The sequence below is a fragment of the Halomonas sp. M4R1S46 genome (genome assembly GCF_025725685.1).
GTDB lineage: Bacteria > Pseudomonadota > Gammaproteobacteria > Pseudomonadales > Halomonadaceae > Halomonas.
In genome coordinates this window covers 2,600,494-2,656,938 of sequence record NZ_CP107008.1, presented here as the reverse complement: position 1 = coordinate 2,656,938, position 56,445 = coordinate 2,600,494, and the positions used below count along the sequence as shown (strand labels likewise).

Annotated in this window: 49 protein-coding genes, 7 tRNA genes and 1 pseudogene (1 of these 57 only partly in view); 36 read left to right on the top strand and 21 right to left on the bottom strand. The window is 67.6% G+C overall.

The window, feature by feature from the left end:
• Positions 1–118: 118 nt before the first annotated feature.
• Together OCT48_RS12465 and aat are read right to left on the bottom strand one after the other, a co-directional pair.
• Positions 119–856 (bottom strand): arginyltransferase, encoded by a 738-nt coding sequence (locus OCT48_RS12465; RefSeq protein WP_263589460.1) that lies wholly within the window; start codon positions 854–856, stop codon positions 119–121.
• Positions 857–887: 31 nt separating this feature from the next.
• On the bottom strand, positions 888–1,625 hold the full coding sequence (aat, locus tag OCT48_RS12460) for a leucyl/phenylalanyl-tRNA--protein transferase (RefSeq protein WP_263589459.1): 738 nt from the start codon (positions 1,623–1,625) through the stop codon (positions 888–890).
• Positions 1,626–1,781: 156 nt separating this feature from the next.
• Between aat and OCT48_RS12455 the strand changes: the two genes are divergently transcribed.
• Both OCT48_RS12455 and lolA read left to right on the top strand, forming a co-directional pair.
• Positions 1,782–4,925, top strand: coding sequence for a DNA translocase FtsK (locus tag OCT48_RS12455; RefSeq protein WP_263589458.1), 3,144 nt, complete (start codon positions 1,782–1,784; stop codon positions 4,923–4,925).
• A 114-nt stretch (positions 4,926–5,039) separates the two neighbouring features.
• Complete coding sequence (gene lolA, locus OCT48_RS12450) at positions 5,040–5,669, top strand: outer membrane lipoprotein chaperone LolA (protein ID WP_263589457.1); 630 nt, start codon at positions 5,040–5,042, stop codon at positions 5,667–5,669.
• 59 nt (positions 5,670–5,728) lie between these two features.
• Here the strand turns inward: lolA and OCT48_RS12445 are convergent, their stop codons facing one another.
• Complete coding sequence (locus OCT48_RS12445; protein WP_318152497.1) at positions 5,729–6,265, bottom strand: hypothetical protein; 537 nt, start codon at positions 6,263–6,265, stop codon at positions 5,729–5,731.
• Here OCT48_RS12445 and OCT48_RS19610 point away from each other — a divergent pair.
• Positions 6,194–6,979, top strand: a pseudogene (locus OCT48_RS19610) (PLP-dependent aminotransferase family protein); the annotation flags it as partial. The gene OCT48_RS12445 and the pseudogene OCT48_RS19610 overlap by 72 nt on opposite strands.
• A complete protein-coding gene (locus tag OCT48_RS19605) occupies positions 6,874–7,692 on the top strand; it encodes a PLP-dependent aminotransferase family protein (protein WP_412031047.1) in 819 nt (272 codons plus the stop codon). The pseudogene OCT48_RS19610 and the gene OCT48_RS19605, both read left to right, overlap by 106 nt.
• 1 nt (position 7,693) lies before the next feature.
• On the opposite strand, the gene OCT48_RS12435 is transcribed toward OCT48_RS19605, so the two are convergent.
• Positions 7,694–9,034, bottom strand: a complete 1,341-nt coding sequence (locus OCT48_RS12435; protein WP_263589456.1) for a replication-associated recombination protein A — start codon at positions 9,032–9,034, stop codon at positions 7,694–7,696.
• A gap of 202 nt (positions 9,035–9,236) precedes the next feature.
• Between OCT48_RS12435 and OCT48_RS12430 the strand changes: the two genes are divergently transcribed.
• From OCT48_RS12430 to OCT48_RS12415, 4 genes are all read left to right on the top strand, one after another.
• Positions 9,237–9,782 carry a hemerythrin domain-containing protein gene (locus tag OCT48_RS12430; protein WP_263592618.1) on the top strand — a complete coding sequence of 182 codons (546 nt, stop codon included), beginning with the start codon at positions 9,237–9,239 and terminating at the stop codon, positions 9,780–9,782.
• Between the two features lie 232 nt (positions 9,783–10,014).
• Positions 10,015–10,791 (top strand): glutamate racemase, encoded by a 777-nt coding sequence (murI, locus tag OCT48_RS12425; RefSeq protein ID WP_263589455.1) that lies wholly within the window; start codon positions 10,015–10,017, stop codon positions 10,789–10,791.
• 56 nt (positions 10,792–10,847) lie between these two features.
• Complete coding sequence (trmA, locus tag OCT48_RS12420) at positions 10,848–11,954, top strand: tRNA (uridine(54)-C5)-methyltransferase TrmA (protein WP_263589454.1); 1,107 nt, start codon at positions 10,848–10,850, stop codon at positions 11,952–11,954.
• 194 nt (positions 11,955–12,148) lie between these two features.
• Positions 12,149–16,990 carry an NAD-glutamate dehydrogenase gene (locus tag OCT48_RS12415; protein ID WP_263589453.1) on the top strand — a complete coding sequence of 1,614 codons (4,842 nt, stop codon included), beginning with the start codon at positions 12,149–12,151 and terminating at the stop codon, positions 16,988–16,990.
• A gap of 103 nt (positions 16,991–17,093) precedes the next feature.
• Here OCT48_RS12415 and mgtE read toward each other — a convergent pair whose 3' ends face one another.
• Positions 17,094–18,446, bottom strand: a complete 1,353-nt coding sequence (mgtE, locus tag OCT48_RS12410; RefSeq protein ID WP_263589452.1) for a magnesium transporter — start codon at positions 18,444–18,446, stop codon at positions 17,094–17,096.
• Between the two features lie 249 nt (positions 18,447–18,695).
• Between mgtE and OCT48_RS12405 the strand changes: the two genes are divergently transcribed.
• A complete protein-coding gene (locus OCT48_RS12405) occupies positions 18,696–19,718 on the top strand; it encodes a quinone-dependent dihydroorotate dehydrogenase (protein WP_263589451.1) in 1,023 nt (340 codons plus the stop codon).
• 82 nt (positions 19,719–19,800) lie between these two features.
• Here OCT48_RS12405 and rmf read toward each other — a convergent pair whose 3' ends face one another.
• Positions 19,801–20,007, bottom strand: a complete 207-nt coding sequence (gene rmf / locus OCT48_RS12400; RefSeq protein ID WP_126486548.1) for a ribosome modulation factor — start codon at positions 20,005–20,007, stop codon at positions 19,801–19,803.
• A 259-nt stretch (positions 20,008–20,266) separates the two neighbouring features.
• Between rmf and rlmKL the strand changes: the two genes are divergently transcribed.
• On the top strand, positions 20,267–22,489 hold the full coding sequence (gene rlmKL, locus OCT48_RS12395; protein WP_263589450.1) for a bifunctional 23S rRNA (guanine(2069)-N(7))-methyltransferase RlmK/23S rRNA (guanine(2445)-N(2))-methyltransferase RlmL: 2,223 nt from the start codon (positions 20,267–20,269) through the stop codon (positions 22,487–22,489).
• 94 nt (positions 22,490–22,583) lie between these two features.
• Positions 22,584–22,922 (top strand): glutaredoxin family protein, encoded by a 339-nt coding sequence (locus OCT48_RS12390; RefSeq protein WP_263589449.1) that lies wholly within the window; start codon positions 22,584–22,586, stop codon positions 22,920–22,922.
• Positions 22,923–23,057: 135 nt separating this feature from the next.
• Here OCT48_RS12390 and OCT48_RS12385 read toward each other — a convergent pair whose 3' ends face one another.
• Positions 23,058–23,339 (bottom strand): hypothetical protein, encoded by a 282-nt coding sequence (locus OCT48_RS12385; RefSeq protein WP_263589448.1) that lies wholly within the window; start codon positions 23,337–23,339, stop codon positions 23,058–23,060.
• Positions 23,340–23,456: 117 nt separating this feature from the next.
• Here OCT48_RS12385 and pdxB point away from each other — a divergent pair, with 117 nt between their 5' ends.
• The gene (gene pdxB / locus OCT48_RS12380) at positions 23,457–24,605 is read left to right on the top strand and encodes a 4-phosphoerythronate dehydrogenase PdxB (protein ID WP_263589447.1); all 1,149 of its coding nucleotides are present in this window, start codon (positions 23,457–23,459) and stop codon (positions 24,603–24,605) included.
• 114 nt (positions 24,606–24,719) lie between these two features.
• Here pdxB and htpX read toward each other — a convergent pair whose 3' ends face one another.
• The 4 genes from htpX to msrB form a co-directional block, all read right to left on the bottom strand.
• Entirely contained in the window at positions 24,720–25,619 is a 900-nt protein-coding gene (htpX, locus tag OCT48_RS12375; protein ID WP_263589446.1) for a protease HtpX, read from the bottom strand.
• 117 nt (positions 25,620–25,736) lie between these two features.
• The gene (locus OCT48_RS12370) at positions 25,737–26,963 is read right to left on the bottom strand and encodes a pyridoxal phosphate-dependent aminotransferase (RefSeq protein WP_263589445.1); all 1,227 of its coding nucleotides are present in this window, start codon (positions 26,961–26,963) and stop codon (positions 25,737–25,739) included.
• A gap of 55 nt (positions 26,964–27,018) precedes the next feature.
• Positions 27,019–27,972, bottom strand: a complete 954-nt coding sequence (gene ylqF, locus OCT48_RS12365; RefSeq protein ID WP_263589444.1) for a ribosome biogenesis GTPase YlqF — start codon at positions 27,970–27,972, stop codon at positions 27,019–27,021.
• Between the two features lie 78 nt (positions 27,973–28,050).
• Positions 28,051–28,452 carry a peptide-methionine (R)-S-oxide reductase MsrB gene (gene msrB / locus OCT48_RS12360; RefSeq protein ID WP_263589443.1) on the bottom strand — a complete coding sequence of 134 codons (402 nt, stop codon included), beginning with the start codon at positions 28,450–28,452 and terminating at the stop codon, positions 28,051–28,053.
• A gap of 177 nt (positions 28,453–28,629) precedes the next feature.
• On the opposite strand from msrB, the gene OCT48_RS12355 reads away from it, so the two are divergent.
• From OCT48_RS12355 to OCT48_RS12330, 6 genes are all read left to right on the top strand, one after another.
• A tRNA-Glu gene (locus OCT48_RS12355) sits at positions 28,630–28,705 on the top strand.
• 24 nt (positions 28,706–28,729) lie between these two features.
• A tRNA-Gly gene (locus tag OCT48_RS12350) sits at positions 28,730–28,804 on the top strand.
• A 110-nt stretch (positions 28,805–28,914) separates the two neighbouring features.
• Positions 28,915–28,990: transfer RNA gene (locus OCT48_RS12345), tRNA-Glu, on the top strand.
• A gap of 29 nt (positions 28,991–29,019) precedes the next feature.
• Positions 29,020–29,094, top strand: a tRNA-Gly gene (locus OCT48_RS12340).
• Positions 29,095–29,188: 94 nt separating this feature from the next.
• Positions 29,189–29,264: transfer RNA gene (locus tag OCT48_RS12335), tRNA-Glu, on the top strand.
• Positions 29,265–29,290: 26 nt separating this feature from the next.
• Positions 29,291–29,365: transfer RNA gene (locus OCT48_RS12330), tRNA-Gly, on the top strand.
• A 267-nt stretch (positions 29,366–29,632) separates the two neighbouring features.
• Here the strand turns inward: OCT48_RS12330 and OCT48_RS12325 are convergent.
• Complete coding sequence (locus tag OCT48_RS12325; protein ID WP_263589442.1) at positions 29,633–29,767, bottom strand: hypothetical protein; 135 nt, start codon at positions 29,765–29,767, stop codon at positions 29,633–29,635.
• A gap of 94 nt (positions 29,768–29,861) precedes the next feature.
• On the opposite strand from OCT48_RS12325, the gene OCT48_RS12320 reads away from it, so the two are divergent.
• The 6 genes from OCT48_RS12320 (at position 29,862) to OCT48_RS12295 (ending at position 33,785) form a co-directional block, all read left to right on the top strand.
• On the top strand, positions 29,862–30,818 hold the full coding sequence (locus OCT48_RS12320) for an ABC transporter ATP-binding protein (protein WP_263589441.1): 957 nt from the start codon (positions 29,862–29,864) through the stop codon (positions 30,816–30,818).
• On the top strand, positions 30,815–31,588 hold the full coding sequence (locus OCT48_RS12315; protein WP_263589440.1) for an ABC transporter permease: 774 nt from the start codon (positions 30,815–30,817) through the stop codon (positions 31,586–31,588). The genes OCT48_RS12320 and OCT48_RS12315 overlap by 4 nt, the downstream gene beginning before the upstream one ends.
• 3 nt (positions 31,589–31,591) lie before the next feature.
• Positions 31,592–32,428, top strand: coding sequence for an NADPH-dependent 7-cyano-7-deazaguanine reductase QueF (queF, locus tag OCT48_RS12310; RefSeq protein ID WP_263589439.1), 837 nt, complete (start codon positions 31,592–31,594; stop codon positions 32,426–32,428).
• Positions 32,429–32,488: 60 nt separating this feature from the next.
• Positions 32,489–33,049 (top strand): nitroreductase family protein, encoded by a 561-nt coding sequence (locus tag OCT48_RS12305; protein ID WP_263589438.1) that lies wholly within the window; start codon positions 32,489–32,491, stop codon positions 33,047–33,049.
• A gap of 2 nt (positions 33,050–33,051) precedes the next feature.
• Positions 33,052–33,555: a thioesterase domain-containing protein gene (locus tag OCT48_RS12300; protein WP_263589437.1), complete on the top strand. Its 504-nt coding sequence runs from the start codon at positions 33,052–33,054 to the stop codon at positions 33,553–33,555.
• A 142-nt stretch (positions 33,556–33,697) separates the two neighbouring features.
• Positions 33,698–33,785, top strand: a tRNA-Ser gene (locus tag OCT48_RS12295).
• A gap of 352 nt (positions 33,786–34,137) precedes the next feature.
• Here the strand turns inward: OCT48_RS12295 and OCT48_RS12290 are convergent.
• The 7 genes from OCT48_RS12290 to OCT48_RS12260 form a co-directional block, all read right to left on the bottom strand.
• The gene (locus OCT48_RS12290) at positions 34,138–34,317 is read right to left on the bottom strand and encodes a DUF2933 domain-containing protein (protein WP_263589436.1); all 180 of its coding nucleotides are present in this window, start codon (positions 34,315–34,317) and stop codon (positions 34,138–34,140) included.
• Positions 34,318–34,376: 59 nt separating this feature from the next.
• Entirely contained in the window at positions 34,377–36,707 is a 2,331-nt protein-coding gene (locus OCT48_RS12285) for a copper-transporting P-type ATPase (RefSeq protein WP_263589435.1), read from the bottom strand.
• 380 nt (positions 36,708–37,087) lie between these two features.
• Entirely contained in the window at positions 37,088–37,834 is a 747-nt protein-coding gene (locus OCT48_RS12280) for a TVP38/TMEM64 family protein (RefSeq protein ID WP_263589434.1), read from the bottom strand.
• Between the two features lie 103 nt (positions 37,835–37,937).
• Positions 37,938–38,492: a hypothetical protein gene (locus tag OCT48_RS12275; protein ID WP_263589433.1), complete on the bottom strand. Its 555-nt coding sequence runs from the start codon at positions 38,490–38,492 to the stop codon at positions 37,938–37,940.
• Entirely contained in the window at positions 38,489–39,916 is a 1,428-nt protein-coding gene (locus tag OCT48_RS12270; protein ID WP_263589432.1) for an ethylbenzene dehydrogenase-related protein, read from the bottom strand. Before OCT48_RS12270 ends, OCT48_RS12275 begins: the two co-directional genes overlap by 4 nt.
• A 351-nt stretch (positions 39,917–40,267) precedes the next feature.
• Positions 40,268–40,492: a hypothetical protein gene (locus tag OCT48_RS12265; protein ID WP_263589431.1), complete on the bottom strand. Its 225-nt coding sequence runs from the start codon at positions 40,490–40,492 to the stop codon at positions 40,268–40,270.
• Positions 40,493–41,036: 544 nt separating this feature from the next.
• Positions 41,037–41,435, bottom strand: coding sequence for an STAS/SEC14 domain-containing protein (locus OCT48_RS12260; RefSeq protein WP_263589430.1), 399 nt, complete (start codon positions 41,433–41,435; stop codon positions 41,037–41,039).
• Between the two features lie 160 nt (positions 41,436–41,595).
• On the opposite strand from OCT48_RS12260, the gene OCT48_RS12255 reads away from it, so the two are divergent.
• Complete coding sequence (locus OCT48_RS12255; RefSeq protein WP_263589429.1) at positions 41,596–42,006, top strand: VOC family protein; 411 nt, start codon at positions 41,596–41,598, stop codon at positions 42,004–42,006.
• 18 nt (positions 42,007–42,024) lie between these two features.
• Here the strand turns inward: OCT48_RS12255 and OCT48_RS12250 are convergent, their stop codons facing one another.
• The gene (locus OCT48_RS12250) at positions 42,025–45,138 is read right to left on the bottom strand and encodes an efflux RND transporter permease subunit (RefSeq protein WP_263589428.1); all 3,114 of its coding nucleotides are present in this window, start codon (positions 45,136–45,138) and stop codon (positions 42,025–42,027) included.
• Positions 45,138–46,238, bottom strand: a complete 1,101-nt coding sequence (locus OCT48_RS12245; RefSeq protein WP_263589427.1) for an efflux RND transporter periplasmic adaptor subunit — start codon at positions 46,236–46,238, stop codon at positions 45,138–45,140. Before OCT48_RS12245 ends, OCT48_RS12250 begins: the two co-directional genes overlap by 1 nt.
• Positions 46,239–46,538: 300 nt before the next feature.
• Here OCT48_RS12245 and OCT48_RS12240 point away from each other — a divergent pair, with 300 nt between their 5' ends.
• The 11 genes from OCT48_RS12240 to OCT48_RS12190 all read left to right on the top strand — a co-directional run.
• The gene (locus tag OCT48_RS12240) at positions 46,539–46,733 is read left to right on the top strand and encodes a Flp family type IVb pilin (protein WP_263589426.1); all 195 of its coding nucleotides are present in this window, start codon (positions 46,539–46,541) and stop codon (positions 46,731–46,733) included.
• Positions 46,734–46,808: 75 nt separating this feature from the next.
• Positions 46,809–47,351 (top strand): prepilin peptidase, encoded by a 543-nt coding sequence (locus tag OCT48_RS12235; protein WP_263589425.1) that lies wholly within the window; start codon positions 46,809–46,811, stop codon positions 47,349–47,351.
• A gap of 175 nt (positions 47,352–47,526) precedes the next feature.
• Positions 47,527–48,777, top strand: coding sequence for an AAA family ATPase (locus tag OCT48_RS12230; protein ID WP_263589424.1), 1,251 nt, complete (start codon positions 47,527–47,529; stop codon positions 48,775–48,777).
• Positions 48,774–49,598 carry a Flp pilus assembly protein CpaB gene (cpaB, locus tag OCT48_RS12225; protein ID WP_263589423.1) on the top strand — a complete coding sequence of 275 codons (825 nt, stop codon included), beginning with the start codon at positions 48,774–48,776 and terminating at the stop codon, positions 49,596–49,598. The genes OCT48_RS12230 and cpaB overlap by 4 nt, the downstream gene beginning before the upstream one ends.
• An 80-nt stretch (positions 49,599–49,678) precedes the next feature.
• Positions 49,679–51,250, top strand: a complete 1,572-nt coding sequence (locus tag OCT48_RS12220) for a type II and III secretion system protein family protein (RefSeq protein WP_263589422.1) — start codon at positions 49,679–49,681, stop codon at positions 51,248–51,250.
• A 23-nt stretch (positions 51,251–51,273) separates the two neighbouring features.
• Complete coding sequence (locus tag OCT48_RS12215) at positions 51,274–51,570, top strand: hypothetical protein (RefSeq protein WP_263589421.1); 297 nt, start codon at positions 51,274–51,276, stop codon at positions 51,568–51,570.
• Between the two features lie 98 nt (positions 51,571–51,668).
• A complete protein-coding gene (locus OCT48_RS12210; protein ID WP_263589420.1) occupies positions 51,669–52,874 on the top strand; it encodes an AAA family ATPase in 1,206 nt (401 codons plus the stop codon).
• Between the two features lie 49 nt (positions 52,875–52,923).
• Positions 52,924–54,285 carry a CpaF family protein gene (locus OCT48_RS12205; RefSeq protein WP_263589419.1) on the top strand — a complete coding sequence of 454 codons (1,362 nt, stop codon included), beginning with the start codon at positions 52,924–52,926 and terminating at the stop codon, positions 54,283–54,285.
• Positions 54,276–55,274, top strand: coding sequence for a type II secretion system F family protein (locus OCT48_RS12200; protein ID WP_263589418.1), 999 nt, complete (start codon positions 54,276–54,278; stop codon positions 55,272–55,274). The genes OCT48_RS12205 and OCT48_RS12200 overlap by 10 nt, the downstream gene beginning before the upstream one ends.
• Before the next feature lie 33 nt (positions 55,275–55,307).
• Positions 55,308–56,264, top strand: coding sequence for a type II secretion system F family protein (locus OCT48_RS12195; RefSeq protein ID WP_263589417.1), 957 nt, complete (start codon positions 55,308–55,310; stop codon positions 56,262–56,264).
• A gap of 170 nt (positions 56,265–56,434) precedes the next feature.
• Positions 56,435–56,445, top strand: the 5' portion of a protein-coding gene (locus OCT48_RS12190; protein ID WP_263589416.1) for a tetratricopeptide repeat protein. The gene runs 802 nt beyond the window's last position; only the first 11 of its 813 coding nucleotides appear in the window; the start codon lies at positions 56,435–56,437; the stop codon falls past the right edge of the window.

Genomic DNA, 56,445 nt, shown 5'->3' with positions numbered 1-56,445 from the left:
TCCTCGCTGGTGATAACGAAAGAAGAACGGCACGTGATGCGGTGCGTCCGCCTGTGCCGATCAGGATAGCGCGATATTGTGCCGCATGCCGGTCGTCAAGGCAAAAAGGGCGGTGCCTTCAGGTGGGGATCAGGCGTCGCCAATGGCGTCCCTCGAGCATTTCCAGGGGCTGGAAGGCCTGCTTGTAGGCCATCTTGCGGCACTCGCGGATCCAGTAGCCCAGATAGACATGGGGCAGGCCCAGCTGCCGGGCGCGCTCGACCAGGCTGAGCACGGCGAAGGTGCCCAGCGAGCGGCGCTCGAAGGGCTCGTCAGGGTCGAAGAAGGTGTAGATGGCCGAGAGGCCGTGCTCCAGCTGGTCGAAGGCCGAGACGGCCAGCAGGCGGCCCTCGAGGCGCAGCTCCAGCAGGCGCGCATAGTCCTGGTCCAGGGTCAGGAAAGTGCGGTACTGCTCATGGCTCGGCGGATACATGTCGCCGTCGCTGTGCCGGGTACGGATGTACCGCGCATAGAGGGCATAGTGTTCGGCATCGAAGAGGGCGGGACGCACCCGCAGCTCGAGGTCGGCATTGCGACGGACCAGCTTGCGCTGGGTGCGGTTGGAGGCGAAGTCGGCCACCGGGATGCGCACGGAAATGCAGGCACTGCAGCCCTCGCAGTGGGGGCGGTAGAGGTGCCGGCCACTGCGGCGGAAGCCCAGCAGGGCGAGGGCATCGTAGACGCCCCCGCCCGGCGACTCCTGGGGGTCGAGAAACAGGGTCGTCGCCTCGCGTCCCGCCAGGTAGCTGCAGGTGTGCGGCACGGTCAGGAAGAACCGCAGGTCGCGTATCGGCTGCCGGGGAGTGTTGCTGCTCAAGGCTGCCGTCTCCTATGCATGCGGGGCCCGTTCATCGTGCGGCGTCGAGTCTCGCGAACGACCAGGCCGGCGCCAGGAGGGTGCAGGCCTCCTCGACCCGGGCGGTCTCCGGCATCTCGCTCAGCCACTGTTCAAGATAGCCGATGAACTCTTCCCGGGCGATGTCCCGGGCCCCCAGGCTGGCCAGGTGGGCGGTGTGCATCTGGCAGTCGATCAGCCGGCCGCCCTCGGCGGCCATGCTGCGTGCCAGGGCCACCAGGGCGACCTTGGAGGCGTCCGACACCCGGGAGAACATCGACTCGCCGAAGAATACCGGTCCCAGCGCGATGCCGTAGAGGCCGCCGACCAGGCGCCCCTCCTGCCATACCTCCACCGAGTGGGCCGCACCGAGGTGGTGCAGCCGGGCATAGGCGGCCTGCATCTCGGCGGTGATCCAGGTCTCGGGCTGGTCGTGACGGGGTGCCGCGCAGGCCGCGACCACGGCCTCGAAGGCGCTGTCGGCGGTCACCCGGAAGCCCCCGTTACGCAGGCGCTTGGCGAGGCTGCGGCGCACCCGCACCTCCTCGGGGAAGAGCACCATGCGCGGGTCCGGGCTCCACCACAGGATCGGCTGCCCCTCGCTGTACCAGGGGAAGATGCCGTGACGGTAGGCGGCGAGCAGCCAGGCCGGGCTCAGGTCGCCGCCGGCGGCCAGCAACCCGCCCGGGTCGGAGAGGGCGGTGGACACCGGGGGGAAGCGGACGGGGCGCTCGGGGAGCCAGGGCAGCATGGTGTCGTGTCTTCCGGATAACGTGAGTCCCCAGTGTGACGGGCCTGGTGACGGGGCTCAAGTCACCACCTGCCCCTGTGATGGTCGGCCTTGGCTCGGTATGATTGGTGCCCGTGGAATCTGGAAGACGCCGTGTGGCGCAAGGGGGATGGCCGCTTGACTGCCAAGAAGAAGTCCGCGCCGCACAGCCGTGCGGCGAACGCCAAGGAAACGGCAAGACGCTTCGGCCTTCGGCTGCAGGGGTCGGCGCGGGAAGGCGTCGTGATCCTGTTGCTGGCGGCCTGCGTCTTCCTGTTGCTGGCGCTGTACAGCTTTCGTCCGGAGGATCCGGGCTGGTCGCGCAGCGGCCCGGAGACCGAGGTGGCCAACTGGATGGGGGCCTTCGGGGCCTGGCTGGCCGATGTGCTCTATTCACTGTTCGGCGTCAGTGCCCTGTGGTGGCCCGGCATGCTGGGCTTCGCCGCCTGGTGGCTGATCCGCTCGCGGCAGGTGCACCTGGAGTGGGACGCTACCGCCCTGGCGGTGCGCTGCGGGGGGCTGGTCCTGCTGCTGCTGGGCACCACCACCCTGGGCGCGCTGCATTTCTATCATCCCGAGAGCACCCTGCCCTATGCCGCCGGGGGCATCCTCGGGGAGGGGCTGGTCGGCGCCCTGCTGCCCCTGGTGGGCAGCGGCGGCACCTCGCTGCTGGCACTGGCCGCCATCCTGTGTGGCGTGCCGCTGTTCACGGGACTGTCCTGGCTGACGGTAATGGACGAGCTGGGCCGCCTGGCCCTGCTGGCCTGGCGCTGGGTCGCCGAGCGCTTCGCCTTCCGGCGTGAGACCGAGGCGGAGGCGGTGGAAGAGCCGGCCCCGCGTCGTGAGGCGGCGCCGCAGCCGGCCGAGGAGCCGGCCGGCGAGCCCGACCAGGCGCTGCGTCCCGCCTGGTGGCGGCGACTGCTGCCGGGACGTGCCGAGTCGGTCGTGCCGGCACTGCAGGCCGCCGGCGGCCGTCGCGATCCCGGCTTCGGCGATGACGGCAAGACCGAGATCCCCTGGGACGTGCCCGAGCGCACGCCGTCCGCCAAGCGCCCCGAGGCGGCCTATACCGCCCGCGAGCCGAAGGTGTCGCTGGAGCCTTCCGTGTCCCTGGGCGCGGCGACCGGCGTCTCCCCCTCGCGCGAGACACCCTCGGCCGCGCGTCGCGACACGCCCGAGCCGCTCCGGGCGACTCGCGACGAGCCGGAGCCCGCCGAGGCCCCGTCATCGTCCGCGACCGCGCCCCGGGCCTCGGCCTTCGTGACGCCGAAGGCGCCGCCTTCCGCCGACCCCGCTCCGCGCGAGCCGTCGCTGTCCGCCCGGGACGAGCGACCGAGCCCCGCGCCGACCGGGCCGGACGAGCCCCGCGCCGAGGCGCGCCCGGCGGCCACCGGTGCCGAGGGCAGCGAGTCGGAGCCGACCGACGAAGATGCCGGCGCGCCCCACCCCCCGGGCACGCCGCGTCGGGTGCCCGAGGTCGTGCACGAGCCGATCCTGCCGGATGACGACGACGCGCCCCTGCCGCCCTGGCAGGCCGGTGCCCAGCCGGCCCCCGCGGAGCCGGCGTCGCCGCGCCCGGCCCCGCCCGAGAGGGCCTCGCGGCCCGGCACCCCGCCCCCGGTCGAGGAGCCGCCTGCCGCTGACGACGACGCCGCCCGGCAGGCCACCGCCGAGCAGGCCCGGGAGGCGGCGGACGACGATGATGGCCCCACCCTGTGGACCGTGGAGCACCTGCAGAACCAGCGGCCGGAGATGGAAGCCTTCGCCGACCCCGAGGGCGAGCTGCCCAGCCTGCGACTGCTGACTCCGCCGCAGTCCCATCAGCCCAATTACACCGACCAACAGCTGGCCGAGATGGCCGAGCTGCTGGAGGTGCGGCTGCGCGAGTACGGGGTCAAGGCCGAGGTGGTGGACACCTGGCCGGGGCCGGTGATCACGCGCTTCGAGATCAAGCCGGCGGCCGGGGTGAAGGTCTCCAAGATCAGCAACCTGGCCAAGGACCTGGCGCGCTCGCTGATGGTCAAGAGCGTGCGGGTGGTGGAGGTGATCCCGGGCCGACCCACGGTGGGCATCGAGATCCCCAACCCCCATCGGGCGATGATCCGCCTGCGCGAGGTGATCGATTCCGATCGCTATCAGCATGAGGCCTCGGCGCTGACCCTGGCGCTGGGTCAGGACATCGGCGGCGGTCCGGTGGTGGCCAACCTGGGCAAGATGCCCCACCTGCTGGTGGCGGGCACCACCGGCTCGGGCAAGTCGGTGGGGGTCAACGCCATGCTGATCTCCATGCTGCTCAAGGCCAAGCCCGACGAGGTCCGCATGATCATGGTGGACCCCAAGATGCTGGAGCTGTCGGTCTACGACGGCATCCCGCACCTGCTGGCACCGGTGGTCACCGACATGAAGGAGGCCGCCAACGCCCTGCGCTGGTGCGTGGCCGAGATGGAGCGCCGCTACAAGCTGATGGCCGCCATGGGGGTGCGCAACATCGCCGGCTTCAACGCCAAGCTCGACGAGGCCGACCGGGCCGGCGCCCAGGTCGCCGACCCGCTGTGGGAGCCCCAGCCCTGGGAGATGCACCAGGCGCCGCCGGTGCTCGAGAAGCTGCCCTATATCGTGGTGGTGATCGACGAGTTCGCCGACATGTTCATGATCGTCGGCAAGAAGGTCGAGGAGTTGATCGCGCGACTGGCGCAGAAGGCCCGCGCCGCCGGCATCCACCTGATTCTGGCTACCCAGCGGCCCTCGGTGGACGTGGTCACCGGCCTGATCAAGGCCAACATCCCCACCCGCATGGCCTTCCAGGTCTCCTCGAGGGTCGACTCGCGCACCATCCTCGATCAGGGCGGCGCCGAGAACCTGCTGGGCCACGGCGACATGCTCTACCTGCCGGCGGGATCCGGCATGCCGACCCGCGTGCACGGCGCCTTCGTCGATGACGACGAGGTGCACCGGGTGGTCGAGGACTGGAAGCGTCGCGGCGAGCCGGAGTACATCGAGGAGATCCTCTCCGGCGGCGTCTCCGCCGACGCCCTGGCCGGGCTCGAGGCAGAAGGCGGCGGCGGCGACGACGATGCCGAGCAGGACGCCCTCTACGATGAGGCCGTGGCCTTCGTCACCGAGAGCCGCCGGGCCTCCATCTCGGCGGTCCAGCGCCGCTTCAAGATCGGCTACAACCGGGCCGCCCGTCTGGTCGAGGCGATGGAGATGGCCGGCGTGGTCTCGACGATGGGCACCAACGGGGCCCGCGAGGTCCTGGCGCCGCCGCCGGCCGGCGACTGAGGGCGCCCCGATCATGCAACCACCATGCAAGCCGCGGCCGGGATGCAACCCGCCGCGGCACCTCGGGTCCGAGACACAGGACGCGACCATGGACCCGCTCAGGGAGACAGCAAAATGACAGTGAAGACGACCCTTGCCGCCCTGGCCCTGGCGGCGCTGGCCCCGGCCTCGGCGCTGGCCAGCGAAGGCGCCGACCGGCTGGCCCGGATGCTGGAGCCGGTGCAAACCTACGTCGCCGACTTCGACCAGCAGATCCTCGACAGCAGCGGCCAGCGCCTCCAGGAGGCCAGCGGACAGATGTGGCTGTCCCGCCCCGGGCGGTTCCGCTGGGAGGTGGAGGCACCCTACGAGCAGATCGTGGTGTCCGACGGCGAGCAGGTGACCCTCTATGACCCGGACCTGCAGCAGGCCACGGTCCAGGCGCTGGACGAGCGGGTCACCCATACCCCGGCGCTGCTGCTCTCCGGCAGTGCCGACGAGCTCACCGAGAGCTACGAGGTGTCGCGCAGCCAGCAGGGCGCGGCGGAGACCTTCACCCTGCTGCCGAAGAGTTCCGACACCCTGTTCGAGGAGCTCCAGCTGACCTTCTACGGCGAGCGGCTGGGCTTCCTGCAGATGACCGATAGCACCGGCCAGCGCACCGCCATCGAGTTCGATGACGTGCAGCAGAACGTCGAGGTGCCCGATGGACGCTTCCGCGTGGACCTGCCCGAGGGCACCGACGTGATCCGCGAATCCCGATAAGCGGGAACACCCGGCGACCCTGATCGCCCCCGGGGAGGCCTCCCCGGGGGCGATGTCGTTCAGGCCGCGTCGAGCGAGTGAGGCGACCGTCGCCACAGCCAGCCGTTCACCTGCAGGCTGGCGCCGAGCAGTGCCAGGCCGAAGAGGGCCAGGGCGTCGGCCTGGCCGAGGTGCTCCATCAGAGCGCCGATGACGACGACTGGCACACTGAAGCCGAGGTAGGCCATCAGGAAGAAGCCGGCGCTGGCGCGGGCAGGCCGGTCGCCGGCCGTATCCAGGACGCCGCTCAGGCCGCCCAGGTAGATGAACCCGTAGCAGGCGCTGCTGGCTCCCAGCGCGCCCAGCAGCACGCCGGCCAGGTGCCCCTCGAGGGCGCCCCAGGCGATCAGCGCGTAGGCCAGTGGCAGGATGACCAGGCCAAGGCGCACCGAGGTCGCCGGGACCAGGCGGCGGGCCAGGGGTTGGAAGAGGACGCCGCCGCTGCAGATGCCGAGAGTCGCGAAGCCGGACCAGGCCGAGAGGCCGTGTCGGTCCAGTACGTCGGGCAGGAGGGCGATGACCAGACCGACCGTGGCCCAGGCCAGCAGGATTGCCACGCCGAACGCCGCGCTGCCGGCCGGATAGGCGGGCAGGCGCACGCGAACGAGGTGAAGATCGATCCGCTCGCGGAGCGGCCCCGGGTCGAGCAACTGACCGACGGCATCCGACGGTGGATCGAACGGCACGGCGCCCCCGGCGAACGACTGCCGTCGATCCGCCGCCTCGCCGCGACCCAGGGCGTCAGCCGCAACATGGTCATCGAGGCCTACGAGCGCCTCGTCGCGCTGGGCTGGATCGTCTCGCGTCCCGGTTCGGGGTTCTACGTGGCCGACGGGGCCGTCGATGCGACGGAGCGGGAGGCGCGTTCGGGCATGGCGGACGTGTCCGATGAGATGTGGCATCTGTTCCAGCCCGAGGGCGAAAGCCTGCGACTGGGCTGTGGCTGGCTGCCCACCGCCTGGCGCAACGAGGAGGCCTTCGCCCATGCCCTGCGCCAGGTGACGCGGCAGTCGTCGACGGGCCTGTTCGAGTACGGCACGCCGCTGGGCTCGCCGGAGCTGCGTGTCCTGGTGCAGGAGCGCCTACGTGGCCTGGCCATCGAGGTTGACGCCAACCAGCTGCTGACCACCGGAGGCGGCAGTCAGGCGCTCGACGTCATCGTGCGCTGGATGCTGCGCCCGGGAGACACCGTGCTGGTCGAATCCCCCGGCTACTACAACCTGTTCGGGCTGCTGCATCTCCACCGGGTCAACGTCGTCGGCGTGCGCCGGACCGAGGAGGGCCCGGACCCGGCGCATCTCGAGGCGTTGCTCGAGCGCCACTCCCCCGGCTGTTCTTCTGCCATAGCGTCCTGCACAACCCCACGGGCACGACCCTGTCCCCGGAAGTTGCCCGGCGGGTGCTGGCGCTGGCCGAGCGACACGACCTGTGGATCGTCGAGGACGACATCTACGCCGATTTCCAGCAGACGGCCACCCCGCGGCTGGCCGCGCTGGATGGCCTCCGGCGAGTCCTCTACGTGGGCAGTTTCTCCAAGACCCTCTCCTGCTCGCTGCGCGTCGGTTTCATCGCCGCGCCGCCGGCGCTCGTCAGGCCGCTGGTCGACGTGAAGATGCTCAGCAATATCGCCAGCTCGCCTTTCGCCGAGCAGGTGGTGGCGACGCTGCTGCGCAACGGCAGCTATCGTCGGCTGGTGGACAGGCTGCGGCCGCGTCTGTCACGCCGCATGAGCACCGCCCTCGAACTAGCCCGTGAAGGTGGCTGGGAGCCGTACGCCATGCCCCGGGGCGGCATGTCCCTGTGGCTGCGCCACCCGGCGGTCGCCTCGTCCCGGGAACTGGTCGCCGGCGCGGGGCGCCGGGGCATCCGGTTGTCTCCCGGGGACGTCTTCCTGCCCGAGGCGAACGACTCGCCCTGGATTCGCCTCAACGTGGCCTATGTCGACGACGCCCGGGCACGAGCGTTCCTGGGCGATCCGCGATGACTCAGCGCGTCTCCCGATCGGCGGCCGCGTCGAGCTCGGCACGCCACTCCAGCATCTGGCCATAGCGTTTCTCCTGGCCGTTCGCCGTGGGCCGGTAGAAGCGTTCGTGGGGCACGTCCTCGGGCCAGCAGTCGTGGGCGCTGCCCGCGGGGTAACCGTGGGGCTCGTTGTGGGCGTAGCGGTAGCCGTCGCCGTGGCCCAGCGATTCCATCAGCTTGGTGGGGGCGTTGCGCAGGTAGGTGGGCACCTCGAGGCGCGGCTGGGCGGCGACGAAGGCCTTGGCGCGGTTCCAGGCCTGGTCCACGGCATTGCTCTTGGGGGCCACGGCCAGATGGATGGCGGCGTGGGCGATGGCGCGCTGGCCCTCGTAGTCGCCCAGGCGCAGATAGGCGTCCCAGGCCGCCATGGCCAGCGGCAGCGCCTTGGGATCGGCGTTGCCCACGTCCTCGGAGGCGATGGCGGTCAGCCGGCGGATCACGTCCAGCGGGTCGCCGCCGCCCTGGAGGAAGCGGGCGATGTAGAGCAGGGCGGCATCGGGGCGCGAGGAGCGCACCGACTTGTGGACGGCCGAGAGCAGATCGTAGTAGTGGTCGCCCTGCTTGTCGAAGGCGCTGGCCTGATGGCCGATGACGTCCTCCAGGGCCTCGCGGGGCAAGCGCTCGCCGTCGCCTTCCGGGATGGTGAAGTCGCAGGCGGTCTCCAGCAGCCCCAGGGCACGGCGCGCGTCCCCCGCCGCGGCCCGGGCCAGCAGGGCCAGCACCTCGTCGTCCACGGCGATGCGCCGAGCGCCCAGGCCATGGGATGCGTCGGCGAGGGCCTGGTGCAGTACCCGGATCAGCTCGTCCTCCGACAGCGCCTTGAGCACGTGGACCCGGGCCCGGGACAGCAGGGCAGAGTTGACCTCGAAGGAGGGGTTCTCGGTGGTGGCGCCGATCAGCGTCAGCAGGCCGGATTCCACATGGGGCAGCAGGGCATCCTGCTGGCTCTTGTTGAGCCGGTGGATCTCGTCGAGGAACAGCAGGGTGCCGCGTCCCTGCCCCTGGGCGGTCCGGGCGCGGTCCACCGCGGCGCGGATGTCCTTCACGCCGGCCATCACCGCCGACAGCCGCTCGAGGTGGGCGCCGGACTCCTCGGCGAGGATCTCCGCCAGGGTGGTCTTGCCGGTCCCCGGCGGCCCCCACAGGATCATCGAGCGCACCAGCCCGCTCTCGGCCATGCGGCGTAGTGGCTTGCCGGGCCCTACCAGGGCCTGCTGGCCGACATAGTCGGCGAGCCGGCGCGGTCGCATGCGCCAGGCCAGGGGCGCGGTCTCCTCGGACGTGGCCTGCTGGAACAGGTCCATTTCTGACTCCTCCGCTGACGGCTGCTAGAGTGGATACGTCCAATCTGGACTTTCGACCATGGACGGCGGGCAAACATCCCGCTGGCAGGCTAGCTTGATAACGCCATCGCGCATCACCGGGAACCCCTCGGGACAAGGCGAGTCGAATTCTAGGTGCCTTGCGTCCATGTGCCTGATTACAGAGGAGGCCTCCGCAATGCCCATGCTGAATCAACTGCGCCAGGATCATGCCAATATGGCCCGCATATTGCACGTTCTGCAGCTCAAGCAGAAGACCCTGGCGGCCGGTGAACGGCCGAATTTCCAGCTGGTACGCGAAGTCGTGGACTACATTCTCGACTACCAGGAAGGGTTCACCCAGCCCCTGGAGAAGGTCTGCACCGAGCGGCTGAAGCAGGTGGCCCCCGAATCCGAGGCGGTGACCGCGCGGCTTGCTAAGGATTATCGGGCGCTCAAGGCCCAGCTCAAGCGCCTGTCCGATGACCTCGACATGATCCTGATGGATGCGGTGATCCCCATGGACCGCTTCGCCGACGATCTCAGGGACTACGTGGAGGCGCACCGCGCCTACCTGCGCGACGAGCGGGAGCTGCTCTTCCCGATGATCGGTGAATATTTCCAGGACGGCGACCTCGAGACCCTCGCCGAGTCCTTGCCCGAGGGTGCCGCCGAGAAGCTGGAGCGCCTGCAGGAAGCCTACCCGGAACTCTACGCCGAACTGCGTGACGCGCCCGAGCCCGCGACCTGAGGGGTGCCATCCCACCCGACGGACCACGCCATCGCCCCGGGCGGTTCGGCGGGACCGTCCGGGCGTCGGATGACGCCATGCACCTTCGAGTCCGCGCCCGGCTGAGGTAGAATGCCCCGCATCCTGTGACGGGGCCTGACACTATGCCGGACACCTCCCTTGCCATTGCCTTGCCGACCGTGCCCTGCCGGGCGCCGCGGTGGTGGGCGACCGGCCTGTCGGGGATGGGCTGATGGCGGGGCCGATCCTGGTCTTCGATTCCGGAGTGGGCGGGCTCTCGGTGGTCGCGGCGCTGCGCCGACGGCTGCCGGAGGTGGCCCTTGCCTATGCCTGTGACAACGCCATGCTGCCTTATGGCGTCCGCGAGGACGACTGGCTGGTGGCCCGCATCCTGAGGGTCTGCCGGGCGGCGGTGGCCGCCAGTGGCTGCAGCGGCCTGGTGGTGGCCTGCAATACCGCCAGCACCCTGGCCCTCGAGGCGCTGCGCGCCAGCCTGTCGGTGCCGGTGGTGGGGACCGTGCCGGCGATCAAGCCGGCCGCGGGGCTGAGCGAGAGCCGCCATATCGGCCTGCTGGCGACCAGTGCCACCGTGGCGCGCCCCTACACCCTGCGGCTGATCGAGGACTTCGCCCGGGATTGCCGCGTCACACGCCTCGCCGCCGACCCCCTGGTGGGCGAGGCCGAGCGCCTGGTGCTCGGCGAGACACCCGACCTCGCCCGGCTGCGACGCGTGCTGGCGCCGCTCGAGGCACTGCCCGACCTCGATACCCTGGTGCTGGGGTGCACTCACTTCCCGCTGCTGCGGGACCGGCTCGCCGAGGCCGCTCCCCGGCCGCTGCGCTGGGTGGATTCCGGCGATGCCATCGCCCGGCGCACCGGGCAGGTCGTCGTCGACCCCCAGCGCCGCCCGGCGCGGGAGGTCGGCTGGATGACCGCGCCGTCGCCGGCCCTGGCGCGCGGGCTCGCCGGCTTCGGCTTCGTCGACAGTCGCCGGCTCGCCCTGGCCTGAGCGCCTCGGGCCACGTTCCCTTGCCTTTTCCTTTCGATCACCATTCAGGAGCCGCCGTGGCCATCCCCGTTGTCGATCCCGACCGCTATGACGACCAGCTCGCGGCCAAGCGCGAGCGCTTGACCGCGGACTTCGCCCGCTTCTCGCCCCCGCCGCTGGAGGTCTATCCTTCGCCGGCCAGCCACTACCGGCAGCGCTGCGAGTTCCGCCTGTGGCACGAAGGCGATGACCTCTTCTATGCGATGTTCGAGGTCGACCCGGCGGACCCCAAGCAGAAGACGGTGGTCAGGTTGGACGACTTCCCGGTGGCCAGCCGACGCATCAACACCTTGATGCCTCGGCTGCGCGAGGCCCTGCGCGACACGCCCGTGCTGCGCCACCGGCTCTTCCAGGTCGAGTTCCTCACCACCCTGTCCGGCGAGGCGCTGGTCACCCTGATCTATCATCGCCAGCTCGACGAGGCCTGGGAGGCCGAGGCGCGTGCCCTGGAGCGGGCGCTGGACATCATGATCATCGGTCGGGCCCGCAAGCAGCGTCGGGTGCTGACCCGGGACCACGTGTGGGAGCGCCTGGCCGTCGACGGTCGCGAGTTCGCCTACCAGCAGGTGGAGAACAGCTTCACCCAGCCCAACGCCGAGATCTGCCGGTCCATGCTGTCCTGGGCGCGGGACGTCACCGCCGGCAGCGGTGACCGCGACCTGGTGGAGCTGTATTGCGGCAACGGCAACTTCACCGTCGCACTGGCCGAGAACTTCCGCCGGGTGCTGGCCACCGAGATCTCGCGGACCTCGGTGGCCAGCGCCAGGGAGAACCTGGCGGCCAACGGCATCGCCAATGCCGAGGTGGGTCGCATGTCCGCCGAGGAGTTCGCCCAGGCCCTTCGCGGCGAGAAGGGCGGGCGGCGAGTCGCGGAGATGGGCCTCGACGACTACGATTTCTCCACGGTGCTGGTGGATCCGCCCCGGGCCGGGCTGGACGATGCCAGCTGCCGCCAACTCAGTGAGTACGAGCGGATTGTCTATATTTCGTGCAACCCGGAGACATTGGCGCACAACCTGGAGACCCTGACCCGAACCCATGAGGTGCAACGGTTCGCCCTGTTCGACCAGTTTCCCTGGACCCACCACTGCGAGTGCGGGGTGCTGCTGACCAAACGGGACTGATAACGGTCATGACGGGTTGCACCGGCCTTGTCAAGGCGCGATGCGCAACAGACATGCACCATGAGCAAAGCGGCATGTCGTTAGGGATGGCGCAGGGATTGACGTAAGCTCTTGACCCATGGGGTGGAAGGCCCGTTTCCCAACGTCAAGTGATCCCGGCCGCGTTTCGCGGCCGCTGGCAGTCGAGGTGATGGATGCTACAAGTCGCACACGAGGAGACCCGTCAGGATCTGCTCAAGCAGCTCACGGAACGGCTACAAAGCCGTCTGGACAAGGACAAGGCCGCGGCGGTCGACGCCTTCGCTCGGCTCTTCTACGCCAATGTGCCGGTGGAGGATCTCGCCGACCGACGGCTGGACGATCTCTATGGGGCGACCCTGTCGGTGTGGCACTTCATCCAGCAGCTCGAGCCCGAGGCGCCCAAGGTGCGGGTCTTCAACCCGGACTTCGAGGAGCATGGCTGGCAGTCGACCCACACCTTCGTCGCCGTGCTCCACGAGGACATGCCGTTTTTGGTCGACTCGGTGCGGGTGGAACTCAACCGTCGCGGCATGACCGTGCATGCCATCCACAATTCCGTGCTGGCCGTGGAGCGCGACCAGGCGTATTGCCTCAAGGCCGTGGCGGGGACGAAGGACGCCGGGGCGCCCGCGGCACGGGAGTCGCTGATTGCCATCGAGGTGGATCGCCACTCCGACCCGGCCGAGCTGGAGGATATCGAGGCCAGCCTGCAGGAAGTGTTGCGCGACGTGCGCACCGCCGTCCGCGACTTCGAGCCCATGTGCGAGCAGGCCCGGGCGGCCATCGCCGAGCTCGAGGCAAGCCGGCCCGAGCAGGTCGACCCCGAGGACCATTCCGAGGCCATCGCCTTCCTGAACTGGCTGCTCGAGGACAACTTCACCTTCCTCGGCTATGACGAGTACGAGGTCCAGGAGGACGGCACTCGCCAGCGCCTCGACAAGGTGCCCGGCAGTGAGCTCGGCGTGTTCCGCCTCGACCAGCCCCGCTACCGCGAGCGGATCCGCACCGACCTGGGCGTCGATGGCGACCAGTTCGTGCTGGTGCCCCAGCTTTTGTCCTTCGCCAAGAGTGCCCACCACGCCCGGATCCACCGACCGACCTACCCCGACTACATCTCCGTCGACCGCTACGACGAGCACGGCAACGTGATCGGTGAGCGGCGCTTCCTGGGCCTGTTCACCTCCACCGTCTACAACGAGTCGCCGCGCAACGTACCGATCCTGAGGCGCAAGCTCCAGTCGGTGATGGAGATCTCCGGCTTCAACCCGAAGGGGCACAACGGCAAGCAGCTGTTGCAGATCCTCGAGGTCTATCCCCGCGACGACCTCTTCCAGATCGACATCGACGAGCTGACCCAGACGGCGCTGGGCATCCTCGATATCCGCGAGCGTCGCCGGGTCCGGCTGTTCATCCGCGAGGACCGCTTCGGCAAGTTCTATTCCTGCCTGGTGTTCGTGCCCCGGGACGTGTTCTCCACCGAGCTGCGCCTGCGTCTCCAGGAGCTGCTGTGCGAGGAGCTCGACGCCACCTTCGGCGACTTCAACACCTACCTGTCGGAGTCGGTGCTCGCGCGGATCCAGTTCATCCTGCGCTTCAACGACCAGCGACCGGTGGACTACGACATCAAGCGCCTGGAAGACAAGCTGGTCAAGCTGGCCCGTAACTGGCGCGACGACCTGCTCAACGCCTCCATCGAAGGGTTCGGCGAGGAGCAGGCCAACCTGCTGATGAGCCGCTTCCGCGATGCCTTCCCGGCCAGCTACCGCGATGACTTCAGCGCCCGCACCGCGGTCTATGACCTGCAGCATATCGGCGAGCTCGACGACGGCACGTCCCTGGCGCTGTCGCTGTACCGGTTGATCGAGGAGGAGGGCAGCGGGGTCAACCTCAAGCTCTTCCATGCCGACGCGCCGATTCCGCTCTCCGACGTGCTGCCGATGATGGAGAACCTCGGGCTGCGGGTGCTCGGCGAGCGCCCCTACGAGGTCCAGGCCACCGATCGCTCCTACTGGATCCATGACTTCACCCTGGAGCACCACACCAGCGTCGAGGTGAACCTCCAGGAGATGCGCGAGCCGTTCATCGACGCCTTCCAGCGCATCTGGACCGGTGAGGCCGACAACGATGCCTTCAACCGGCTGATCATCGGCGCCAACCTGGACTGGCGGGAAGTGGCGATGCTGCGGGCCTATGCCCGCTACCTCAAGCAGATCCGCTTCGGCATGTCCCAGGACTACATCGCCACCACCCTGGTCAACCATCCCGAGATCACCCGGGAGCTGGTGACGCTGTTCGAGCTGCGCTTCGATCCCGCCGACCGTCCCGAGCCCAGCGAGATCACCGAGTGCGAGGCGCGCATCCTGGCGCTTCTGGACGAGGTCCCGAGCCTCAACGACGACCAGCTGCTGCGCCGCTACATGGAACTGATCCAGGCGACGCTGCGCACCAACTACTACCAGAAGGCCGACGACGGGCGCTTCAAGGACTACATCGCCATCAAGATGGAGCCCTCGCGGGTCTCCGGCATGCCCAAGCCGCGTCCCGCCTACGAGATCTTCGTCTGCTCGCCGCGGGTGGAGGGCGTGCACCTGCGGGGCGGCAAGGTGGCCCGCGGGGGGCTGCGCTGGTCGGACCGTCAAGAGGACTTCCGTACCGAGGTGCTCGGCCTGGTCAAGGCCCAGCAGGTCAAGAACGCGGTGATCGTGCCGGTGGGCGCCAAGGGTGGCTTCGTCTGCAAGCGCCTGCCGGAGGGGGGCGGTCGCGATGCCCTGCAGCAGGAGGCCATCGCCTGCTACAAGACCTTCATCCGCGCCCTGCTCGATGTCACCGACAACCTCGAGGGGGGCGAGGTGGTGCCGCCCCGCGACGTGGTCCGCCACGACGACAACGACATCTACCTGGTCGTGGCCGCGGACAAGGGCACCGCGACCTTCTCCGACATCGCCAACGAGATCTCCGCCGAGTACGGTCACTGGCTCGGGGACGCCTTCGCCTCCGGCGGGGCCAACGGCTATGACCACAAGAAGATGGGTATCACTGCCAAGGGCGCCTGGGAGTCGGTCAAGCGCCACTTCCGTGGCCTCGGCGTGAACACCCAGCAGGATGAGTTCAGCGTGCTGGGTATCGGCGACATGGCCGGCGACGTCTTCGGTAACGGCATGTTGCTCTCCGACCGGATCCGCCTGGTGGGGGCCTTCAACCACCTGCACATCTTCGTCGACCCCACCCCGGACCCCGCCGCCAGCTTCGCCGAACGCCAGCGCCTGTTCGCGATGCCGCGCTCCAGCTGGGAGGACTACGACACCTCGCTGATCTCCGAGGGCGGCGGCGTCTTTCCGCGCAGTGCCAAGTCGATCCGTATCACGCCGCAGATGAAGCAGGCCTTCGACATCCGCGAGGACAGGCTCTCGCCCAACGAGCTGATTCGCGCCATGCTGGTCTCCCGGGTCGACCTGATCTGGAACGGCGGGATCGGTACCTACGTCAAGAGCAGCGAGGAGACCGATACCCAGGTCGGCGACAAGGCCAATGATGCCCTGCGCATCGACGGGCGGGATCTCAACTGCCGCGTGGTCGGCGAGGGCGGCAACCTCGGCCTGACCCAGCGTGGCCGGATGGAGGCCGCCGCCAAGGGCGTACGCGTCAACACCGACTTCATCGACAACGCCGGCGGCGTCAACTGCTCCGACCACGAGGTCAACATCAAGATCCTCATCGACGAGGTGGTGGCTCGGGGCGACATGACCGAGAAGCAGCGCAACCAGTTGCTCGCCGAGATGACCGAGGAGGTCTCCGGCCTGGTGCTGCGGGACAACTATCGCCAGACCCAGGCCCTGGACCTCGCCGAGCTGCTCTCCCGGCAGGGCATCGGCCCCTTCCGCCGCTTCATCAGCGAGTTGGAGGCCGCCGGCCAGATCGACCGCGAACTGGAATTCCTGCCCAGCGACGAGGAGCTGCTCGAGCGGACCCATCACCACCAGGGCATGACTCTGCCGGAACTCGCGGTGCTGATCTCCTATGCCAAGAGCGTGCTCAAGGGCGACCTGATCATCTCCGACGTGCCGGATGACCCGACCATCATGCGTTACGTGGAGCATGTCTTCCCCGCGGTGCTGGTGGAGCGCTACCGCGACGAGATGTACGGGCACCGCCTGAAGCGTGAGATCGTGGCGACCCAGGTGGCCAACGACATGATCGACCACATGGGGGTGGTCTTCGTGCGCCGCCTGATCGACTCCACCGGCGCCGGCCGGGCGGACATCGCGCGAGCCTATGTCATCGCCCGGGACAGCTTCCAGCTGGCGCGTACCTGGGAGCAGGTCGAGGCGCTGGACAACCAGGTGCCGAGCCAGGTGCAGTACTCGATGATGCTCGACCTGATGCGCATGCTGCGCCGCGCCACCCGCTGGTTCCTGCGTCAGCGCACCGGCATGACCACCCGGGACGCCATCGACTACTTCGCCCCGCGCCTGGCTCAGTTGCAGGAGAACATCGGCAAGCGGCTGCGCGGCGAGGAGCATACCCAGTGGCAGCAGCGCCGCGACGAGCTGGTCGAGGCCGGCGTGCCCGAAGCCCTGGCCAGCACCGTGGCCGCGGCCAACAGCCTCTATGCGGCCCTGGGCATCATCCACACCGCCCGGCAGACCGGCGACAAGCCCCAGCGGGTCGCCGAGATCTTCTACGAGGTCGGCGCGCGTCTCGAGCTGCCGTGGATCCTGCAGCAGGTCACCCGTCTCGATGTCGCGGACAGCTGGCAGGCCAAGGCCCGGGAGACCTTCCGTGACGACATCGAGCGCCAGCAGCTCGCGCTGACGGCCAGCGTGCTCGGCATGGAGGATGGGCCTCGCGACACCGCCGAGCGCGTCGAGCGCTGGCTGTCGCTCCATGAGGGCATGCACCAGCGCTGGTGCCGCCTGATCGACGAGGTGGGCGGCGGCAGCCAGGGAGGCTTCCCGCTGTTTGCCGTCGCGGTCCGCGAACTGGTGGACCTGGCCGAGAGCAAAAGCGAGGCTTAGTCCGCTCCGGCCTCCCCGAGTCCCGCTCCGTGCGGGGCCTGAAACGCGAACCCCCGCCATCTGGCGGGGGTTCGCGTTCGTGGCCGGTATGGGCGGGGACGGGTTACAGCAGGAAGAGCGTGGCGAGGCCCAGAAAGGACATGAAGCCCACCACGTCGGTGACCGTGGTCAGCACCACCGAGCCCGACAGGGCCGGATCGATGCCCACCCGCTTGAGCAGCAGCGGGATGACGATGCCGGCCACGCCGGCGGCGAGCATGTTGATCACCAGGGCCACGGCGATGATCACGCCGATGCCGAGGTTGCCGAACCAGAGCACCGCCAGGACGGCCACCACCAGGGCCCACAGCAGGCCATTCAGGGCGGCGATGCCGACTTCCTTGCGCAGCAGCCAGTTGCTGTTGGTGCGACTGATCTGACCCAGCGCCAGGCCACGGATGGCCAGGGTCAGGGTCTGGCTGCCGGCGATGCCCCCCATGCTGGCGACGATCGGCATCAGCACCGCCAGGGCCACCAACTGGTCGAGGGCATCCTCGAAGCGCCCGATCACCCAGGCGGCCAGGAAGGCCGTGAGCAGGTTGATGCCGAGCCACACCGCCCGGCGCTTGGCGCTGGGCAGAACCGGGGCGAAGAGATCCTCCTCCTCGTCGAGGCCCGCCATGTTCATCAGTGCCTGCTCGGAGTGCTCGCGAATCACGTCGACGATGTCATCGATGACGATGCGGCCGAGCAGCAGACCCTGGTCGTCGACCACCGGTGCCGAGACCAGGTCGTGGGTCTGGAAGAGAGTGGCCACGTCCCGTGACTTCATGGCCACCTGGATGCTGTCCACCTCCGGGTCCATCAGGTCGGCCACTGCCTGCTCGGGGTCGTTGGCCACCAGCCTCGCCAGCGACAGCACGCCCATGAACAGGCCGTTGCGGTCGACCACCATCAGCGAGTGAGTGTTGTCCGGGACGGCCTCCCTCCAGCGCAGGAAGCGCTGTACCGTCTCCAGGCTGACGTCGGCCCGCACGGCGATGGTGTCGGTGCGCATCAGGCGCCCGGCCGAGTCCTCCTCGAAGGCCAGGGTCTCCCGCAGCCGGATGCGCTGCAGCTCGTCCATGGAGCGCAGCATGTCCTCGGCGACCTGCTGGGGCAGGTCCTCGAAGATCTCGGCGAGGTCGGTGGTGTCGAGTCCCGAGGTGGCCGCGACGATCTCGGCATGGTCCATGTCGTCGATGAGGGTGCTGCGGACCTCGTCATGGACATGCAGCAGCACCTCGCCGTCGACTTCCTGGGGGACGCGCTCCCAGAGCCGGATCCGCTCGCTGGGCGGCAGCGACTCCAGCAGCAGGGCGACCTCCGCGGGTTCCAGGTCGGCGATGACATCGTCGACCCTCTCCAGGTGCTCTTGTTCGAGGGCCAGGTGAATGCGCGACAGGCGGTGTTCCAGCGTCTCGGTCGTCTCGGTCATGTCGTCTCCCTGGCAGCGCGTCATCGAGGCTGACAAGCGGCCTCGATGTGTCCTAAGTCGGACTCCTATCTGTGCTTCAGTAGACCATAAAAGGCGCGTCCCATGGCAGGTGCCAGCGAAGGCTATCATGAGCCGGTCGAGGAGCTGACGAACCCCGCCGAAGGGCGGGGTTCGTCGTGACGGGGCGGCTGCGCTATACTCGCGCCCCGATTTCGGCCCGCGTGGTCCCGCCGCCCGTCAGGAGATGTCATGTATTCGCTTGCCCGCTCGCTGCTGTTCCGCCTCGACGCCGAGAAGGCCCATTCGGTCGCGCTCTCGGCGCTGGACCTGGCCGAACGCCTCGGGCTGTCGGGGCGGCTTGCTGGGGGGCGGGTCGAGGACCCGGTGGAGCTGATGGGCCTGCGCTTCCCCAATCGGGTCGGCCTGGCCGCGGGACTCGACAAGAACGCCGATCACCTGGATGCCCTGGGGGGCCTGGGCTTCGGCTTCGTCGAGGTGGGCACCGTGACGCCCAGGCCCCAGGACGGCAACCCCCGGCCACGGCTGTTCCGCCTGCCCGAGGCCGGGGCCATCATCAACCGCATGGGCTTCAACAACGCCGGCGTCGACCACCTGGTCGAGCGGGTCCGGCGCTCCCGCTATGCGGGCGTGATCGGCATCAACATCGGCAAGAACCTGACCACGCCGGTGGAGCGCGCGGTGGACGACTACCTCCTCTGCCTGCGCAAGGTGCATGCCCATGCCCATTACATCACCGTGAACATCTCCTCGCCGAATACCCCGGGACTGCGCAACCTGCAGTTCGGCGAGCACCTGGACCAGTTGCTGGGGACGTTGCGCGAGGAGGCGAGCCGGCTGGATCGCGAAAGCGGTCGGCAGGTGCCCCTGGCGGTCAAGATCGCCCCCGACATGGACACCGAGGAAGTGCGCCTGGTCGCGGCGAGCCTCGAGGCCAATGGCATCGAGGCGGTGATCGCCACCAACACCACCATCTCCCGGGACGCGGTGGCGGGCCTGCCCGGGGCCGACGAGCGGGGCGGCCTCTCGGGGCGGCCGGTGTTCGAGCCCTCCAACACGGTGATCCGCGAGCTGCGCCGTCACCTGCCGGACATGCCGATCATCGGGGTGGGCGGCATCGACAGCGGCCAGGCCGCGCTGGCCAAGGTCGAGGCCGGTGCCGACCTGGTGCAGCTCTATTCCGGCTTCATCTATCGGGGGCCGGCGCTGGTGGGGGAGTGCGCCCGGGCGCTTCAGGCGCGGCACCGGGTCTGAGCGGCACTAAAAAGCCCATGGCCGAGCCATGGGCTTGAGGGTACGTCCTGTCGACGAGGTGCGATCCACCCGGACTAGGGGGTCAGATCACCATGGGGTTCTTGTGAATACCGGAGACGCCCGTCATGCCGGACCATTGATCTCCACGACCTTCACGCCAACCGCTCATCCAGTACTCGCGTAGATTGATATCTTGACTCGGACAGTCATCACGGGAACGACCTGAGAGACCTGCCTTGTACCCATGCACATAGGCACGCTGGAAGCGATCACGTTTCTGTCGTTTCATTGGACTACCTCTTGCTAAGGTACCGATTGAATTCGACGCACAGAGGAACGTCGAACCCGTGTTGTCGGGTCCCGTAAGGCGGCGTAAGACGCCGCCAGTGAGAAAGACCCATTGACAGGAACGCATGCGTTGTCAGGTAGCTACCACCTCATAGATAGCGCAACCCGGTCACCGCTGTCGACAGCTGATTTGTAACAAGACGTACACCCGGTCGACACGATAAACGAGGCGGGCCAGAGGCCACGCCGATGGACATCCCATGAGCGATTCACGAGATCCTGATTCCCAGGCCTATCTGGCCACCTGCCCCAAGGGGCTCGAGCTGCTGCTGGCCGAGGAGCTGGCCGCGCTGGGGGCCGAGCCCGGCAAGACCACCGTGGCCGGGGTGCATTTCCGCGCCGACCTGGCCGGCGCCTACCGTGCCTGCCTCTGGTCACGCCTGGCCAATCGCGTGGTGCTGTGCCTGGCCCGGGAGGAGGGAATCGAGACTCCCGAGCAGCTGCGCGTGGCCACGGCAGCGGTGGACTGGCGGGCGCATCTGGCCCCCGGCGCGACCCTGGCGGTGGACTTCCACGGCCGCTCCGAGGCGATCCGCCATACCCGTTTCGGGGCCCAGACGGTCAAGGACGGGGTGGTGGATCGACTGTACGCCGAGGGGCTGGCCCGGCCCGACGTGGACACTCGCCGGCCCGACCTGCGCCTCTATGCGCACCTGCACCGGGGGCGCCTGACCCTGGGGGTGGACCTCTCCGGCGACAGCCTGCATCGCCGCGGCTATCGCCGCGACGTGGGCCATGCCCCCCTCAAGGAGAACCTGGCGGCGGTGCTGCTGGTGCGGGCCGGCTGGCCGGCGCTGGCCCGCCAGGGGGCGCCGCTGGTGGACCCCCTGTGCGGGGCCGGGACGCTGCTGATCGAGGCGGCGATGATCGCGGCCGACATCGCGCCCAATTTGCAGCGCGAGCGCTTCGGCTTCCACGGCTGGGCCGGTCACGACGCCGGCCTGTGGCACGAACTCAAGCGCGAGGCCGAGGCCCGGGCGAGCATCGGCCGCAAGCGCTGCCGATGCCGGCTGTACGGCTTCGACCAGAGCCCGCCGGCGCTGTCGGCGGCCAAGGCCAACGCCATGCGCGCCGGCATCCCGGCCCTGATCGAGCTCCAAGGGGCCAGCGTGACCGACCTGACCCGGCCGGCGGCGCTTAGCGAGCAGGATCGGGGGCTCGTGATCACCAACCCGCCCTATGGCGAGCGACTCGGCGAACTGCCGGAACTGGTCGGCCTCTATGCGGCGCTCGGTGAGCGGGCGCGCCATGCCTTCCCCGGCTGGCGCCTGGCGCTCTTCACCGCCAACCCCGACCTCGGCCACCGTACGGGGCTGCGCGCCTACAAGCACTATTCGCTGAAGAACGGGCCCCTGGATGCCCGGCTGCTGTTGATGGAGGTACCGCAAGGCGCGGCGGCCGGTGGGGGCGACGAGGCGCTCGAGGCGTCTGCCCCCGCGCCGCGTTCCGAGGGCGCGCAGATGTTCGCCAACCGCCTCGCGAAGAACCGCAAGCGGCTGAAGAAGTGGCTCAAGCGTTCCGGCGAGACGTGTTACCGGCTCTATGACGCCGACATGCCCGAGTATGCCCTGGCCATCGACGTCTACGGTGATCGGGTGCATGTCCAGGAATACGCCGCCCCGAAATCCGTGGATGCCGGCCAGGCCCAGAAGCGGCTGTTCGATGCCCTGGCGGTGATCCCCGAGGTGCTGGAGGTCGACCCGTCGCGGGTGGTGATCAAGCGTCGGGAGCGCCAGAGTGGCCGGGCCCAGTACCAGAAACAGGCGGCCAGCGGCGAGCGCTTCGAGGTCCGCGAGGGACGGGCGCGGTTGTGGGTGAACCTGCGCGACTACCTCGACACCGGGCTCTTCCTTGACCATCGGCCGGTGCGTCGCCTGCTGGCCGAGCTGGCCCCCGGCAAGCGCTTCCTCAACCTGTTCTGCTATACCGCCACGGCCACCGTGCAGGCGGCGCTCGGCACCGAGCGGGATGGCGGCGCCAGCGACAGCGTCAGCGTCGACCTGTCCAACACCTACCTCGACTGGGCCCGGGACAACTTCGCCCTCAATCGCCTGGACCCGTCTCGCCACCGGGTGGTGCGCGACGATTGCCTGCATTGGCTGGAGACCGCCGGTGGCCAGTTCGACCTGATCTTCCTGGATCCGCCGACCTTCTCCAATTCCAAGAAGATGGCCGAGACCCTGGACGTGCAGCGCGACCATGGCCGGCTGGTGCGCCTGGCCATGGCGCGCCTGGCCCCGGGCGGGACCCTGGTGTTCTCCAACAACCAGCGACGCTTCACCCTGGATGCCGATCTGGCCGCGCGCTACGCCGTGGAGGATATCTCGGCGAAGACCTTCGATCCGGACTTCACCCGTCGCCCGGACCTGCATCACTGCTTCCTGATCCGTCACCGTCAGGCGGACGAGGGGGAGGGCGCATGAGACCTTCGATCCGCTCTCGATCCGGCAAACGCCGCCCCGACCGGCATCACTGCTTCCTGATCCGTCACCGTCAGGCGGACGAGGGGGAGGGCGCATGATCCGCTTGACGCTCTACACCACCCTGGGCTGCCACCTCTGCGAAGCGCTGGAGGCCTGGCTGGGGCGACTGGCCAGCGACGAGGTCGCGCTGGAGCGGGTCGAGATCAGCGACGATGAGGCGCTGATGGCGCGCTATGGAGTGCGGATCCCGGTGCTGAGGGATGCCGAGGGAGGCGAGCTGGAACGCGGCTTCGAGCCGGCACGGCTGGCCGACTGGCTGGCGGCCCGGGGCTGGCTGGACGAGGCGGCCTGGCGTGCCGCCCAGGAAGGCGGGGGAGACCGCCCGGCGGCCCGGCGCGCGGAGACGCGCGGCGGACGCCGCTACCTGGGCTGACCCGGCCGCGCCGGGAGTTGTAAGCTTTAAGCTATAAGAGCAAACCGTTGCCGCAGGTAGGGTGAGAGGCAGCAAGCATGACGGTTTACGGCTCGAATGGATTGTCGGGTGCGCCCACCGGCTCGCTTACCCGACCTACGGCGTATCGAGCAGCGAGAGCTGGCTGACCGCGTCGCGCCCCTCGGCGCTGTGGTCATCGGCCTCGAGCACCTTGCGGAAGCCCCGGGAGGCCTGGATGGTGGTTTCGTCGTCGAGCCACATCATCGCCTGGGCGTGGTCGTCGGCGAGCTGGTGCTTCAGGCCGCCGAACTGGGTGCCGATCTGCCCCCAGGCGCGGCTGAAGATCCAGTCGCCGAACATGTCCTGATGGACATGTACCAGCACGTAGTCATGGTCGGTTTCCCAGCGGACGATCACGGCGGCTCCCGGTGTCGGCGGCGGCGCAGGGCAGCGCTGCTCGTGTAACATAGGCGGGTATTGTAAGCCCTCATGGCCGCTGAACAAGCCATGCGGGTCAAGTGGCAGGAGAGAATCATGCGAATCGTCGTCGACGCCAATGTGCCGGCCGCCATGGCATGCTTCGCGCCCCTGGGCGAGGTCGTGCGCCTCCCGGGTCGCGAGATCGATGCCGCCACGGTCCGCGAGGCCGATGCCCTGGTGGTGCGCTCCATCACCCGGGTCGACGAGGCCCTGGTGGCCGGATCGCGGTTGCGCTTCGTGGGGACCTGCACGATCGGCACCGACCATGTCGACCCGGCGGCCCTGGCCGAGCGGGGCATCGCCTTCGCCAGCGCCCCGGGCTGCAATGCCGAGGCGGTGGTAGACTATGTGCTGGCGAGCCTGGCCACCCTGGCCGAGCGCCAGGGCTTCCGGCTCCTCGAACGACGCGTGGGTATCGTCGGGGTGGGCAACGTCGGCGGGCGGTTGCTGGGGCGCCTCCAGTTGCTGGGTATCGACTGCCTGGCCTGCGACCCGCCGCGGGCCGAGCGGGAGGGCTCCGAGGGCTTCGTCGACCTGGATACCCTGATCGAGGCCTGCGACGTGCTGTGCCTGCACACGCCGCTGGTGCACGAGGGGCGCCATGCCACCCATCACCTGCTCGATGCCCGGCGCATCGCCGAGCTGGCGCCGGGCACCATCGTGCTCAATGCCGGCCGCGGCGACTGTCTCGCCGGCCAGGCCCTGCGGGGCCGACTCTCCGCCCAGGGCGACATCACCGCGGTGCTGGACGTCTGGGAAGGCGAGCCCGCCATCGACGCGGCCCTGCGGGACCTGGCGGCGATCGCCACGCCCCATGTCGCCGGTTACAGCCTCGACGGCAAGCTGCGCGGCACCCATCGCATCTACCAGGCACTGGCCCATCGCCTGGGTCTGCCGACCCGCCTGACCTTCGAGACGCTGGCGCCACCGCCGCCCGTGTCGAGTCTCATCCTCGACGCCGGCCTCGAGGTCGAGGACGCCCTGCGGCTATGCATGCGCGCCGTCTATGACGTGCGCCGGGATCACGACAGCCTGATCCGCGAGAGCCGCCGCCAGGGAGTGGCCAAGGGCTTCGATGCCTGTCGGGCGAGCTACCCGCTGCGCCGGGAGTTCGCGACCCTGGCGGTGACCCTGCGCCCGGGTGCCGACGTCCTGGCCGAGCCGCTGCGGGCCGCCGGCTTCCGGGTGGCGGTGGAGGTGTGAGGTGTGAGGGGCAAGTTGCGAGCTACGAGCTACGAGCAACACTAGCATCGCCCGCAGCCCGCAGCCCGCAGCCCGCAGCCCGCAGCCCGCAGCCCGCAGCCCGCAGCCCGCAGCTTACTGCCGGTAGGCCGCTTCCTTGAGGGCGCGGATGCGCTCGTCCAGTGGGGGGTGGCTGGCGAAGAGTTTCTCCATCAGGGAACGCGTCTGGCCCTTGGTGATGGCCATGGCCCGCAGGGTGTCCGGCATCTGGTCGGGCATCTGGGTCTCGGCCTTGAGCCGCGCCAGGGCATTGATCATGGCGCCGCTGCCGGCGAGCCGGGCGCCGGCGGCATCGGCGCGGTACTCGCGGAAGCGCGAGAACCAGGCGACGATGGCCGAGGCGATCAGGCCGAAGACGATCTCGGCGACGATCACCACCGCGAAATAGCCGAAGAAGCCCAGGCCCTCGCTGTCGTCCCGGCGCAGGAAGCTGTCCACCAGCTGGGCCACCACCCGGGCGAAGAACATCACGAAGGTGTTGAGCACCCCCTGGATCAGGGCCAGGGTGACCATGTCGCCGTTGGCCACGTGGCCGATCTCGTGGGCCAGCACCGCACGGATCTCCTCCGGGCGCATGCGGTTGAGCAGGCCGGCGGAGACGGCCACCAGGGCGTCGTCCTTGTTCCAGCCGGTGGCGAAGGCGTTGGATTGCTGGGCGGGGAAGATGCCGACCTCCGGCGTCTTGATGCCGGCATCCCGGGCCAGTTCGGCCACGGTATCCAGCAGCCACTTCTCGCTGTTGTTGGACGGCTGCTCGATGATCACCGTGCCGGTGGTGCGCTTGGCCATCCACTTGGAGATGAACAGCGACACCATCGAGCCGGCCATGCCGAAGATGAAGCAGAAGATCAGCAGGGCATTGAAGTTGATCCCTTGTGCGGTGAGGTAGGGCTCCACGCCGAGCAGGCGCAGGGTGATGCTGGCCACCAGGATCACCGCCAGGTTGGTGCCCAGGAAGAGCAGGATTCTCATCATTGCCGGAGGTCTCCCGTCGGGGTTGTCGCGTAGTGGCCGCACCGGCGAGGTGCGGCGTGAAGAAGCAGATGCTTAGATACGGCCTTTTGCGCCGGGTTTCAAGCGTGACGTCATCTATTAGCGATAGCGTGACAGGAAACGGGCGAACCGATCCAGGGCATCCTCGAGCTGGTCGGCCCAGGGCAGGGTGACGATGCGTACATGGTCCGGGTCCGGCCAGTTGAAGGCGGTGCCCTGGACCAGCAGGATCTTCTCCTGGAGCAGCAGATCCAGCACCAGTTGCTGGTCATCCTCGATATTGAACACCTTGGGGTCGAGCCGCGGGAAGGCGTAGAGCGCCCCCTTGGGCTTGACGCAGGACACGCCGGGAATGGCGTTGAGCTTGTCGTAGGTGATGTCGCGCTGCGCCAGCAGTCGGCCGCCGGGCAGGATCAGGTCGTTGATCGACTGATAGCCGCCCAGTGCGGTCTGGATGGCATGCTGGGCCGGCACGTTGGCGCACAGGCGCATCGAGGCCAGCATGTTGATGCCCTGCAGGAAGTCCTCCGCCCGCTGCTTGGCGATGTCGCCCGAGAAGGTCATCCAGCCACTGCGGAAACCGGCGCAGCGGTAGCTCTTGGACAGCCCGTTCATGGTCACCACCAGCTGATCCTCGGCGGCCAGCGAGCCGGTGGCCACATGTTCGGTGCCGTCGTAGAGGATCTTGTCGTAGATCTCGTCGGAGAACACCACCAGGTTGTGTTCGCGGGCGATAGCGAGCAGCTCGCGGACCACTTCCGGCGGATAGACGGCACCGGTGGGGTTGTTGGGGTTGATGATGACGATGGCCCGGGTGTGGCCGGTGACCTTCTCGCGGATGTCGGCCAGGTCCGGGGCCCAGTCGGCCTGCTCGTCGCACAGGTAGTGCACGGCTCGCCCGCCGGACAGGTTGGCCGCGGCGGTCCACAGCGGGTAGTCCGGCGCCGGGATCAGCACCTCGTCACCATCGTTGAGCAGCGCCTGCATGGCCATCACGATCAGCTCGGAGACACCGTTGCCGATGAAGATGTCCTCGATGCCGACGCCGGGGATCGCCTTGCGCTGGCATTCCTGCATGATCGCCTTGCGCGCCGAATACAGCCCCTTGGAGTCGCAGTAACCCTGGGCGGTGGGCAGGTTGCGCATCACGTCCTGGAGGATCTCCTCCGGTGCCTCGAAGCCGAATGGCGCAGGATTGCCGATATTCAGCTTGAGGATGCGCTGGCCTTCCTCTTCCAGCCGCTTGGCGTGGTCGAGCACCGGGCCGCGGATGTCGTAGCAGACATTGTCGAGCTTGTGCGATTTCCTGAGGGGGGCTGTATCCATGGGTCGGGTCCAGTGGTGTCCAGGTGCCGCTTGGGCGGCGGGTATCGGGGTGGGGCTAACGGTCGGCGGCGGTGTCGCCGCTGTCCTCGGTGGCGTCCTCGGCCGGGATGTCGGCCGGGGTCTCGAGAGTGAGCCGGCCGAGCTTGCCGTCGCGCAACTCGTGGAGCAGCACCTCGGCGCCGCGGTGCAGATCCACCTCGCCGCCGGCGCGCAGGCCTCCGCGCTTGCCGGCGATGGTGGTCAGGATGGCGTGGCCGTCGAAGCCGGCCAGCGCCAGCAGGTCGGGCCGGGCGTCGCCGTCGGCGTCGACCCGGTCGGCATCGGGGTTCGGCCGGTAGGCCGGCAGTTCCTTGAGCTTGTAGCGGGTGCTCAGGGCGTCGGGGTAGCGCCGGGCCAGCTCGGCGGCGGCCACCACCGCCACGTCCACATAGTCGATGGCGGTGTCGCGAATGGCGCCGCTGGCGGCCAGGCGGTAGGCACTGGCCTGGTCCTCGATCTTCGGCCACAGCACCCCGGGGGTGTCGATCAGGGCCACCTGGCCGGCGATGCGTACCTTCTGCTGGCGCTTGGTAACGGCCGGCTCGTTGCCGGTCTTGGCGATGGTGCGCCCGGCCAGGCCGTTGATCAGCGTGGACTTGCCCACGTTGGGAATGCCCATGACCATCACCCGCACATCCCGGTCGGCACGCACCTGGCCGGCCAGCTCATGGCACAGCCGGGGAATGCGCTTGAGGTCCCGGGCGTTGGTGGTGGTCACCGCCAGGGCCCGGGTATCGGGCTGGGCATCGAAATGGGCGGTCCATTCCCGGGTGCGCTCGGGATCGGCCAGGTCGGCTCGGGAGAGGATCTTGAGCACCGGCTTGTGGCGCGTGAGGCTCGCCAGCATGGGGTTGGCGCTGGAGTAGGGCAGGCGGGCATCGAGCACCTCGATCACCACGTCGATCTCCGGCAGCGCCTCGAGGATCTGGCGGCGCGCCTTGTTCATGTGTCCCGGGTACCAGCCGAGCATCGGGCCTCTCCTGCTTGCCATGTGAAACGGCCGACCATCATAGCAGATGGCCGGCCGTCTCAGGGCAGGGTGCGGCGTCTACTCGCCGGCGTGGAAATCGATGGCCACCGAATTGATGCAGTAGCGCTGGCCGGTGGTGTCCTGTGGCCCGTCGGGGAAGACGTGGCCGAGGTGGGCATTGCAGCGGGCACAGATGACCTCGGTACGCTGCATGCCATGGCTGTCGTCGGGCTGTTGCTCGACGCAGCCCGAGGAGAGGGGGCGGTCGAAACTCGGCCAGCCGCAGCCGGCATCGAACTTGTGCTCGTTCTCGAACAGCGGTGCATGACAACACACGCAGTGATAGATGCCGTGTTCCTCGGTGACCTGGTAGTCACCCGAGAAGGGCCGCTCGGTGCCTTTCTCCCGGGTCACGTGATATTGCTCGGGGGTGAGTTGCTCGCGCCACTCGGCGTCGCTCTTCTCGATCTTCCTTCGCATGGCCTGTCTCCTCGTCGCGGTGGAGCCTGCACCCTATTGTGACATCCAGGGTGGGCATTTTTTCCACCCCGGTTCGCCAACGCTCTACGGCCGGTGCCTCCCTCTGGAAGGGGTGGGCTTGACACCTTCAGGGGCGATGCGTAATATGCGCGCCATCTCGACGAGGCGAGCAACTGCGTCCCATTCGTCTAGTGGTCCAGGACACCGCCCTTTCACGGCGGGAACAGGGGTTCGAACCCCCTATGGGACGCCACTCGACTCATCAAGATACCGGAGTGCGGGAATAGCTCAGTGGTAGAGCATCGCCTTGCCAAGGCGAGGGTCGCGAGTTCGAATCTCGTTTCCCGCTCCAACCTCCCTTCGGGGAGGCTGGTTAGGAGTCAAGGGCCTGCGAGGGTCGCGAGCTAGTACACCAGTCCGCTGGAGTGCCAGCCCAGTCGAATCACGTTGCCGCTCCAATACGTCCCATTCGTCTAGTGGTCCAGGACACCGCCCTTTCACGGCGGGAACAGGGGTTCGAACCCCCTATGGGACGCCACCTTCCGGTGGTTTGACAATGCGAGACCTGCGGGAATAGCTCAGTGGTAGAGCATCGCCTTGCCAAGGCGAGGGTCGCGAGTTCGAATCTCGTTTCCCGCTCCAACCTTCCTTCGGGTAGGCTGGTTAGGAGTCAAGGACCTGCGAGGGTCGCGAGCTGGAGCGCCAGCCCGGTCGATCTCGTTTCCCGCTCCAATGCGTCCCATTCGTCTAGTGGCCTAGGACACCGCCCTTTCACGGCGGGAACAGGGGTTCGAACCCCCTATGGGACGCCACTTCGCATCGCCTTCCTTCCTGTAGAGCGGGAATAGCTCAGTGGTAGAGCATCGCCTTGCCAAGGCGAGGGTCGCGAGTTCGAATCTCGTTTCCCGCTCCATTCTGTTGTTCTGATGTACCCTTGGTGGCCAAGACTCGAGTCACGAGCCGGTGTGCCGGTCCAATCGAATCTCGTTTCCCGCTCCATTCTGTCGTTCTGATGTACCCTTGGTGGCCAAGACTCGAGTCACGAGCTGGTGCGCCAGCCCGGTGGAGTGCCACCCGGTCGATCTCGTGTCTCCTGCCAGCCGCCATCACGCCCCTTCTCGAGAAGCCTCTCGCAGCCATGCCGGCGGGACGTGGACATCTCCCTTTTCGTGGGAAGGGCTCAGAAGGCCCAGACCAGGGCGATCAGCAGCCCCCAGGCCAGCATGCTGGCGGCCATGATGGTGTCGGTGACCGACATCGCCTCCACGTCCTCGCGGATCCGGGGAGATATCGGCCAGTCGCCCGGCCCTGTCAAAGCGTTCGCGCGGGCCGATAACTTGAACCCATGACGATATGCCCTCATGTTGTGGGGCTTCGACGACATTCACCCAGCTTCCACAGGATCGCTCATGGCCGAACCGGCGCTGTCCATTCGTGGCCTGACCAAGGTCTATGGCAATGGCTTCCACGCCCTCAAGGGGATCGATCTCGATGTTGCCCAAGGCGACTTCTACGCCCTGCTGGGGCCCAATGGGGCGGGAAAGTCGACCACCCTCGGCGTGGTCTGCTCCCTGGTGCAGAAGACCGCCGGCAAGGTCACGATCTTCGGCATCGACATCGACACCGACTTCGCCCGCGCCAAGTATCACCTCGGCGTGGTGCCCCAGGAGTTCAACTTCAACCAGTTCGAGAAGGTCATCGACATCGTCATGGCCCAGGCCGGCTACTACGGCATGTCGCGCCGCGAGGCGCTGCCGCGGGCCGAGCAGCTGCTCCGCGACCTGGGCCTGTGGGACAAGCGCAACGGCAGCGCGCGGATGCTCTCCGGCGGCATGAAGCGCCGCCTGATGATCGCCCGGGCGCTGATCCACCGCCCGAAACTGCTGATCCTCGACGAGCCCACCGCCGGGGTCGACATCGAACTCCGCCGCAGCATGTGGGAGTACATGCGCCGCATCAACCGCGAGGAGGGCACCACCATCATCCTCACCACCCACTACCTCGAGGAAGCCGAGAGCCTGTGCCGGCACGTCGGCATCATCAATCACGGCAAGATCATCCGTAACACCAGCGTGCGCGAGCTGCTCGCCGAGCTGGATACCGAGACCTTCCTGCTCGACCTGGCGCATCCGGTCCAGGCGCCCCCCGAGGTGGCGGGATTCGAGGTCCGCCAGGTCGACGATGCCCAACTGGCGGTGGTGATCCATCGTGGCCAGCGACTCAACGCCGTCTTCGAGAGCCTGGGCGAGCAGGGCATCGAGGTGATGTCGATGCGCAACCGCGCCAACCGTCTCGAGGAGATGTTCGTCTCCATGGTGGAAGGCGGTCAGGGTGCCCTGGACGAGGATCGGGAGGCGCGCGCATGAATCCCATGCAGATCGCTATCGCGCTCTGGACCCTGGTGGTCAAGGAGATCAAGCGCTTCACGCGGATCTGGCCGCAGACCCTGCTGCCGCCGTCGATCACCATGACCATGTACTTCATCATCTTCGGCAACCTGATCGGCTCGCGCATCGGCGAGATGGACGGCTACAGCTACATGGACTTCATCGTCCCGGGGCTGATCATGATGTCGGTGATCACCAACAGCTACTCCAACGTGGCCTCCAGCTTCTTCTCCAACAAGTTCCAGCGCAGCGTGGAGGAGATGATGGTCTCGCCGATGCCCAACTGGGTGATCCTCTCCGGCTTCGTGCTCGGTGGCATGGCCCGTGGGCTTGGGGTGGGGGTGATCGTCACCGTCGTGTCGCTGTTCTTCACCCGCCTGGAGATGGCCCATCCGCTGCTCACCGTCGGCGTGGTGGTGCTGACCGCGGCGCTGTTCGCCATCGGCGGCTTCATCAATGCCCTGCTCGGCAAGAAGTTCGACGACATCTCCATCGTGCCGACCTTCGTGCTGACACCGCTGACCTACCTGGGCGGGGTCTTCTACTCGATCTCGCTGCTGCCGGCCTTCTGGCAGGGCGTCTCGATGCTCAACCCTATCCTCTACATGGTCAACGTCTTCCGCTACGGCTTCCTGGGCGTCTCCGACATCCCGGTGGGCTGGGCGCTGGCCGCCATCCTGGCGTTCATCGTGGTATTGTTCGGCATTGCCCTGTGGATGCTCGAGAACGGCAAGGGCATCAGGAGTTAAGCCATGACACACCATCGTCCCGAGACCCTCGCCCATGCCCCCCTGGGGCAGGCCTCGGCCTATCCCGAGCGCTACGATGCGGGGTTGCTATACCCCATCCCCCGCGCCGCCAACCGAGCGCCGCTGGGCATCGAGGAGGGGATCTTGCCCTTCGTGGGCGAGGACGAATGGCATGCCTTCGAGGTCTCCTGGCTCAATGCCCGGGGCAAGCCCATCGTCGCCGTAGCGCGTTTCCGGCTGCCGGCCGACTCCCCGCGGCTGATCGAGTCCAAGTCCTGGAAGCTCTACCTCAACGGCTTCAACCAGACTCGCTTCGCCTCCCAGGAAGAGGTGCAGGCGACCCTGGAACGGGACCTGGCCCAGGCCGCGGGGTCGGCCGTCGGCGTCGAGCTGTTCGGCGTGGACGACGAGGCGCTAGCGCCACGACGGTTGCCTGGCGAGTGCATCGATGACCGTGACATCGAGGTCAGCGACTACACGCCCAGTGCCGAGCATCTCAGGGTGGGCGAGGAGATCGTCGAGGAGACCCTGTATTCGCACCTGCTCAAGTCCAACTGTCCGGTGACCGGCCAGCCCGACTGGGGCAGCGTGCTGATCCGCTATCGCGGGCCGCGCCTGGACCGTGACGGCCTGCTGCGCTACCTGATCGGCTATCGCCAGCACCAGGACTTCCACGAGCACTGCGTCGAGCATATCTTCATGGACCTGATGGCCCGGGCCCGTCCCGAACGGCTGCTGGTGCTGGCACGCTACGTGCGCCGAGGTGGGCTCGACATCAGCCCCTGGCGGGCCACGCTGGGTGAACGGCCGCCCTCGGCGCTGCGTCTGGCACGACAGTGACCCAGGGACTTGGTAGAGTGACGAGAATTGTTCTCGTTTGAACCTCGCAAGGAGACCACAATGGATGCGATGACGCTGCTGCATGAACGCAGCTCCATGGGCAAGCTGATGGGCCCGGCGCCGACGTCCGAGCAGCGGGAGGCGATGTACCGCGCCGCCCTGCGGGCGCCGGATCACAAGGAACTGCGGCCGTGGCGCTTCATCGAGTTTTCCGGCGAGGGACTCGACCGCCTCGGCGAGCTGTTCGCCGAGGCCGAGTTCCGCGAGGACCCGCATGCCGAGGACGCCGTGCTCGACGCGGCGCGCAAGAAGCCCAAGCGGGCGCCGATGATCATCGCCGTGATCGCCAAGGTGGCCGCGGACGAGCCCAAGGTGCCCCGGGTGGAGCAGGTGATCTCCGCCGGCTGTGCCGCCCATGGCATCCTGCTCGCGGCCCATGCCCAGGGCCTTGGTGCCATGTGGCGCACCGGCAAGTACGCCTTCGACCCGACCGTGCGCAAGGGGCTCGGTCTCGGCGAGGAGGACGAGCTGGTGGCCTTCCTCTACCTGGGGCAGTTGGGGGGACGTCACCGGCCGCTGCCCGAGCACGACATCGACGACTTCGTGGAACGCTGGGACTGAGCATGCGCGAGATCGGCATTCCCCACCCGCGGCTGCCGCTGCCGCCGGTGGGCGAGCCAGACGAGCCGGCGGCCTTCCTCGCCTGGCTCGGCGAGGCCATCCCCATGGTCGAGCATCTGGGCATCGAGGCGATGCGCCGCGACGGCGATACGCTCGAATGGCGGCTGGCGCTGGTGCCCAGCCTCAACGACAAGGGCACCGGCTTCGGCGGGGCACTCACCGCCCAGACCACCCTGCTCGGCTGGTGCTGGACCACGCTCTGGCTGCGTCGACACGGCTATGATCGGGACGTGGTGGTGGCCGAGGCCGGCCAGCGCTTCCTGGCGCCGGTGACGGGCGACTACCGCATGGTCTGCATGCCGGAGGCCGAGGACGGTACCGCTCGCCTCGCCGAACGCCTGGAGCGTCGTGGAAAGGGACGCATCGTCCTCGTGCAGCAACTGTGGTGTGGTGACACCCTCTGCCTCGAGGCCCGCGGCAACTATGCCGTGCTGCCGGCCGGGTGAGGGCACTTCCCGCGACAGTGCCTTCACCAGACGAGATGGTGAAAAAGCCGAAAACCGGCTTGCATTCGCGGACTTAAGGCGATAGTATGCGCCCCGTTCTTGAGCAAAAGGCCACGCGCCAGAGCCTCGGGAATGACAATGCGGAGGGGTGTCCGAGTGGTCGAAGGAGCACGCCTGGAAAGTGTGTAAGTCGAAAGGCTTCGAGGGTTCGAATCCCTCCCCCTCCGCCATAGAATCTTGAAGGGGAATCAACCATCTAGGTTGATTCCCCTTCTTCGTTTCTGGCCGTTGGGGACGGATTTGGGAACCATCCTGGGAGCGGTCTAAAGCTCGAGGCACTGCTCGCTCGCGGTGAAGTTGTCCCGACCATTAGGCTAGCAGGGCCAACCGGCCATTCCTGCCTCACCTCGCGATGGCTCAGATCGGTAAGGCACGCGATCCTGATCGGCAGTCAGCCGTACAAGCAACACGTTGAACAGTCGCAATCCATGCTGCCCTTGCCTCTCGCGGCTCTCGCCGGGGGCGATGGCAGGCGCCGAGTCGGGTGACGCCAGGTGCCCCATGTCAATGGCCGGGAACACGTCAGTCAATCGGATCGCCTCCCGGCTTGCCAGGCCCCCTGTGGCCTCCATGCCCGCCGTGCCTGAACAGGTGCATGAGCGGGCAGGCGAGCACGACCAGCCAGGGCAGGGTGCCGAGCAGGTGCGCCCTGTGCTCCTCCCAGAGCAGGAAGTCCATTACCGCCAGGGCGATCGCCACCATCAGCCAGAAAGTGTCCTTGCTCGGCCGTCAGTCCAGCCAACTCCTTTCGTCATGCCAAGTCAGATCCTCACTCGGCGCAGCCGCAGGGCATTGCCCACCACCGAGACCGAGCTGAACGACATGGCCGCGGCGGCGATGATCGGCGACAGCAGTACCCCGAAGGCCGGGTAGAGCACGCCGGCGGCGATCGGCACGCCCAGGCTGTTGTAGCCGAAGGCGAAGACCAGGTTCTGCTTGATGTTGCGCATGGTGGCGCGGCTGAGCCGGCGGGCGCGCAGGATGCCGCGCAGGTCGCCCTTGACCAGGGTCACCCCGGCGCTCTCCATGGCCACGTCGGTGCCGGTGCCCATGGCGATGCCGACCTGGGCCTGGGCCAGGGCCGGGGCATCGTTGATGCCGTCGCCGGCCATGGCGACGAAGCGCCCCTCGGCCTGCAGTGCCTTGACCTTGTCCGCCTTTTGCTCCGGCAGCACCTCGGCGATGACCTCGTCGATGCCCAGGCGTCTGGCGACCGCCTGGGCGGTGGTCTGGCTGTCGCCGGTGAGCATCACGATACGGATGCCGTCCTCGTGCAGGCTGCGGATCGCCTCGGGGGTGGTCTCCTTGACCGGATCGGCCACCGCCACGAGTCCGGCGGGGCGGCCGTCGACGGCCACGAACATGGCCGTCTTGCCCTCGGCCCGCAGGGCCTCGGCGCGCTCGGCCAGTGCCTCGGCCTCGATCCCTTCGGCCTCCATCAGGGCGCGGTTGCCCAGTGCCACCGCCTGCTCGCCCACGCGCCCCTTGACGCCCTTGCCGGTGACCGACTCGAAGTCGGTGTAGCGCTCGGGGGAGACGCCGCGCTCCTCGGCACCCTGGACGATGGCCGCCGCCAGGGGATGCTCGCTGCCGCGTTCCAGGGTGGCGGCCAGGCGCAGCACCTGGTCTTCCTCGAAGCCCTCGGCGGCCACCACGTCCTGCAGCCGGGGGCGGCCCTCGGTGAGGGTGCCGGTCTTGTCGACGATCAGGGTATCGACCCGGCGCAACGTCTGGATGGCCTCGGCGTTCTTGAACAGCACGCCCAGCGAGGCGCCCTTGCCGCTGGCCACCATGATCGACATGGGCGTGGCCAGGCCCAGGGCACAGGGACAGGCGATGATCAGCACCGCCACGGCGTTGATCAGCGCATAGGCCATCGCCGGCTCGGGGCCCCAGACTCCCCAGACGATGAAGGTGGCAAGCGCCGCGAGCACCACGGTGGGCACGAAGACGCCGGCCACCACGTCCACCAGGTTCTGGATCGGCGCCCGGCTGCGACTGGCCTCGGCCACCATCTGCACGATCTGCGACAGCAGGGTGTCGCTACCCACCCGTTGGGCCTCGATCACCAGCGAGCCGGTGCCGTTGACGGTGGCGCCGATGACGCTCTCGCCCTGAACCTTTTCGACGGGGATGGGTTCGCCGGTGATCATCGACTCGTCCACGGAGGAGTTGCCCTCGACGACGACGCCGTCCACCGGGACCTTCTCGCCGGGGCGCACCCGTAGGTGGTCGCCGATCTGGACCCGTTCCAGCGGCACGTCCTCTTCATTGCCGTCGTCTCCGAGGCGACGCGCGGTCTTGGGCGCCAGGCCCAGCAGCGCCTTGATGGCGGCATTGGTCTGGCTGCGTGCGCGCAGTTCCATGACCTGGCCCACCAGCACCAGGGTGACGATGACCGCGGCGGCCTCGAAGTAGACCCCCACCTGGCCGCTTTCATGGCGGAAGGAGGGCGGGAAGAGCTGCGGGAACAGCGTGGCGATCACGCTGTACAGGTAGGCGACGCCCACCCCCAGGCCGATCAGGGTGAACATGTTGAGGTTCCAGCCGATCACCGAACGGTAGCCGCGTACGAAGAAGGGCCAGCCGCTCCACAGCACCACCGGCGTGGCCAGGGCGAGCTCGAGCCAGACGCGGATGCCGTGGGGCACCAGGGCGTCCATGTTCACGCCGGGGATCATGCCGCCCATGGCCAGGATGACCACCGGGACGGTGAGGACCACGCCGACCCAGAAGCGCCGGGTCATGTCGACCAGCTCGGGGTTCTGCTCCTCCTCGGCCGTCACCTGGCGCGGTTCCAGGGCCATGCCGCACTTGGGACACTCGCCGGGTTCGTCACGGACGATCTCCGGGTGCATGGGACAGGTCCATTCCGTCCTGGGCGCCGGTGCCTGGGGCGCCATGGGTTCCAGAGCCATGCCGCACTTGGGGCAATCGCCGGGTTCGTCGCGCACGACCTCCGGGTGCATGGGGCAGGTGTATCGGCCACCGGCCTGCTGACTCGCCGCCCCTCGGGTCCCCGCTGCACTCTCCTCGGTCAGCGCACCTTGTGAAGCATGCTGGTGACAGTGGTCCTGCTGGTGTTGCGTCATGGCATCGTCTCCATCACTTCCCTGCATGGCGTCGACCTCCTGGCCTGTCCCGATAGGAGTGAACCGACGAGGGTGTCGTTCAGAGGGCGGCTGTGGATCGCCGACCGCTGACTCGCTTTCAGCCTAAAACCCTTGTGTTACCCGAGGGTCAAGCAAGGGGGAGCATCAAGGGGGCGGATGGCACCAAACCTTGATCGACATCATGCAAATCCCGCCTTCCGGGGCGCCCGGTACTCGCTCGAGCAACGAAGCCGAGCCGAGGCTGAATGGGCGGAGCCTGTGTGGGGCGACATGGACATGTCGGTGAGCCATGCACGGCGCCGGCGTCCTCATCTCCCATGATAGACAGCCCCCAATGGGGCTAGGTGGGAGGTTCCCGGTTACTCCCAGTGTAGCCAGCGCCCGATGGTCGCTCGCACGCGCACGGGCAGTGCTTTCCAGGCCAGCGGAAGCAGGGTGATGGTGCCGAGCGCGAGCACGGTGAGGCCCGCTCGGCGCAGATCGTCGGAGGCGAGCTCGTCGCCGAAGTGTGCCAGCAGGAAGCTCGCCGGGAGCACCCCCAGCAGCGTCGCCACGGCAAAGCGCCAGGCTTTGAGGGGCGAGAGCCCCGCCGCGTAGCTGATGACATCGAACGAGATGAACGGCATGAGACGGGTGGCGAAAACGGCGGCCATCAGCGCATTCTGGGAGCCGATGAAGCGCTGCAGCGGGCCCGGGGCCGGGCGCACGCCCAACCAGGCCCTCAGGGCGTCATAGCCCAGCAGGCGAGCAATGCAAAAGGCGATCAGCGCGCCGGTTCCGGAGCCGATGGCGACATAGAGCGTTCCCCAGGCATGGCCATAGGCCGCGCCGGCGGCAAGCGCGATCGGTGCACTGGGGATCGGACTCATGACGATGGCAAGGGTCATCAGGCCGATGACCAGGGCCGGCCCCAGTGGGCCAACTCGTGTCACCGCCTGCTCGAGGGTGTCGCCGGTCAGCAGGGTATCCAGCGTCCCGGTGCGCCACAGCACTAGAGCGGAGGCAAGGAAGGCGGCGAGCAGCGCAACGCCCAGCAGGATGCGCCGCTTCGAGGCTCGGGATAAGCGGGAAGGGGCGCCGTCCTCCTGCTTCTGCTGCTTGGCCATGTCTCCCAACCCCGATCTCCCTCACCTGTCGCTGTACCCGCTCGGGCTCCTCGACGATGAAGGACCGCCGGTCGGCGAGTGCCATCGAAATCGAAGCACTGTCCTAACGGTGTGCCCGCTTCATTCGACGAAACCCCAGGACGGCGGCGGCGATCGCCAGTAGCACCATCACCCCGAGCACCCAGGTCGGCGCATAGAAGGTGGTATAGAGCTCCCACCCCAGCAGGCGAGGCAGGGCGGAAAAGAAGGTCGGGGCCCCGGCCAGGTGACCGCCCAGGGTGCCGGTCAGCGCGAACAGCCAGGCGCCCAGCAGTCCGAGCACCACCAGTGCCAGGCCGCGCAGGCCGCTGAAGGCATCACGGCCGCCGACCCACACCAGCACGAGCAGCATGAGATAGACCGCCAGGGACCAGAAGGCCATCAGCAGGTGGTTGCGCGTCAGTGGGCTGTGCAAGAGGGCCTCGAGGGACCAGACGCCATAGCCACTGAGCATGGTGGCCAGTGCCCCCAGCACCCCGAGGCCCAGCACCGGCAGCAGGGCGGCCCGGCAGAGGTCGGCGGCCCGTCCCCTGGCCAGCACGCCGACCAGGATCATCAGGCTGGCCAGCGCCCAGAAGGCGACGGGAAAGTGGGCGAGCATATGGTGCATGCCGGTCATGGTGTGCCTCCCGGGTAACGGCGTCTGAAGGCGGGCAGCAGGCCGATGAACAGGCCGGCCAGCAACAGCAGGCCGGCGACCAGGGTCAGGGCCCACTGGCGCTGGATGGTGTCCTGGAACTCCATCTCCACCCCATAGTGGGCCAACTGGCGCTCGTCGTGGTGGGCTCGCACCGGGAGCCCCGCCGCGATGTCTTCGGCGCCGGCGTGGGCCTCGCCGATCAACAGCGGCCAGTCGACCTGGCCGGGATAGTAGAGCGTCAGGTCGAACCACGGCTGGGACCAGTCCGGCGTGCCCTCCGCTACCGGCGAGGCGAGGATGTCGGCCTCGCGCTCCAGACCCAGAGAGTAGGGGAGGGACACGTAGTGCCAGCGGCTGCCCGTGGCGTTGCGGTGCACGGCGAAGGCCAGATCATAGCGCCCCTGCGCGATGAAGGCCTTGTCGTCCGGCTGGCCGGTGTCGAGGTCGCGGACCAGCGTCACGTCCCAGTAGCCGTCCGACCAGCGCGCGTTCCCGGCGACCCGGATGTCGCCCCGGGAACCCTCGCCCTCACGCAGCAGCCGGCGGGGGATGACGTCCCCCTCCTGCCAGTCGTGGTCGGGATCGAAGGGCACGGCGAAGGACTCGGCGAGGTAGTAGAGACCGTCGAAGTCGACGCGCTCGGCGGTGACATCCTCCCAGCGGAGGGCATGACGGCCGGTGGTCTCGGGGTCGAACATCCACTGGGGCCGGGCGTTCTCGGCGTCCCAGTTGGTGGTGTAGGGCCCCCGGCCGGCGTCGCTGTGGCGATGCTCACCGACCCACTGGTCGTCCGACAAGCCCACCGCATTGGAGCGGCCCGCCCGCCAGTGCCAGAGATCGAGGAAGTAGCCGCTCGCCTGCTGGGCCGCCAGCTGAGGCTCGTCGACGACGCTGTCCCACTCGGCGACGTCGCGACGCGTCTCGGGCAGGTGCTTGCGCACGTCGGTCTGGCCGAGGGTCTCGCCCAGGTAGGGATGGGCGGCCACGGCCTCGGCAGGGGCCTCGTCGCTGAAGAAACGCATGCGGTCGCCCACGGTGATGTAGCCGCCGTAGCGTCCGAAGTCGGGCACGGAGCCGTCGTCGACCAGCATGGTGACCCGGTCCTCGTAGGTGCCTTCCGGCTGGGGGCCGACGGTAGAGGCCCCATGGCGGACCCACTCGCCCTCCGTGTAGCGCAGCATGTCGTGATAGACATGCGGCCGCTCGGTCGGCCAGCGATAGCGGAACCAGATGCGTTCCCCGTCATGGGCCACCTTGACCTGCAGCGGCATGGTCAGCTGGTCGGGGATATAGAGGTTGCGGGCCGGGTCGTCGTGGATCACCCCGCTTCCCTGGGTGAGCCAGGCCAGTCCCAGGCCCACCAGGCCGCCGGCCAGGAGGAGAGGAATCGCCTTGTCGCGCATGCCGGACTCCCGCGGTAGAAGGGGTGCATTCAGCATAGTCACCCTTGAGGCAGGGCTCTTGATCGCGGTCAAGTCTTCGTCATGCATCGTGGCTGGCCAGCCGAAGCTGGCCTTGAGTTGCCCGTTTTGGTGATGTCGACCTTCACCGTCTGCCGGGAGTGATCTCCAGCTTGCCGGGCGTGACCCACATGTCACCGACAGGATCGATGTGGACCGTAGAGTCGTCCCTCCGGCCCGCGCCCAAGACGCTGGATACCCGCCGACATCCGATTACCGGATGCCGGCGGGGGATATGGCAGGCGCCATCCCTCGTTGATCACGCCGGGCGGTCGGCACGCGGCAATCGTCCCCTCAGGTCGATGCCGGGCAGGCCTCTCCCATCGCGCTCTGGTGGGAGACGTGCTCGGTGACGTGCCCGCATTCCCGGCAGGTGATGCAGTAGCGGTTGCCTTCCAGCGGGCGCAGGTCGAAGGCCGCCCATATGGGGCCTTCATGCGCCCTGATCTCCCTGGCGCCGCAGGGGCACATCGCCATCCAGCCGCCCGCGGGATCCGGCATCAGCTCGATCTCTTGCATGCTCGAATTCTCCTTTTCTCGTCCTTCAGCATGCCGGATCGGGCCGATGGTCGATGTAAGAGATCCCATATGCCGGCTGTACGCCTGAGCAGATGCCTTCTCGCCGAGCCGGGGGCGGCGGGTTGATGACTGGCGTGATCGCCGCACTGTACGGGGCCGGGGCATGGCTGCCAGGCGAGGAAGATGCAGCAGGAGCACGGCGATGATCGCTGACGCGAACTATCGCCGATCGCCTATGGAAGGCCGCGGCGATCGCGTGCGGCGAGGAGAGACAACGGGCACCAGGCTACAGGAGGTGATGCCAGTCCCCTCGCGTACCGATGGATCTGGGTTCGATCTGCATAGGGCATCATCCATCGAGCCCCCGGCCAGGGATCCGGCCGGGGGCTCGGTGTCGTCGTGACGCCATTCACCGCGATGCCGATTGCCGGCTTCTCCTTCGATCCGGTTGCTGGAAGCGGCATAGAGTCCAGCGGTGCCGCGCTCCTCGCCGGGTCCTGGCCTCGGGGGCCCCAGTGGATCGCCGGCCATGGCGTTGGAAGGCTCAGACCATGGCGGCCGTCGGCACCTCGGGCAGTTGCCGGACCCACTCCAGGGCAGTCGACTTCTCGCGAGTCGGGAAGGTCCGGATCTGCATGGTCCTGAACAGACGGTTCTCGAGTCGCGTCAGGTGACGCACCCAGTGCTTGTCGCTGAGCACCGCGGCCCGGTAGTAGCGATCCAGGTCGCCGACCTGGGTGAGGGCGTAGCCCAGGTCGCGAAGGAAGGCGGTGAACGTCATCCAGCGCATCTCATCGATTTCGGTGTAGAGACTGACGCGGGGATGGCTCTTCTTGATGGTCTCGATGGCCTCGATCGCCGGCTGCAGGTCGGCGGCGGTGACGCGACCGCTGACCCGCATCGCCACCACATGGTCGGCCCCCGGGGGCAGCAGTTCGAGCATCGCGGTTACCTCCTCGGTCGGGGGGAAGGGTGTCGTCGCCGCATAGTGAATGGACCGGCCGATGAGGGGCCGGTTCCCGCCCGCCAGGCGGTCACTGTCAGGAGACGGCGAGGATCGCCGACGCGGCACTACACTGGAGGAAACGACCGGAGACCGTGCCATGCAACCACGTATCAGCATGATCACCCTGGGCGTCGCCGACCTGGCGCGGGCCGTGCGCTTCTATGAGCAGGGGCTCGGCTGGCCGCGCCTCGAGTCGCCTCCCGAGGTGGCGTTCTTTCCCCTGAACGGGACCTGGCTGGGCCTCTATGGCCGTGAAGCGCTGGCCGAGGATGCCGGCGTGCCCGCCGAGGGCAGCGGCTTCGCCGGTGTCGCCCTGGCGCACAATGTTGCCAGCGAGGCCGAAGTGGACGAGGTGCTGGCGCTGGCCGTGCGGGCCGGCGGACGGCCGGTCAAGCCCGGACAGAGGGTGTTCTGGGGCGGGTATTCCGGCTATTTCGCCGACCCCGATGGCTACCTCTGGGAGGTCGCCCACAATCCCTTCCTGTGGATCGGGCCCGGCGTCGAGTGAGCGGGTCCCCGAGTGGCATCAGTGCGGCGCCGGATGATCCCCCATCTCGCGGTCCAGGCGGCGGGCCACCTCGCCGGGCGAGCCGGTGTGCCGGGCCAGCAGGTCGTAGGCCACCGGCACCACGAACAGCGTGAACAGCGTGGCGCTGGCCAGGCCGCAGAGGATCACCGTGCCGATCACCAGGCGGGTCTCGGCGCCGGCCCCGCTGGAAAGGATCAGCGGGACCGCTCCGGCCATGGTGGTGACGGCGGTCATCACCACCGGGCGCAGGCGGGTCACCGCGGCCTGCACCAGCGCCTCGTGGAAGGCCCAGCCCTGGTCGCGCAGCTGGTTGGCGAATTCCACGATCAGGATGCCGTTCTTGGCGGCCAGGCCCACCAGCATCACCAGGCCCACCTGGCTGTAGATGTTCAGCGATTGCCCGGTGAGGGTGAGCCCCAGCAGGGCGCCGACCATGGCCAGGGGCACGGTGGACATGATCACCAGGGGGTGGATGAAGCTCTCGAACTGGCCGGCCAGCACCAGGAACACCACCAGCACGCCCAGGCCCAGTAACAGGGTCGTCGCGCCGCTGGCTTCCAGGTAGTCCCGGGCCGCCCCCTTGACGTCCGTCTGGACCTCGTCGGGGAGGAGCTCGTCGACGCTGGCCTCCAGGTAGGCGAGGGCGTCGCCCAGGGCGTAGCCATCGGCCAGGTCGGCCTGGAGGGTGACGGCCCGCAGGCGGTTGTAGCGGTTCAGGGTACTGGGGCCCGCGAAGTCGGTCAGCGTGACCATGCTGGACAGCGGTACCAGCTCGCCGGAGCGCTCCGAGCGCACCATGATGCTATCCAGGGAGCGGGGACTGGGACGCGAGCCGCGCTCCCCCTCGAGGATGACGTCGTATTCCTGGCCGTCGTCCACGTAGCGGGTCACGGTGCGTCCCCCGAGCAGGGTCTCCAGGGTCTGGCCGATCTCGCTGACGGTGACGCCGAGGTCCGCCGCCCGGGTGTAGTCGATCTCCACCCGCAGCTGCGGCTGGTTCTCCTCGTAGTCGCTCTCCAGCCCGGTCAGGCGAGGATTGTCCTCGCGCACATGGGCGATCAGGGTGTCGCGCCACTCGGCGAGCTGATCAAAGGTGCCGCCGCCCAGCACGAACTGCATCGACTGCTCGATGTCCCGGCCGAAGCCCTGGCGCATCACCGGGAAGGTCCGCACCCCCGGCAGGTCGGCCAGTCGGGCGCTGACCTCGGCCATGATTGGCCAGGCCGGTCGCCGCTCCGCCCAGTCGGCGAGCCCCACGATGACGAAGCCGCCATTGAAGTTCTCGATGTTGCCCCAGCCCCGCGGGGCGCGGAGCAGCACCCGCTCGATCTCGCCGCGCTGGCGCATCGGCAGCAGCCGGGCCTCGATCTCGTCCATGTAGTCGAGCATGTAGTCGTAGGTGGCCCCGGGCGGGCCGTTGACCAGCACGAAGAAGGTGCCCCGGTCTTCCTGGGGGGTGTATTCCCGGGGCAACTGGGCGTTGAGCCAGAGCATGGCACCGAGCATCCCCGCGAACAGGGCCATCACCCCCCAGCGCCGGCGCAATACCCGCTCGAGCAGGGCCCGGTAGCCGGCGCGGGTGGCCGTCAGGGCGCGATGGACGCCGTGGGCCAGGCGGCCCTCGTGCATGTCCTTCTTGAGGATCTTGGAGGCCATCATCGGCGTCAGGGTCAGGGCCAGCAGCGTCGAGATGATCACGGCGGCGGCCAGCGTCAGGGCGAACTCCGAGAACAGCCGACCGATGTCGCCGCGCAGGGCGCTCAGCGGCACGAAGACGGCCACCAGTACCAGGGTGGTGGCGATCACCGCGAAGGCGATCTGGCGACTGCCGCGATAGGCGGCGACCAGGGCCGTCTCGCCGTGTTCCTGCATGCGCCGGTGGATGTTCTCCAGCATCACGATGGCATCGTCGACGATCAGGCCGATGGCCAGCACCAGCGCCAGCAGGGTCAGCAGGTTGATGGTGAAGCCCATGGCCGCCAGGGCGGCGAAGGTGCCGATCAGGGCGATCGGCACGGTGACGGCGGGGATCAGGGTGGTACGCAGGTTGCCGAGGAAGACGAAGATGGCCACCACCACCAGGCCCATGGCGATGAACAGGGTCTGCACGACCTGGCCGATGGCACCCGAGACGAAGGACGAGGCGTCGTAGTTGACCTGCAGCGCCATCCCCTCGGGCAGGGTGGGGGCGAGGCGGTCCCGCTCCGCCCGGACCGCCTCGGAGAGGGCCAGGACATTGGCGGTGGACTGCTTGATGATGCCCAGGCCGACCATGGGCACGCCATTGCCGCGGAACAGGGTACGTTCCTCCACCGCGCCGATCTCCACCCGGGCCACGTCGCCGAGCCGGACCAGATAGCCGCTCGCGCCCTGGTCGAGCACCAGGGCCCGGAAGTCCGCCGGGGTGGCGAAGCTGCGCGGCAGTCGCACCATGAACTGGCGGTCCTGGGACGCCACGGCGCCGCCGGGCAGCTCCACGTTCTCCTCGCGCAGGGCGTCCTCCACGTCGCCCACGGTCAGTCCCCGGGCCGCCAGGGCGTCGCCATCCAGCCAGATGCGCATGGCATACTCGCGGCCGCCGATGACCAGCACCCGCGAGACGCCGTCCTGCACGGAGAAGCGGTCGCTGAGGTAGCGCTCGGCGTAGTCGGTGAGCTCGCCGATGTCGTAGTCCGCGCCGGACAGGGCCAGCCACATGACCACGTCGGAGCCGGCATCGGCCTTCTGCACCTCGGGGGACTCGGCCTCATCCGGCAGGTTGCCGCGGGCGCCGGCGATGCGGTCGCGGATGTCGTTGGCCGCGGCGTCGATGTCCTTGTCCAGGCCGAACTCCACGTTGATGCTGGAGCGGCCATCCTCGCTGGAGGAGCTGATTACCTCGATCCCCGAGACGCCGGCGATGCGGTCCTCCAGCACTTGGGTGATGCGGGTTTCCACCACGCTGGCCGAGGCGCCGGGGTAGCGGGTGTCGATGCCGACCACCGGCGGGTCGATGGTGGGATATTCCTGCAGGGGCAGGCGGGTCAGGGCCAGCAGTCCGAAGGCCACGATCAGCGCGGCCAGGACCGTGGCCAGCACCGGCCGCTGGACGGAGATGTCGGACAGGCGCATCAGGCGCCCCCCGCGTCGCGGTCGGCCTCGAGCAGCTCGCGCACCGTGGTGGTGTCGTCGACGATGCCGAGCAGGCGCACCCGGGCCCCGTCGCGGGTCCGCTCGGCGCCGTGGCTGACCACCAGGTCTCCCGGCGAGAGGCCGGCGAGGATCTCCGCCTCCCCGGGGCGTCGTTCGCCCACTCGAACCCGGCGCCGCTCGACTCGCTCGTCGTCGTCCTCGTGGATCAGCAACACATAGTGGCGCTCCCCCTCCGGGATCAACGCCGACTCCGGCACCATCAGGGCATCCCGCGGGTGGCGGGCCAGGGTCACCTCCATCAGCATGCCGGGCCGCAGCCGTTCCTCCGGGTTCGCCAGCAGGGCGCGCACCGGCACGCTGCGGCTGACGGGATCGACCCGTGAGCCGATGGTGGCGATCTCGCCCTCGAAGGATGCCGCCGGGAAGGCCGCGCTGCGTGCGGTGAGGGTCATCCCCGAGGCCAGCGAGCCGAGCTCGACCTCGGGGACGCGAAAGTCCAGCTTCATGCGATCGAGCTTGTCCAGGGTGGCGAGCGCCATGCCCGGCGTGACCAGGGTGCCGACGCTGACGCGGCGGAAGCCCATCACGCCGTCGAAGGGGGCGCGGATGCGGTAGTTGGCAAGCCGTGCCTCCAGTGCCTCGATCTCGGCCTCCACCTGGCGCAGCCGGGCGCGGCTGTCCTCCACCTCGGCGCGCGGGGCCAGGTTGCGCTGCTCGAGCTGGGCCAGTCGGTTCACCGAGGCCAGGCGCTCATCGCGCAGGGCCTGGGCGGCGCGCAGCTCGGCGCGCTGCTCGGCGTCGGCGAGGTGGATCAGCATCTGGCCTGCCGTCACATGCTCGCCGCCCTCGAAGGCGATGTCGGCGATGATCTCGGTGACGGTGGCCGAGAGGGTCACGCTCTCGTCGGCCTCGAGGGTGCCGAGGGCCTCCAGGGGATCGGCCCAGTCGCTGAGCGTGGCTCGGGCGCCGATCACCGCGGTGCGCTCCTGGGCGGCCAGCGGCAGGGACAGGGTGAGGACGGAGAGCAGCATCAGGCCCAGCCGCCATCTGGCGGGGAGCCGGGTCGATCTCGGGGTCATGTAGGCTCGCAAGGTTCTGCGTGTCGATGAGAGACCGGGCATCCGGCCCGGCCAATTCAATACCGGCGAGCCCTTGGGCCCAGGCTCGCCGGCTTGGTTGCCGGCCAGTCTACCACCCCTACGACCCAGGCCCAGCCGGGAAAGTCGTCCTCGGCTGCAAGATAATCCTATACCCCCTGCAAGATCCTCCAAGCGTAACTGGACTGTAACCGCGATGCTCAAGTCCGTGGGCCGGCGGTAAGCGATGCCGGGTCTACAACAGCACGACGAGTCTGATCAGACACAACAGGAGATTTGATCATGAGCAAGCTGATGCAGGGTATCGAGCGCTTCTGGAAGGAAGAGGAAGGTACCGAGGTGGTGGAATGGGCCTTGGTGGGTGGGCTTATTGTGGCAGTGGGGGCGGGTATTTTTGTATTGATTGGAGAGAAGGTGGCAATCTATCTCGGTAATCTCAATACATCTCTGGGTTCGCCTACTGCTACAACTCCATAATCGTTATTATGATGAAATAATTACTGACAAGGATGTCGGTATTGTCCAATGAATAAATGCGAAGAGATATGCATCGTGGAACAGGTATTCTTGTTTATCAATCTACCATTGATGTTGCTTGTCTGGAGCGCAGCGGTTTCGGATCTACACGCTCAGCGTATCCCCAACTCTCTTGTTCTGGCCGGGGCTGCCATGGGACTAATGTTGCAGGGAGTGCTGGCAGGCCCGGGCGGTGCCCTGACCGCCATCTATGGGCTGTTGGTGGGGCTGGCGATTCTGATGCCCGGCTACCTGATGGGCTTTACCGGTGCCGGTGATGCAAAGCTAATGGCGGCGGCGGGGGCGTTTTTGGGACCGATGGGCGTATTACAGGTGGGGTTGGTCAGCATTGTTGTCGGCGGAATCATCGGACTTGTTTTTGCCATTTCGGCATTGTTCAAAAAGAGTTCAATATCCCCCTGGAGTCGCTACGGTTTGATGGTAAAGACGCTGGTGGTAACAGGGAGGCCGCTCTATATCGTGCCAAAAGAAGGCGAGGTGATGGGCAAGAAATTTCCATTTGCGGTGTCGATCGCCCTCGGGACGACCGCCTGGATGTTCTGGCGGATGCTTGGTTAGTTGGGAAGAAACAAGCGTCCATTACCAGGTCATTCGATAATGAAATAACAGGTTGTAACAATATGTGAGGTCGCTCATGTCCCAGGAAGCAGCAACATTACATGATGTCACAGCGGGTCATGCGGCGGCTCGGCAGGCACCGCGCCCGGCCACGGTGGAGGAGACCGGGCTTCCGTTGCTCTATTTGGCCGACCTGCTCTCCAAGCAGCTCATTGAGCGGGGAGCGGAGGATATTCATGAACTTAGTCGAGGCACGGCCCTGAGCGGTAGCGTGGTGGAGGAGATCTGCCACTTCCTGCGTCAGGACGCCCGAGCCGAGGTGCGCGGACAGGGGCGTTCCGGCTCCCTCGTGATCGGCCTGACCGACCGGGGGCGTGCCGCGGCCCTGGAGGCCCTGAGTCGGGATGGATACTCGGGCATGGCGCCCGTGCCCTTGGTGGATTACTGCCGCCATGTGAAGGCCCAGGCGCTGAGCAAGGTGGGGCTGGATCGCGACAACGTGATGGCGGCCTTTGCCGATACGGTGATCGATCCGGCATTGCTCGACCAGCTCGGCCCGGGGCTCCATTCGGGGCGGGCGATGTTCATCCACGGCGAGGCGGGCACCGGCAAGAGCTATATCGCGCGGCGCCTGATGCGACTCCTGCCGGGGGAGGTGCTGGTGCCTCATGCCATCCTGGTCGGTGGCAAGGCCGTTCGTTGCTTCGATGCGGCGGTCCACCATCCGGTGGCGGATGAACGGGGCGAGGTGTCCTCCCTCTACCTCGGGCAAGGGCACGATCCCCGCTATGTACGCTGCCTGCGTCCCTGCGTGGTCACCGGCGGTGAGTTGACCATGGGGCGACTCGAGGTGCAGTACGATGCGGCGACCCGCATCCACCAGGCGCCGGTCCAGATGCTCGCCAACAACGGCATGCTGGTGATCGATGACCTGGGCCGCCAGCGGATGACCACGACCGAGCTCTTCAATCGCTGGATCGTGCCGCTGGAAGAGCGGCGCGACTTCCTGTCGCTGAGCAACGGCCACCATTTCAGCGTGCCCTTCGACGTGGCCCTGGTGTTCTCCACCAACCTGGATCCGCTGGCCCTTGCCGATGCCGCCTTCCTGCGCCGGATCGGCTACAAGATTCGCTTCTCGTCCCTGGAGCGCCCGGCCTACCAGGCGATCTGGCAGCAGCAGTGCCGGGCTCTCGAGCTGGCCTATGCGCCCGAACTGGTCGACTACGTGATCGATGAGCTACATGCCCGCCATGACGTGCCGCTGCTGGCCTGTCATCCCCGCGATCTGCTCGGGCTGGCCAGGGATCGTCTCGAGTACTGGGGCGGCGAGGCGTTGGACCGCGACACCCTGGCCTGGGCGTGGCGCACCTATTTCGGAGACTTCAGCGACGATGAAGCCTCCAGCAACGGGAGGAAAGTCTCATGAAACGTAAGGGTATCGTTGCCATGTTCCTGGCGTCGCTGGTCATGGCCGCCGGTGCGGCCCTGGTCGCCATGAACTGGATGCAACAACAAGGCAGTGATGACGTGGCCAAAGTGAGCCGGGTGGTGGTGGCAAGCGTAGAGATTCCCTTCGGCTCTCGGGTGCAGTCATCGGATCTCAAGCTCATGCCCATGCCCCCCGAGTCGGTGCCCGAGGGCAGCTTCTCGGATATCGAGAGTGTGGTGGGGCGCGTCAACACCCAGGTGATCTACGCCGGCGAAATCCTGCACTCGGGCAGAGTCGTCGAGCACATGGAGGGCAGCGCCCTGGCTGCCGTGCTGGAGCAGGGCAAGCGGGCGATGAGCGTGCGGGTCGACGACGTGGTCGGCGTGGCCGGTTTCCTGCTGCCGGGCAATCGGGTGGATGTGGTGGCGACACAACGTAACAACGGTAGCCGCTCCAACGTGGAATCGAAGACCGTGCTGCAAAACCTCAAGGTGCTGGCGGTGGACCAGATCGCCTCCCAGGACCGCGACGACCCGGTCATCGTGCGGGCGGTGACCCTGGAGGTCACGCCGGACGAGGCCGAGACCCTGGTCGAGGCGACCCAGGAAGGCAAGGTGCAGCTGACCCTGCGCAATCCCATGGACAAGGACGACGACGTCTCGGACATGATGGCGGCGCAGCGCTCGGTGCTCAACCTTCCCGAGCCGGTGGAGAAGCCGGAACCGGCGCCGCGTCCGGTGGCGCGCCGGGCACCCATCCAGCACCAGGTCAGTGTCCTGCGCGGCACCCAGATGAGTACGGTAAGCGTCAAGAACTAGAGATTGCCCATAACTAATACAAAAGGGCTACTTTCAAGTTGGGACATCCTTATTAGCAAGGGGCGCAGGGGAGAAGTGTCATGACAAGGCGAAACATTGGACTCAAGTGGTTGATGGTGGCAGGGCTGAGCCTGTTGATGGCGGGTAACGCCACGAGTCTGCTTGCCCAGGAGGCGTTGACTCGGGAGGGGACCCGCCGTCTGGCGATGCCGCTGGAGGGGCGTGCGGAATCCGTGGCCGTCGAACTCAACAAGGGGCAGGTGCTGGCCTTCCCGAGGCCGGTACGGGTGGTCTCGGTGGGCAATCCCGAGGTGGCCGACATCGTGGTGATGGGCTCTCGTCAGCTCTATGTGCTGGGCAAGTCGACGGGCACGACCAATGTCGTCCTGTGGGACCGGCAGGAGGGGGTCGAGGGGGCGCTGAACGTGACCGTGACCCACGACCTCGGCACCCTCAAGAGCAACTTCCATGCCCTGTTGCCCGGCGAGAACATCCAGGTGCGCTCGGCCCAGGACACCATCGTGCTGAGTGGCGAGGTCTCGAGCGCCGAGCGACTGGAGACGGCGATGCGCCTGGCATCGCGCTATGCCGGCAGCGAGGAGGGCGTGCTTAACCTGATGCAGGTGGGGGGCGCCAACCAGGTGATGCTGGATGTGCGGGTGGCCGAGGTCTCGCGTTCCCTGGTCAAGCGTCTCGAAGCCAACTTCAACGTCTTCAATGTGGGATCTTCCGCGCTGCGGGTCGGCGCCGTCAGCGGCGGGGCCAGCTTTCCGGATGCCGTCTTCGAGGGAGCGGAAGGCCTCGGCGGGCGTCTGCCGGTGTTCGGCGGTGGTACGCCTGTCGGGCCGGTAGTCTCGGAGTTCTCGCCGGCGACCGCCAGCATCGATGATACCGGGATCTTCGCCAGCTATCAGCGCAGCGATTACCTGCTCAACCTGGTGCTGGACGCGGCCAGCCGTGAGGGCGTCGCCAAGATCCTCGCCGAGCCCAACCTGACCACCCTGACCGGCCAGCAGGCACAGTTCCTGGCCGGCGGGGAATTCCCGATTCCCGTGCCCCAGGGGGATGGTCAGGTCACCATCGACTACAAGGAGTTCGGGGTGGGGTTGCGCTTCCTGCCCGTGGTGCTGGATTCCGGGGCCATCAACCTGCAGGTGGATGTCTCGGTCTCGGACCTGGTGCCGGCCAATAGCCTGAGGATCGGGGTGGGAGACGAGTCGACCTCGCAGTTCTTCGTCCCGGCCCTGGTCCAGCGCAGCGCCAGTTCGACGCTCGAACTCGCCTCGGGCCAGACCATCGCCATCGCCGGCATGCTCAACGAGAGCCTGCGGGAGAACGTCTCCAAGCTGCCGGGGCTGGGGGAGTTGCCGGTACTGGGGGCGCTGTTCCGTAGCCAGGAGTTCATCAAGGAGCAGACCGAGCTGGTGATCTTCGTCACCCCAAGGCTGGCACGCTCCTTCGACCCTGAGCAGGCGAGACTGCCCACCGGCTCCTTCGTGCCACCCACCGATGTGGACTTCTATCTGCTGGGTAGCTTCAAGCCCGTCCTCGAGGAGGGGGAGCGCCGCAGGCCGCCGTCCGACCTCGAGCTCGAAATGATGTCCGGCCGCCCCGAGGGCGGTACCGAAGGCCGATTCGGTCATGACCTGTGAACCGCCTGCTGGGAGAAAGCGCCATGTCTCGTATCGCAATCGCATCATCGGCCCGTCGTCCGCTCATCGGCTGGCTGCTCACCACAGGCTGTGCCCTGGCGCTTGCCGGCTGCATGGCCCCACGGCCCGGCGCCGACCTGCCGGCCTTCGGCGACAGTGTCCGCCACACCAAGGCGATCCAGACCTATCAGCCCGGGGATCCCGTGCCCACCCTGGGCGGTGCCAAGGCCGCCGAGGCCATGCGGGGCTATCGAACCCCGGCGGGGGGGGCACAACAGTATTCGCCAATGAACACGACGACCTCCGTGTCGCTGCCCTGAAGGACGGGGTTAGCCGCTCCGTCGGTCCAGATCACGAGATCAAGGTCTAGTCGGCGACTCGACGAGACGGTGATGACACGCAGAGGCAAGGGGGAACCATGTACACAAGGCTGGAAATACTGCTGGCGGGACGGGCCAGGGAGGAACTGGAGGCGCTGGAGGCCCTGCTGCGCAGCCATGGCGACATTCATGTCCGCTCACGGCTGATGGTCAACGGCAATGTCGATCCGCTGGAGTCTTGCCCGGGTGGTAGGGAAGCCACGCCGGACGCCTTGATTCTGCTGGTGGGAGAGCAGTGGGAAGCGGAGCTCCTGGCCCTCTGCGAGCGGCCGGCGACGGAGCGTCTCCCGTTGCTGGTGGTAGGGCCGCGAGACAACGTCGAGCTGATCCGGCTGGCCATGCGGGCCGGTGCCAGGGACTATTTCTCGCCACCGGTGGATGACGGCGAGATCACCAGTTTCCTCCGGCAATTGTCCCGGGATCGAAGCGAGCGTGGCCCCAGTGAATCGGCCCGCTTGACCGCGGTGATCAATGCCAAGGGGGGATCGGGAGCCAGCCTGGTGGCAGCCAACCTCGCCCATCGGCTGGCCGTGAACGGTGGCAAGACATTGCTGCTGGACATGGACGTGCAGTTCGGTTCGATGCCGATGTATTTCAATCTCAGTCCCGAGCACGGCCTGATAAAAGCGCTCGAGGTCGTCGAGTCTCTCGATGGCCTGGCGCTGGAGGCCTATATCCAGCGGCATGTCAGCGGCCTGGAACTGCTGGCCTCGTCCCCCGATGACCGCATTGGCCTCGGCGAGGTACCCGAGGCCAGGGTGGAGCAGCTCCTGCAGGTCCTGTGTCAGGGGCATGACGAGGTGGTGGTCGACCTGCCGCGCTGGATCGGCGGCACGACCGCCTCGGTACTGGAGCGTGCTGACCACGTCCTGCTGGTGATGCAGCAGAGCGTGGCCCATCTGCACGATGCCCAGCGCCTTCGCGACATCCTGGTGCATGAGCTCAGGGTGCCGGCGTCACGGCTCCATCTGGTGATCAACCGCTTCGACAAGCGCAGCGACGTGAGCCTGGACGCGATTACCGACGTCCTGCCCGGGGTGAGGCTATATACGCTGCCCAACGACTTCCGGCTGGCAAGCCAGGGCATCAACGTGGGAACCCCGTTGATCGATCTTGCCCCGAAGGCAGCGCTGACCCGTCGGCTCCACCGGCTGGCCGATGCCCTCGACGAGCCTTCCCCTGATGCCGGTGGCCCTGTGCGCAAGTGGTCATTGCGGCTGTGGCCGCGTCGCGGGGCGCACTGAGTCGTGGCTGAGGGCGGCGTTCATCGATCAAGCGTGAGGAGAAACACCGATGGAAATTCGTGACCGTATGACGGGCGACGGCGACGAACGACCCTCCTGGGGGCGACGTGGCATGGCCGGTGGCGGCCTCTCCCAGGCGGAACAGGAGTGCAAGCAGCGACTCTTCCGCCAGTTGGTCAAGGTGATGGACCTGACGCTGCTCAGCACCCTGGACGAGCGGGAGGCACGGCAGCAGGTACAGCAGGTGTGCGAGTCGCTGATCAGCCGGGAGACGCTGCCCTTCAACGCCTCGGTGCGCCAGCGCATCGTCGCCGAACTTCAGGATGAGGTGCTGGGGCTGGGGCCACTCGAGACGCTGCTGGCCGACAAGACGGTCTCCGACATCCTGGTCAACGGCACCACCCCGATCTATGTGGAGCGGCGTGGCAAGCTGGAACAGACGATCCTGCGCTTCGACAGCGACCAGCACCTGATGACCATCATCGACCGGATCGTCTCCGGGGTGGGGCGGCGAATCGACGAGTCCTCGCCCATGGTGGATGCCCGCCTGAAGGATGGCTCGCGCGTCAATGCCGTGATCCCGCCACTGGCCATCGATGGCCCCATGCTGTCCATCCGGCGTTTCGCCGTGGATCGTCTCAGTGCCGAGGACCTGGTCGAGTACGGCAGCCTGTCGGCGGTCACCGCCCAGCTGCTGGAGAAGGTCGTCAAGGCGCGGCTCAATGTGCTGGTGTCGGGAGGCACCGGGGCGGGCAAGACGACCCTGCTCAACGTGCTATCGGGCTTCATCCCCCATGACGAGCGAATCGTCACCATCGAGGACTCGGCAGAACTGCAGCTGCAGCAACCCCATGTCGGACGCCTGGAGACCCGCCCCCCCAATATCGAGGGCAAGGGTGAGGTGTCCCAGCGGGATCTGGTGCGCAACAGCCTGCGCATGCGACCCGATCGCATCATCGTCGGCGAGGTGCGCGGCGGGGAGGCCTTCGACATGCTGCAGGCCATGAACACCGGCCACGACGGTTCCCTGACCACCATCCATGCCAATACCCCGCGCGATGCCCTGACGCGGGTCGAGAACATGGTGGCCATGAGCGGCTACCAGATCCCGCCCCAGGCGCTGCGGGCCCAGATCGCCTCGGCCATCGACGTGGTGGTCCAGGTCGAGCGCCAGGAAGACGGCGTGCGTCGCCTGGTGAGCGTCCAGGAGGTCAACGGCCAGGAGGGTGAGATCATCACCATGTCCGAGATCTTTCGCTTCGAGCGCGAGGGGGTCAACGAGGAAGGGCGCGTCATCGGCCGCTATGTCGCGACCGGGGTCGTCCCCGGCTTCTACGATCACCTCAAGCGCCGCGGCCTGGATCCAGGGCTCGAGGTATTTCAGGGGGGAGGGCAGCGGCCATGGAACTGATGGGTCTGGATATTGCGCTTTCCGATCGAGTGATCGTCATCGCCATGGTGTTCATCGCCGTCTTCCTGTTGATGCAGAGTTTCCTGGTCCCCGCCTTCGGCGAGAATCGCCAGGTTCAGAAGCGCCTGAGGAAGCGCATGCGTACGATCTCGGCCGAGAGTCAGCGCCATGAGCAGGTTTCGCTGGTACGCAAGAAGTACCTGCGTGAGCTGTCGGCCGTGGAAAGAATGCTGGAGTCATTGCCCGGCATGGAGCGCGTCGAGCGGCTGCTCGAGCAGGCCGGGCGTGAGACGCCGGCCTACCGGGTGGTGCTCGCAAGCCTGGCGCTGGGCGGCCTGTTGGGAGCGCTGGCGGCCTACCTGCTGCCGCTGCCCTGGCTAGGCGTGCCGATCGGTATTCTCCTGGCCTCGCTGCCTTTCCTGAAACTGGTCAGGGAGCGAGCGCGGCGAGTGGCCCGCATCGAGGAGCAGCTCCCCGATGCGCTGATCATCATGTCGCGTGCGCTGCGGGCCGGGCATCCCTTCATCGATGCCATGCACCTGGTGTCGGAGGAGCTCGCCGAGCCCATCGCCGGAGAGTTTCGCACCACCTTCATGGAGATCAACTACGGCGGAGACGTGAGAAACGCCCTGCTTGGCCTGCTGCAGCGGGTCCAGAGTGTGACTGTCATGGTCTTCGTGACCTCGGTGCTGATCCAGAAGGAGACCGGCGGCAACCTGGCGGAACTCCTGGATGGATTGGCCACGGTGGTACGCGACCGTTTCCGCTTCCATCGCAAGGTCAAGACCCTTTCCGCGCCGGGCCGCATGGCGGCCTGGATCCTTTCCCTTCTGCCCTTCGCGCTGGCCGGCATCCTGTCGCTGGTAGCACCCAGCTTTATCCCCATGCTGACTCAGGATCCGGTAGGGCGGCAACTCGTGGTGGCCGCCTTCGTGATGATCGTCATCGGGATACTCTGGCTGCGCAAGATCATCCGGATCGACGTCTAGAGGAGCCGGGAAATGGAAACGATAGGTAGTTTGATGCAGGGACTGAATGCGTATCTGCAGGATCCGGAACTCGTCCGGCTGGGGGTGGCTGTCCTGATGGGGCTTGCCATCTTCACCCTGTTGCTTGCGTTGATGCTGGTGGTAAAGGGCTTGTTCGACCCCGTGCGCCAGCGACTGCGGCATCTCGAGGGTAACGCCGCTGGTGCCACGTCCGGGACCGGTACGGCCGGGATGGACCAGTGGCTTGGGCCGTTGGGGGAGCGTCTGGCGCCGGACAAGGCGGAAACCCGCAGTCGTCTCGCCCGGGAATTGAGTTATGCCGGCAAGCGCTCTCCCTCGGCGAGCAGTGTTTTCCATGGCGTTAGGCTGATGCTGGCCGTCCTGCCTGCCACTCTGATGTTGCTGGCGTTCCCGCTGCTGAGGATCCCGCCGGCGATTGGCATCTCCCTGGTGGCAAGCCTTGCCATCGCCGGTTATCTGCTGCCGCGCTTCTGGCTCGAGCGGGCCATCAAGCGGCGTACCACGCTGTTGCGCCGCGGTTTGCCCGATGCCCTGGACCTGCTCGTGGTCTGCAGCGAAGCGGGACTGGGGCTGGTCGCCGCCATCCAGCGGGTCGCCAGGGATCTGGAGGTCAGTCATCCCGAGCTGGCCGATGAGCTTCACCTGTTCGGCATGCAGACCCGCGCCGGCATGGACAACAAGTCGGCACTGCGGGACCTGGAGGAGCGCACCGGAGTGGAGGACATCCGTGGCCTGGTGACCACCCTGCTGCAGAGCATGCGCTTCGGCACCAGCATCGCCCAGACCCTTCGTCTCTACGCGGAGGAATTGCGCGACAAGCGCACCCAGGAAGCCGAGGAGAAGGCGGCCAAGGTCAGTACCAAGATGCTCTTTCCGCTGATCTTCTGCATCTTTCCCAGCTTCTTCATCGTGGCCCTGGGGCCGCCGCTGCTGGGGGCCATGAGAGCGTTGTCGGCGGCCGGTCATTGAGCAGGATACTACTTCGCAAGGGAGTCAGATCCATGAACCATATGAATCATAAGTATCGTTTTCCCGTAGCCGGTCTCCTGCTTCTTTTCACCTTGGGAGGCTGTGCTACCCAGTCGGGGCCACAGGGCGGTGGGGACCCGTATGGGGCCCTGAGTGATGGCAACTCGTCGGTGGCCTACAG

What these genes read in the sequence shown, in the direction of transcription:
- aat (WP_263589459.1), bottom strand. Translation starts at nt 1,625, where the DNA reads ATGCTGCCCTGGCTCCCCGAGCGCCCCGTCCGCTTCCCCCCGGTGTCC.
- lolA (WP_263589457.1), top strand. Translation starts at nt 5,040, where the DNA reads ATGACAGTGAAGACGACCCTTGCCGCCCTGGCCCTGGCGGCGCTGGCC.
- OCT48_RS12435 (WP_263589456.1), bottom strand. Translation starts at nt 9,034, where the DNA reads ATGGACCTGTTCCAGCAGGCCACGTCCGAGGAGACCGCGCCCCTGGCC.
- OCT48_RS12430 (WP_263592618.1), top strand. Translation starts at nt 9,237, where the DNA reads ATGCTGAATCAACTGCGCCAGGATCATGCCAATATGGCCCGCATATTG.
- murI (WP_263589455.1), top strand. Translation starts at nt 10,015, where the DNA reads ATGGCGGGGCCGATCCTGGTCTTCGATTCCGGAGTGGGCGGGCTCTCG.
- OCT48_RS12415 (WP_263589453.1), top strand. Translation starts at nt 12,149, where the DNA reads ATGCTACAAGTCGCACACGAGGAGACCCGTCAGGATCTGCTCAAGCAG.
- mgtE (WP_263589452.1), bottom strand. Translation starts at nt 18,446, where the DNA reads ATGACCGAGACGACCGAGACGCTGGAACACCGCCTGTCGCGCATTCAC.
- OCT48_RS12405 (WP_263589451.1), top strand. Translation starts at nt 18,696, where the DNA reads ATGTATTCGCTTGCCCGCTCGCTGCTGTTCCGCCTCGACGCCGAGAAG.
- rmf (WP_126486548.1), bottom strand. Translation starts at nt 20,007, where the DNA reads ATGAAACGACAGAAACGTGATCGCTTCCAGCGTGCCTATGTGCATGGG.
- rlmKL (WP_263589450.1), top strand. Translation starts at nt 20,267, where the DNA reads ATGAGCGATTCACGAGATCCTGATTCCCAGGCCTATCTGGCCACCTGC.
- OCT48_RS12390 (WP_263589449.1), top strand. Translation starts at nt 22,584, where the DNA reads ATGATCCGCTTGACGCTCTACACCACCCTGGGCTGCCACCTCTGCGAA.
- pdxB (WP_263589447.1), top strand. Translation starts at nt 23,457, where the DNA reads ATGCGAATCGTCGTCGACGCCAATGTGCCGGCCGCCATGGCATGCTTC.
- htpX (WP_263589446.1), bottom strand. Translation starts at nt 25,619, where the DNA reads ATGATGAGAATCCTGCTCTTCCTGGGCACCAACCTGGCGGTGATCCTG.
- OCT48_RS12370 (WP_263589445.1), bottom strand. Translation starts at nt 26,963, where the DNA reads ATGGATACAGCCCCCCTCAGGAAATCGCACAAGCTCGACAATGTCTGC.
- ylqF (WP_263589444.1), bottom strand. Translation starts at nt 27,972, where the DNA reads ATGCTCGGCTGGTACCCGGGACACATGAACAAGGCGCGCCGCCAGATC.
- msrB (WP_263589443.1), bottom strand. Translation starts at nt 28,452, where the DNA reads ATGCGAAGGAAGATCGAGAAGAGCGACGCCGAGTGGCGCGAGCAACTC.
- OCT48_RS12320 (WP_263589441.1), top strand. Translation starts at nt 29,862, where the DNA reads ATGGCCGAACCGGCGCTGTCCATTCGTGGCCTGACCAAGGTCTATGGC.
- OCT48_RS12315 (WP_263589440.1), top strand. Translation starts at nt 30,815, where the DNA reads ATGAATCCCATGCAGATCGCTATCGCGCTCTGGACCCTGGTGGTCAAG.
- queF (WP_263589439.1), top strand. Translation starts at nt 31,592, where the DNA reads ATGACACACCATCGTCCCGAGACCCTCGCCCATGCCCCCCTGGGGCAG.
- OCT48_RS12305 (WP_263589438.1), top strand. Translation starts at nt 32,489, where the DNA reads ATGGATGCGATGACGCTGCTGCATGAACGCAGCTCCATGGGCAAGCTG.
- OCT48_RS12300 (WP_263589437.1), top strand. Translation starts at nt 33,052, where the DNA reads ATGCGCGAGATCGGCATTCCCCACCCGCGGCTGCCGCTGCCGCCGGTG.
- OCT48_RS12290 (WP_263589436.1), bottom strand. Translation starts at nt 34,317, where the DNA reads ATGGTGGCGATCGCCCTGGCGGTAATGGACTTCCTGCTCTGGGAGGAG.
- OCT48_RS12285 (WP_263589435.1), bottom strand. Translation starts at nt 36,707, where the DNA reads ATGACGCAACACCAGCAGGACCACTGTCACCAGCATGCTTCACAAGGT.
- OCT48_RS12280 (WP_263589434.1), bottom strand. Translation starts at nt 37,834, where the DNA reads ATGGCCAAGCAGCAGAAGCAGGAGGACGGCGCCCCTTCCCGCTTATCC.
- OCT48_RS12275 (WP_263589433.1), bottom strand. Translation starts at nt 38,492, where the DNA reads ATGACCGGCATGCACCATATGCTCGCCCACTTTCCCGTCGCCTTCTGG.
- OCT48_RS12270 (WP_263589432.1), bottom strand. Translation starts at nt 39,916, where the DNA reads ATGCGCGACAAGGCGATTCCTCTCCTCCTGGCCGGCGGCCTGGTGGGC.
- OCT48_RS12265 (WP_263589431.1), bottom strand. Translation starts at nt 40,492, where the DNA reads ATGCAAGAGATCGAGCTGATGCCGGATCCCGCGGGCGGCTGGATGGCG.
- OCT48_RS12260 (WP_263589430.1), bottom strand. Translation starts at nt 41,435, where the DNA reads ATGCTCGAACTGCTGCCCCCGGGGGCCGACCATGTGGTGGCGATGCGG.
- OCT48_RS12255 (WP_263589429.1), top strand. Translation starts at nt 41,596, where the DNA reads ATGCAACCACGTATCAGCATGATCACCCTGGGCGTCGCCGACCTGGCG.
- OCT48_RS12250 (WP_263589428.1), bottom strand. Translation starts at nt 45,138, where the DNA reads ATGCGCCTGTCCGACATCTCCGTCCAGCGGCCGGTGCTGGCCACGGTC.
- OCT48_RS12245 (WP_263589427.1), bottom strand. Translation starts at nt 46,238, where the DNA reads ATGACCCCGAGATCGACCCGGCTCCCCGCCAGATGGCGGCTGGGCCTG.
- OCT48_RS12240 (WP_263589426.1), top strand. Translation starts at nt 46,539, where the DNA reads ATGAGCAAGCTGATGCAGGGTATCGAGCGCTTCTGGAAGGAAGAGGAA.
- cpaB (WP_263589423.1), top strand. Translation starts at nt 48,774, where the DNA reads ATGAAACGTAAGGGTATCGTTGCCATGTTCCTGGCGTCGCTGGTCATG.
- OCT48_RS12220 (WP_263589422.1), top strand. Translation starts at nt 49,679, where the DNA reads ATGACAAGGCGAAACATTGGACTCAAGTGGTTGATGGTGGCAGGGCTG.
- OCT48_RS12215 (WP_263589421.1), top strand. Translation starts at nt 51,274, where the DNA reads ATGTCTCGTATCGCAATCGCATCATCGGCCCGTCGTCCGCTCATCGGC.
- OCT48_RS12210 (WP_263589420.1), top strand. Translation starts at nt 51,669, where the DNA reads ATGTACACAAGGCTGGAAATACTGCTGGCGGGACGGGCCAGGGAGGAA.
- OCT48_RS12205 (WP_263589419.1), top strand. Translation starts at nt 52,924, where the DNA reads ATGGAAATTCGTGACCGTATGACGGGCGACGGCGACGAACGACCCTCC.
- OCT48_RS12200 (WP_263589418.1), top strand. Translation starts at nt 54,276, where the DNA reads ATGGAACTGATGGGTCTGGATATTGCGCTTTCCGATCGAGTGATCGTC.
- OCT48_RS12195 (WP_263589417.1), top strand. Translation starts at nt 55,308, where the DNA reads ATGCAGGGACTGAATGCGTATCTGCAGGATCCGGAACTCGTCCGGCTG.